The sequence below is a fragment of the Rhodococcus sp. P14 genome, assembly GCF_000256505.1.
In the GTDB taxonomy this organism is placed as follows: Bacteria; Actinomycetota; Actinomycetes; order Mycobacteriales; family Mycobacteriaceae; genus Rhodococcus; species Rhodococcus ruber.
Genome location: NZ_AJFC01000166.1, coordinates 1 through 46,373, shown reverse-complemented (window position 1 = coordinate 46,373; position 46,373 = coordinate 1). Strand labels below are relative to the sequence as shown.

Sequence of the window (46,373 nt, the reverse complement as noted above, 5' to 3'; positions counted from 1 at the left end):
TCCGCCGCCGATCAGGATCAGCTGCGGATTGAGCAGGTTGCACAGGCCCGCCGCCGCGACCCCGACGTGACGGCCGGTGTCCGCGAGCACCCGGGCGCACCCGGCGTCGCCGGCCTCGGCGAGCGCCACCACGTCCGCGATCGTCAGGCCGGGCCCCCGGCTCGGCTCGAGCAGCCCGATCACCACGTGGGAAGCCACCATCGTCTCGAGGCAGCCACGATTGCCGCACCGGCACACCTGGCCGAACTCGTCGAGGGAGGTGTGGCCGATCTCCCCAGCCGTGCCGGCGCGGCCGCGGTACAGCCGCCCGTCCAGGACCAGTCCGGCGCCGACGCCGTCGGACAGCTTGATGTAGGCCAGGTCGTCCATGCCGCGCCCGGCGCCCCAGATGTGTTCGGCCAGTGCGCCGAGATTCGCGTCGTTGTCGACGTGGACGGGAAGGGCGAGCCGCTCGGCGGCCAGGGCGGCCGGGTCGACGCCGACCCAGCCCGGCAGGATCGACGGCCCACCGATGCGGTGCGTGGCGGACTCGACCGGTGCGGGCAGGCCCATGCCGACGGCCGCAACGGCGTCGCGGCCGCACCCGAGTTCGACGAGAGCGTCGTCGAGAAGCGCTCCGGCTCTTTCTATTCCGTCCTCGGCGCGGTGCCCGGTCGCCAGCTCGACCCGTTTCTCGGCGAGGATCTCGTGCGACAGGTCGGCGACGGCGACGGTGAGATGCCGGTGCCCGAAGTCGATCCCGACGGCCAGGCCCGCCGACCGGGTGAGCTTCACGGCCCGTCCCCGCTGGCCCGGACGCTCGGCGGCGGCCACCTCCACCAGACCGCCGGCTGTCAGTTCCCGGACCAGATTCGACACCGTGGCCGGGGCCAGACCGGTGCGCCGAGCGATCTCCGCTTGCGTGAGCTCACCGCCGGACTGCAGAACCCGAACCACCCGTTGCTGATTGGCCGAACGCAGCGACGACTGCGAGCCGGGATGTTCGGTGTCCTCACGCATCCGCTCAGGGTACCGGCCCGCGACCGTCCGCTCGTTCCGGACGGCCGGGAACATCCGCGACCGGCCCGGTCGTACGCGCGCGTCGCGGCGGTCGCGTACGACGATCGGGCGCGCGGATGCGGTGACGTCGAGGACTCGCCCCCGCCGCATCCGAGCGGGGCGGAGGCGAGTCCGGTTCGCCTACGCCTCGGCCCGGCGCAGTCCCGTGGTCACCTGCGCGAGGCGGGTGATCCGGGCCCAGTCCCGGGTCTGCACCGCATCGGCGGGGGTGAGCCACGAGCCCCCCACGCAGCCCACATTGGGCAGCGCGAGGTAGTCGGGGGCCGTCGCGACCGAGATTCCGCCGGTGGGGCAGAACCGGGCCGCCGGCACGGGGGAGTGGACGGACGCGAGGAACCGGGTGCCGCCTGCGGCCTCCGCGGGAAAGAACTTCATCTCGCGGTAGCCGCGTTCGAGCAGCAGCAGCACCTCCGAGACGGTCGCCGCCCCCGGCAGGTGCGGCAGTCCCGTGTCGGTCATGGCCTTCAGCAGCGACTCCGTCGCGCCCGGCGACACCAGGAAGCGCGCACCGGCCGCCGCGGCCTGCGCGGCCTGGCCGGGTTCGACGATCGTGCCGGCACCGACGGTGATGTCGGGGACCTCGTCGGCGATCCGCTCGATCGCCTCGAGGGCGCACGGGGTACGCAGGGTCAGCTCGATCATGGGCACGCCGCCGTCGGCGAGGGCCCGGGCGATCGGGACGGCGTCCGCGGCATCGCCGATCACGACGACGGGCACGACGGGGGTCACGTCCAGCAGGCTCATCGGGGTCTCCTTCACGCGAAGTCGGGTTGAAAGACGCTGGCGCCGTGGGTGGCCGGGCCCACGGTGGCCCGCAGGCCCGCGAACAGCTCACGGCCCGTGCCGGTCCAGGCGTCGTCGGTGGGGGCGTGATCGGTCGCCGCGCGGCCGGCGAGCGTGGCGTCGGACAGGTGCACACACAGCGAGCCGGCGACGGCGTCGACGGTGATCGGGTCGCCGTCGCGGACGCGGGCGAGCGGACCCCCGGCCGCGGCCTCGGGCGTGACGTGGATGGCGGCGGGAACCTTGCCGGACGCGCCCGACATCCGGCCGTCGGTCACCAGCGCGACCCGGCGCCCCCGATCCTGCAGCACCCCCAGCGCCGGGGTGAGCTTGTGCAGCTCGGGCATCCCGTTCGCGCGCGGGCCCTGGTAGCGCAGCACGGCCACGACGTCGCGGTCGAGTTCGCCGGCCTCGAACGCCGCGAGGAAGTCGGCCTGGTCGTCGAACACCCGCGCCGGGGCGGTGACGACGTGGTGCTCCGGGGCGACCGCGGACACCTTGAGCACGGCCTCGCCCAGGTTGCCGTCGAGCACCTTGAGCCCGCCGTCGACGGCGAACGGATCCGCGACGCCGCGCAGCACGGTGCGGTCCAGGCTCTCGGACGGCCCGGCTTCCCACCGCAGCGTCCCGTCGCGCAGCCGCGGTTCCTGCGTGTACCGGTGCAGCCCCGGCCCGGCGACGGTGGTGACGTCGTCGTGCAGCAGGCCCGCCGAGAGCAGGTCCGAGACCACGACACCGAGCCCGCCGGCGGCGTGGAAGTGGTTCACGTCGGCCGCGCCGTTGGGGTAGATCCGGGCGAGCAGCGGCACGACGGCCGACAGGTCCGCCAAGTCGCGCCACGTGAGGGTGATCCCGGCGGCCCGGGCGATCGCCACCAGGTGCATCGTGTGGTTGGTGGAGCCGCCGGTGGCGAGCAGTGCGACGCAGCCGTTGACGACGGCCCGCTCGTCGACGACCTCACCGACCGGGGTGAAATCGGAGCCGAGGGCGGTCAGGCCGGTGACGCGGCGCGCGGCCTCGGCGGTGAGCGCGTCCCGCAGTTCGGTGCCGGGATTGACGAAACTCGCGCCGGGCAGGTGCAGGCCCATCACCTCCATCAGCAGCTGATTGGAGTTGGCGGTGCCGAAGAACGTGCACGTGCCGGCGCCGTGATAGGAGGCGGCCTCGGCCTCGAGCAGGTCTTCGCGGCCGGCGCGGCCCTCCGCGTAGAGTTGCCGCACCCGGGCCTTCTCGCCGTTGGGCAACCCCGACGTCATCGGCCCGGCCGGGACGAACACCGTCGGCAGGTGCCCGAAGCCGAGCGCGCCGATCAGCATGCCGGGGACGATCTTGTCGCAGACACCGAGCATGAGGGCGCCGTCGAACATGTCGTGCGACAACGCGATTGCGGTGGACATCGCGATGACGTCGCGGCTGAACAGCGACAGCTGCATGCCGTCGCGGCCCTGGGTGATGCCGTCGCACATGGCCGGGACGCCTCCGGCGAACTGCGCGATGCCCCCGGCCTCGAGGACCGCGGCCTTCAGCCGTGCCGGGTAGTCCTCGAAAGGCCGGTGCGCGGAGAGCATGTCGTTGTAGGAGGAGACGATCGCGATGTTCGGCTTCACCAGCCCGCGCAGCGCGGACTTGTCGGCAGGTTCGGCGGCGGCGAATCCGTGGGCCAGGTTGGCGCACGCGAGACGTCCGCGCGCCGGCCCCTTGTCGGCGGCGGCGCGCAGCCGCTCGAGGTAGGCGCCGCGCTCGGCCCGGCTGCGCCGGACGATGCGGTCGGTGACCCGGTCCAGAACGGGATGGCTCATACGGAAGTTCCTTCGTACCAGGCGCGTCCGTCGCGCTCGATGAGGGTGGTCGCGTCGGTGGGGCCGGACGTCCCCGCCGGGTAGCGGCGCGGCATCCGGCCGGTGCGGTCCCAGGTCTGCAGGATCGGTTCGACCCACGCCCATGCGGTCTCGACCTCGTCGCGCCGCATGAACAGGGTCGGGTCGCCCCGCACCACGTCCATCAGCAGCCGCTCGTACGCGTCGGGCGAGGGCCGGTCGAACGCGTCGACGTAGTTCAGATCCAGGGAGACCGGGCGCAGGCGGATCCCGCCGGGTCCGGGTTCCTTGGCGGTCATGTGCAGGCAGATGCCCTCGTCGGGCTGCAGCCGGATCACCAGGCGATTGGGTTCGGTGGCGCCCTCGGCGCGGGGGAACATCGGGTGCGGAACGTCCTTGAACTGCACCACGATCTCGGAGCTGCGCTTCTCGAGTCGCTTGCCGGTGCGCAGGTAGAACGGCACACCGGCCCAGCGCCAGTTGCGCACCTCCGCGCGCACCGCGACGAACGTCTCCGTGCGGCTGTCCGGGTTCTCCACCTCGTCGCGATAGCCGGGCACGGCACCGCCGTCGACCAGTCCGGGTCCGTATTGCCCGGTGACGGTGAATCTTTCGACGTCCTCGGCCGTCATCGGACGCAGTGCCTGCAGCACCTTGAGTTTCTCGTCGCGCACCGTCTCGCGGTCGACGACCGTCGGCGGTTCCATCGCCACCAGGCACAGCACCTGCAGCAGGTGGTTCTGCAGCATGTCGCGCAGGGCCCCGGAGGTGTCGTAGTAGCCGCCGCGGGTGCCCACCCCGAGGGATTCGGAGACGGTGATCTGCACGTGGTCGATCCACGTCGAGTTCCACAGCGGCTCGAGCAGGGTGTTGGCGAACCGGGTGACCAGCAGGTTCTGGACGCTCTCCTTGCCGAGGTAGTGATCGATGCGGAAGATCTGCGACTCGTCGAACACCTCGCCGACCGCGTCGTTGATCGCGTGGGCGGAGGCGAGGTCGCGGCCGATGGGCTTCTCGAGCACCACCCGGGAGGTCGGTTCGACGAGTCCGTGCCGGGCGAGGTGATGGGAGATCGGCCCGAACAGCGAAGGGGCGCAGGCGAGGTAGAACACGCGCACGGAGTCCGGGGGCAGGACGTCGTGCAGGGCGGACCAGTCGTCCCCGCCTGCGAAGTCGAGGCTCACGTAGTCGAGGCGGTCCAGGAACCGGGTGAGGGTGCCGGCGTCCAGCAGGGGCGCGGGCACGAAGCGCGCGAGCTCGCCGCGGACCTTGTCGCGGTAGCCGTCGGTGTCGAGGCCGGCGCGTGCGGCGCCGACGATCCGGCTGCGGGGCGGCAGCTGGCCGTCCCGATCCCGCAGGTAGAGGGCGGGCAGGAGCTTACGGACGGCGAGATCGCCGGTGCCGCCGAAGACGACGACGGTACAGGGGGCGGCGGGTGACATGGCGTGTCCTCCCGAATGAGGGGGTGAGGGCTGTCACTCGCAACCGTAGAGCATCTTCCGCACTGAAACAACAAACTTACGCATTTCTAAGAACAAAGTCCGGTGCGGTGCGGCTCCCGGGTGCGGCACCGGGCCCTCTCGGGTGCGCTTCCTTGGTTCAATGGCGGTATGAGCCGATCCTCCAGCGCGCCCGCCACAGCGGGCGAGGTCTTCGCCCTCGTCCGCGCCGGCGCCGCGACCACCCGAAGCGAGATCGGGCACCACACCGGGCTCTCCCGCACCGCCGTCGCCGCCCGGGTCGCGGCGTTGCAGGACCTCGGCCTCGTCGTCGAAACGGAGGAGGGGCCCTCGACCGGCGGGCGCCCACCCCTCACCCTCACCTTCGGGGCGGGGGCGGGCATCGTGCTCGTCGTCGCGATCGGCCGCAGCCGCACCCAGCTCGCGGTCTGCGATCTCGCCGGGGACCTGCTCCGCACCGAGGACCTCGAGCAGGAGATCGGGGCGAGCCCGGGGGAGCTGATGCCGAAGGTTGCCGCGCACCTCGCCGACCTGCGCGCCGCGCTCGGTCCCGGCGCGCCCCGCACCGTCGGCATCGGGGTGAGTCTGCCGGGCACCGTGGACACGGCCCGCGGCTGCAGCCTGGATTCGCCGATGATGGCCGGCTGGGACGGCGTCGAATTGCAGCCCTTCCTCGCGGACCTCGGCGGCGCGCCGGTGTTCGTCGACAACGACGCGAACGTCATGGTCCTCGCCGAAAGGCTGGGCGAGCGAAGAAAATTCGACGACATGCTCCTCATCAAGGCGTCCACGGGTCTCGGGGCGGGCATCGTGTCGGGCGGTGTGCTGCAGCGCGGCGCGGTGGGCGCGGCCGGCGAGATCGGGCACACCAAGACCGCTGCGGCGCAGGGCGTCCTGTGCCGCTGCGGCGACGTCGGCTGCGTCGAGGCGATCGCCGGGGGCTGGGCGCTGGTCCGTGACCTGCAGGAGCAGGGCCGGGACGTGACCCACATCCGCGACGTCGTGGCCCTCGCCGTCGGCGGGGATGCGGAGGCGCGCCGCATGATTCGCGACAGCGGCCGGCGGATCGGCGAGGTGATCGCCGGGGCCGTCAACCTCCTCGACCCGGCGGTGCTCGTCGTCGGCGGCGACATGGCCGAGGCCTACGACGTGTTCGTCGCCGGACTGCGCGAAACCCTCTATCGCGATGCGGTGTCCGTGGCCACCCGCGCCCTGCAGATCCTGCCCTGGTCGCACGGCGATCGCTCCGGGATGATCGGTTGCGCCTCCATGGCTCTCGACCAGGTGCTCAGCGTGCGCGCCGTGGACCGGATGGTGGCCGAGCGGGGCCGCTGACCCGGTTACTCCGCCGGCTGACGGCGGATGAAGTCGGCCATGCCCGGGACGGTGAAGGCGATGCGACCGTGTTCCGGCGCCCAGATCAGGCCCTTGCGGATGGCCGAGTTGCGGACGTCGCTGACGCCGGTGGCCGTCGAGCCCATCAGCTGGGCGACCTTTCCGGACCGCGGTGCCTCCTCACCGGCGGCGGCGAGCGCGGCGAGGTAGCGGCGCTCACGGTCGGTGGCCCGGTTCCAGCGCGACGGGAAGAATCCCTCGTCGAGGTGACGGCGGCCCACCTCGACGGCGAGCTCGGCATCCTCGAGCTGGAAGGGGCTGTGCGGAGCGACGTTCCAGATCGCCTTCCCGAACTCCTGCAGGAAGTACGGATAGCCCCCGCTGGCCTGGACGAGCACGGCGAGGGCGTCGTCGGTGAAGTCCCCGCCCTGGCGGCGCACCGGGATCCGCAGGGCGTCGGCGGCGGCGGTCGGCGAGAGGGGGCCGATGGTGCTGTAGAGGAACTGGCGCTCCGCGTACGAGCGGTTGCCGGCCAGGACTGCGGGAAGATTGGGCAGTCCGGCACCGATGAGGAAGAACGGCCATTCCCGCTGGCTCGCCCGGTGCTGGACGGCGAGCAGCGCCGACAGCAGATCGGAGTCGAGGTCCTGCATCTCGTCGACGAACAATCCGAAGGCACTGGATCTCGGCCGCAGTTCGGCGGTGATCGCCTCGACGAGTTCCTCGAGGTCGAGGTCGATGTCCCCGCTGGCCGCCGGGGGCTGGTCGAGGGAGAAGCTCGCGGTGGCCGGCCCGAGGCCGAGGCCGAGGGAGAAACCCCGGGCGAGATCGATGAGCGGATCGATCGCATGCTGGATCCGGTGCTTGCGGCTGTAACGGCGCAGTCCGACGGTCAGCTCCTGGGAGAGCTTGGCGCGGACGGCGCTGGTCCCGGCCTCGTTGGGTCGCGCCTCGAGGGCGATCGTCAGCCAACCCTGCCGGTCGGCGTGCTCGACGAGGGCGTTGAGCAGGGTCGTCTTCCCGACTCCCCGCAGTCCCGACAGGATGAGTCCACGGTCGTAGTTCTGCCGCTTGCTGCGGGCGACGAGGAGTTCGAACGCCCCGATCTGCTCGTCGCGTCCCTCGAGCGCCGGCGGCCGGAGGCCGGAGCCGGGCTTGAACGGGTTGAGCTCGAGATCCACGAACCGAGTAAAGAGACTTATGGCGACTTATCTGAACCGCCCCATAGTCGTCCATAACTACCGATAGATTCGTCCGCCGCGCTTCTTCGCCATCCGACTCACAGCCCGGCGATCCCGTTGCCGATCAGGATCAGGCCGAGGATCAGAAGAACTGCCGCCATGATCACCGTGTGTTGGCGGGTCATCCACTCGTCGGCGGCCGCGAGCGCCCGGTCGGCACGGTCGGCGAACACGCCACGCACCGCGGGCGGGGCAGCCACCCCCAGACTGGCTACGACCGCGAAGACGATCAGCGCCACGATCTGTTCGGGAACGCGCGCAGTCGCGTCCGCGATCACCACCGCGCCGGCTGCGACCAGGGCGAGGTTCTTCGGATTCGCCGCCGCAAACAGAAACCCGAGAGCCAGAGCCCGTCGAGCGGTCATGGTCTGCGCGGCCGCCATCCATCCGGGCACGGTGGATTCCTCGCCCGGCTGCGGCCGCGAGTACCACTTCCGGACGGCCAGAAGGACCAGCACGACTCCCAGCACCAGTTTCGCAGCAGCGGCCCACCAGGTGGGCTCGTCGGACAGCATGATCACATCCGCCACCGCGATGACCACGGCGCCTACCACGAGCAGACCCGCGAACCAGCCGCCGACGAAGGCGTAGGAGACGCGCAGCGGCCGCTTGGTGACCAAGAGCACCGACAGCATCACTATCGGCATCGCCGCCAGCAGCAGGCCGACCGCAATCGGCAGGGACTGCCCGATCGCACCTGCCATGAGCCACCCCTCGGATCGCCGATCATCGATCTCCGACGAAGAGTAGTCGCATCCCCGTCCGGTGGAGACGGACACGGTCGCGCGGTCTCCTCCGGGCCGACACCCCGTCCTCCGCGACGCGGATCTTGTCCCCCGTCTCTGCCACCCCGCCCGTCCCAGGCGTCCGAATCACCCGTTGGGGACATCAAGCACACATACGGTCCGGTACGCCCCGGTCGGGACAACGACGGGACGTGCACGCTCGGCACCGCACACCGCACACCGCACACCGAACGGCCGGCGTCACGCAGGCCGGGTCGCGTCGCGGCGCCGGGCATCGAGCGGAACCACCGTGTCTCGGCAGGTGATCGGCTCACCCGCAGGCCGGGTCAGGGCGACGCGCAGCCGAGACAGTGCGCGGTGCTGTCCGAGCCGGACCGCGCCGGGCGTGATGTGCAGGACGGCGGCGGTTTCCGCCGTCGACATGCTGTGGACGACCCGCAGATGCAGGATGTCGCGTTGCCTGTCGGTCAGGACGTCCAGCAGCGCATCGATGCGACGCCGCTCGTAGCGGCGCCGTGCGTGGGTCTCGGGAGCCTCCGGTCCCCACGGTACGTCGGGGACGTCTCCGACCGGTGCTGCGTTCCGTGGATCCGACCGCACGGCATCAGGATTCTCGGGGTCGAGCGCAGCGGTGCGCTGCTCGATCCAGGGCCGCATCGTATCCGCACTCGATCGTAGGGAGTCGGACGGAAGCCCGTCGTTTTCAGGAGCTGTCATCGAGTCGTGCCTTTCCTTGCTGTGACATGACGCATCGCGTCCGTCCACGCACCCACACAACCGGACGTTCGCCCGGCGTCCATGGGAGTGCGCCGTGGATCTGCTGGGAACTGCGTCTGCGGCGAACCCGGCAGGCGTCGGAGACACCGGTCGCCGGGGTGTCGATGTCACTGCGGTACCGGAGATCCGCCGCCGAGCTCGCAGGGGACCGTTTCGTCCTGTGTCAGCACGTCGCATACTCGGCTCTTCGCATTGTCGCGGGTGGTGACGACGACCTGGTCCCACGGGCTCCCGGCCGTGGCGTCGTCCTCGTCGGTGAGGTGCGATCGCAGAACGGTCCATCGATGCCAGTGCCGCGCGAACGACGACTCGTTCACAACGCGCCCGCGAGCGTGCTGCCCGGCTTGCGCGACATCGCGGGGTACGTCGAGGAAGACGAGCACCGGCGTCCAGCCTCGCCGCCGCGCCAGGCGAGCCGTCCAGTCGCGTCGGCGGCTGCGTGTGGCGGTGTCGTGAACGGCCACAGGCCCTTCGCTCCGGTGTGGTCCGGCCAGGAGAGTGCGCACCACGTCGAGGGTGTGCATGAGATGGACGAGTGGCCGATACCGGCGATACGGCAGGTCCGGCGGAAGCGCGGCGGCGAGGCCTTCGGCACGGCGTTCCGGATCGAGAACGGTCAGACCCGGGATGTCGTGCTCGATCCGGCGAAGCAGGGTGCTCTTACCCGCTCCGGGAATGCCACCGACTATCAGGAAGACGGCACCGGTGTCGCGCCCGGACGGATGTGCCAGGCGGGAGACCGTCGGAGCTGAAGCGGTTATGACGATTCCTTTCCCCGCGAACAGGTTCGCGATCGATTCTGCCGTCTCCAGAATGCCGGCACGGACTGGGCCGCCGCTGAGACCTTCCGAGGTCGGGCTGTGAAACCGGGCCGCACCGCGCGGCCCGCCTCTCACGCCTCGGCCGGTCCCCACTCACGCAGCTCAGCAGTCACGCAGCTCAACTGTCACGCAGCTCCGCGAGCGCAGCGGTGCGCTGCTCGATCCAGGACCGCATCGAGTCCGCACTCGATCGGAGCGAATCGGCCGGGAGCCCGTCGCTCACCGGAACGGTCGCGACCAGGGTGTCGAGTATCTCGAGAGCGCGTCCGCTGCCGTACATCTGGTCGTACAGTTCCCGGTAGGCGTCCTCGTAGACGCCGGTGAAGGCATCGGATCCGAGAAACCGTGTCTTCAGCGCATTGCCGGACTGCATCCGGCCATCTCCCGGGGGCGCGGCTGCGTCCGAGGGCATCGCGCGCGGCTGAGCCACCGCGCCGACGCCGGCGGGTGGGGTACCGCGGCCGTCCTGCCCGGCGCCGCCCCTCGCTCCGGGGCCCATCGAGACGGTGTCGTGCGGGCCGGTCGTGGCGTCACCTTGCATGGCCAGGTTCAGGTCCCACGACACGACGGAGAGCCTGCCCGTCCCGAGGTCGTACCAGAGGTAGTAGTTCTGGCCCGGCCCGCTCATGTCGTCGCCGTTGACGAGCAGATTCTGTGTGGTGACGTACCGCGCGAACGAGTCCACGTCCACCCACTCCGACAGGTGTGCGTCGAACTCCTCGTCGCCCGCCGAATCCAGCCACTCCAGGAAGCGGACGATCGGCTGCAGGTTCCCCGTCCCGACCGCGTTGATCTGCTCGAACTGGTCGGCGTAGTCCGACTGGTCGTCGCCGACATACTCGAACCGCGACGACGCATCCGCCTTGTACAGATAGCCTTCGGAGTCGAACAGGGAGTTCGCATAGGTGTCGTCGGGATGTTCGAGCAGCAGGCGCGTGGTTGTGGCGCTGCCGTTGACCGAATAGACCGTGTACGCGTAACGCTGTGTCGGCTGCTCGGTCTCCGCGGTCAGCGACAAGGCCATCGCCTCGTTGAGCACGGGCGAACCGGGGCGCACCGAGATCTCGGTCATGCCCTGGTAGGCGCGGCCGTCGGCGTTCTCGTCGAAGCTGACGAGCAGCGGCAGCGACGTCGGATCGTCCGCGGTCGCCTGCGACATGCCGCCCGTGGCCGGCGGCTCGAATCCTTCGGGCAGCTCCAGCCCCGCCGGTGGTGCGACGCCCTGACCGCCGACGCGAGTACCGGTGCCGCGCAATCCCATCAGGGTGGAGTTGCCCTTCAATCGCACCGAGACGTCGGTGATCAGCGTGCCGTCGAGGGTGACGTCGGCGGTGACCCACTTCTTCTCGCCGGTGCTCTGGAAGGCGGTGATCATCTCGTCGTACTCCGCGTCGGTGATCTCGACCGAGAGTTCGTGCGGGACAGAGGCGTCGAACAGGTCCACCGTGCCGGTGATGTTGTCGGTGATCTCCGAGGCGATGATCGTCGGGTCGCCGGTGAGGTACGGCCGGATGCGGGTCGCCCCGAACACGGTCGCCAGGATCGTCACGAACGCGACGAACACCGCCAGAAGTTTCCAGTGCTGCCGCAACGACACCGGGATCCGGTGCCGGAGCCGTCGTCGCGGTGGCGGCTGTCCGCCGGTCGGGGTCCCGCCCATCAGATGTCCGTCTGGTCGTAGCCGGTCAGGACCGTCACCCGTTGACCGGTGTTGACCGCGCTCAGGGCCGAGATCAGCTCGTTCGGCTTCGCGTCCTTCTTCAGCTGCGCGGTGTAGTACAACTCGGTCAGCGCCCCGGAGCGGACGGATTCGGTGGAGACCAGCTCGAACTCGGTGCAGTACCGGACAAGCACGTCTTCGACCATCGCGCTGTACTGCTGCTCCGGCGGTACCTGCACCTTGACGACCTGGCGCCGGACGTCGAGCTCGAACCAGTTGAACTTGCTCATGATCAGCAGCACCAGGCAGATCGCGATCGTCGCGGCGATCGCCAGCAGGTAGAAGCGGGTGCCGGTGGTCATGCCGACGGCCATCACCAGGAAGATGAAGCCCACATCGCGAGTTTCCTTGATGGCGTTGCGGAACCGAACCACCGACAGGGCGCCGACGAGTGCGAACGCGCGGGCGATGTTGGAGCCGACGACCAGCATGATCAGCGCGATCACCATGCCGACCAGTACCAGGGTCTGCACGTAGGACTGGCTGTAGGAGACGTTCTTGTGGGTGTGCCGGTAGACCCAGCCGATGATCGAGGCGAGGACGAACGACAGTGACAGCGACACGATGATGTCGAACGTGGTGAACGTCCCGCTGAGGTCTTGCAGGTCGAAATTCATGAGAGTCCTGGTTCGGTGTAGGGACGGGAACAGGGCGGCAGGTCAGGGCACCGTCGTCGTGGTCTCGAGGAGGCCGGTCGGCACACGGCCGTCGAAGCCTTGCGGCAGAACGAGTCCGGGAGCGCCGAACCGGGAACGGGGCGCGAGACCGAACGCCTCGACGGACTGGCAGTACTTCGAGACGCGGACGACCGACATGTCCATGCGGGCAGTGAGATCGGTCGCCCAGTACGGAACGCGCTCGTTGGCCTTGAGTTCGACGATCGCGAGTTTCGGCGGCACGACGAACCGGTTCTGCGCTCCCGACGCGAAGCCGAAATCGCCGTCGCGGCCGTGCACCTTGTGGTCGATCGTCACTCGGAGGCCGAGGTCGGCCTCGCGGCCGACGAACGCCTCCCGCAGATATCCCGTGGTCACGATCGGTCGCAGGTCGAGATTGCCGATCAACGTCGTCACCTCGTGGACGAACGGACGCTGCGGGGGATCACAGCCGACCTCCTGCCGTCCGTCGAGCCAGCGCTGCGCCGTCCCGTACGGCATCGCGATGCGCCGCTTCTGGGTGACCCGGTTGACGCGCTGCTTGACCTCGATGTGCACCGGCGTGTCGTCGGTGCATTCGGAAGGGTTGCCGTACAGACGCATCCGCAGTTTTCGCCGGAATCTCAGGCCCTCGATCTTCTCCCAGTAGAACCGCAGGTCCGGCGTGTCGTAGTAGAGCGAGGTGACCGGATACCCGCCGTGGGGCGAATACGGATCGGTCTCCATCCGTGCGGCGAGTTCCCGCCGCAACTCGGGAACCTTCAGTTCGTCGACGAAGTACTTGATCTCGTAGCGGTTGAAGGCATGCAGGCTACCGGCGGTCTGCCGGTAGCCCGTCGGTGCGGTGGGAACGGCGTCGGTCGGGGGCATGTCCTGCGGGGTGGACGTGCGGAATCGGTCGAACACTCCCATGGAACCCGGCCTCTCGTCGAAGAACTGCGCTGCGGTGAACGCGATGCGAACGAGACCAGTACAGCCGGTGACCCTCGAGGGATCTTGGGACGTTCCTGGCAGTCTGCTGGCAACGTGCCGGGATCGGGACTCGTACCCGCGACACGAATCGACGAACGCACCGACGATCGCTGTCGCGTACGGCTGCGAAGTGCGCGGCCGTGCGGCACCGACGAAGGCCGTCCCGCGCGTCGTCAGGTTCCGGCGGGCCGGATCCCCAGGACGCGGTGCCACCAGCGTCGACGCGGCGGCTCGGCGGTGTACTCACGCAGCGCTGCGGCCGCCGCCGCAGCCCGCTCGGCCCGTTGCGACCGCAGCTCCGCCCGATCTGTGGCCCACTGCCGGACCACCTCCTCCGGGTCGACCCGGTGGATGGGAACCAGGGGACCGCTCGGTGCGCGCAGGCAGTCCACGATCCGCCGGTTCAGCTCCCGGACGATCTGCCGCACCGCCGGCTCGGAGGGCACGTCGCGCACGGTGTCGCGCAACCGCTCGACCTCCTTGCGCAGCTGCAGCGGGGGCGGCAGCAGGGCCTCGGTCGAGAGCCCTTCCCGGCGCAGGTAGTCCTTGACCCACCACAGCTCGTCGTCGCTGCGATGCGGAATCGGCTTGCCCGCGCCACGCAGGTTGTCGAAGTCGCCCCGCTCCTGCGCGACGCGGATCTGGCGTTCGATCCACGACTCGAAGGTGATGTCCGGCCGCTTGCGCTCGGTCATGGAGGCGATTGTCCTCCGCGAGGCGTCGGGTTTCACGCTCGGCGGGTCACCGGGACCGTCGCCGACACGCCGATCGGATCGGGGCGGAGGGGTGTCGAGACCAGGCGCCAGCGGCCACATGCGCAGCGCTGATACCGCACCACGCCTTCGCTCGTCGGGTGGCGGGAGACCGCGGTCCAGTGGTGGCTGTGGGATGTCGGCATGCCACCAGCGTGGTGTAATGACATTGTGCATCTCAACCCTTACGGCGAGTATGCCGTGCGCCTCGCCGCGGAGCTGGTGAACGACCCACCCGCGACAGTCGACGCGCTGGTGCGCCGCTGCCTCGAGGCGGGCCTGGTGATCGACTTTCCCGTCGGTGCCGGCGACCTGCGCGACGTCGAGGCGATGCTCGAACGCTGGTGCGGGATCGTCGACGCGACCGGTGACGCCGAGCGTGCCGCGCTCGTCAACGAGATGCTGGCCGCCGCTTCGGCGTATCCGCGGATGACGAATCACGCGGGGGACGGCTGGCACCTGCACTACCGGGACGATCAGCATTCGCTCGCCGGGGTGCTCGAGGCGCTGATCTCTGTCGGTACGGCCCTGCACCTGGTGGGCCGGGGCATGCACCGACTCGGCCGCTGCGCCCTCGACGAGTGCGACGACGTCTACGCGGACACCTCCCGTAACGGGCGGCAGCGGTACTGTTCGCCGCGGTGCGCGAACCGCGACGCCGTGCGCCGGCACCGCGCTGTGCGCGCCGGCTGAACCGCGCCGTGCGCGCCGTCTGAACCGCGCCGTGCGCGCCGTCTGAACCGCGCCGTGCGCGCCGTCTGAACCGCGCCGTGCGCGCCGTCTGAACCGCGCCGTGCGCGCCGTCTGAACCGCGCCGTGCGCGCCGTCTGAACCGCGCCGTGCGCGCCGTCTGAACCGCGCCGTGCGCGCCGTCTGAACCGCGCCGTGCGCGCCGTCTGAACCGCGCCGTGCGCGCCGTCTGAACCGCGCCGTGCGCGCCGTCTGAACCGCGCCGTGCGCGCCGTCTGAACCGCGCCGTGCGCGCCGTCTGAACCGCGCCGTGCGCGCCGTCTGAACCGCGCCGTGCGCGCCGTCTGAACCGCGCCGTGCGCGCCGTCTGAACCGCGCCGTGCGCGCCGTCTGAACCGCGCCGTGCGCGCCGTCTGAACCGCGCCGTGCGCGCCGTCTGAACCGCGCCGTGCGCGCCGTCTGAACCGCGCCGTGCGCGCCGTCTGAACCGCGCCGTGCGCGCCGTCTGAACCGCGCCGTGCGCGCCGTCTGAACCGCGCCGTGCGCGCCGTCTGAACCGCGCCGTGCGCGCCGTCTGAACCGCGCCGTGCGCGCCGTCTGAACCGCGCTGTGCGCGCCGGCTGAACCGCGCTGCGCGCCGGCTGAACCGCGCTCAGCGCGGCGCGGTGCCGACGACGACGGTCGCGAAGTCGTCGTCGCTGTGTGCCACCTGCGGGGTCAGCCCGTTCCGGTCGAAGCACGCGGCGATCCCGTCGGCCTGCTGCGTGCTCGACTCGACCAGCAGATGTCCGCCCGGCGCGAGCCATCGTCCGGCCGCCGCTGCCACCCGGCGCAGCACGTCGAGGCCGTCGGCACCGCCGTCGAGGGCGATGCGGGCTTCGTGCTCCCGGGCGTCGGCCGGCAGGAGCGCCAGGTCCGCGGTCGGGACGTACGGCACGTTGGCGAGCAGGAGGTGGACGCGCCCGCGCAGTCCCGCGGGCAGCGGGTCGTAGAGGTCGCCCTCGTACACGTGGCCGCCGAACGCGGCGAGGTTGCGGCCCGCGCACTCCACCGCCGCCGGATCGAGGTCCGTCGCATGCAGTTCCACGTCGGCGACGGCCGCCGCCACCGCGGCACCGAGCGCCCCGGATCCGCAGCACAGGTCGACGACGACACCCGGCGCGGCAAGCGCGACAGCGCACTCGACGAGGAACTCGCTGCGTCGGCGGGGGACGAAGACCCCGGGGGTCACGTGGATGCGCAGGCCCCGGAACTCGGTCCAGCCGAGAACGTGCTCGAGCGGTTCGCCGCCGGCGCGCCGGCGCACCGAGTCGGCGAGGTCGCCGGGCGTCCGGGCGGCGTCGATCAGCAGCCGCGCCTCGTCCTCCGCGAACACGCACCCCGCCCGTCGCAGGGTGGCGGCGACGGCGGTGACGTCCGGTGGGGGCGGCATGCGGTGGTGCCCGGCGGCGGGTCTCAGTCGGCGAGATCCTTGTATTCGGGATGCTTGTCGATGAAGCCGTCGACGAACGGGCAGATCGCCACGACGCGCTTTCCGCGGGCGCGGACGTCGTCGAGCGCGAACCGCACCAGCGTGCTCGACAGGCCCCGGCCCGAGTAGGCGTTGTCGACCTCGGTGTGGTCGAACACGAGCTGGACGTCGCCGTCGGGGTGGTACTGGGTGTAGCCGACGACGGTGTCGCCGTCGCGCAGTTCGTAACGCTGGCGCTGCGGATTGTGGACGGCGGCGACGGACGGGTCGCTCATGGCATTCCTCCGGCTGTTCAGGTGTTCTCGAGCAGGTGCGTGCGCATCGCGGTGTACGTGTCCCCGAAGCGGGTCACGTCCCGGGGACCGAGCAGGTCGAACACGTAGGAGCGTACGGCCTCGACGTGCCCGGGACTGGCCTGGGCCAGCTTCGCGGCCCCGGCGTCGGTGAGTTCGGCCAGCATGCCGCGCTTGTCCTCGTCGCATTCGACGCGCCGGACCCACCCGGCGTCGACGAGCCGGCTGATCGCGCGGGTGACGCCGCTGCGGGTGGTGACGACGGCGTCGGCGAGCGCCCGCATGCGCAGCCGCCGGCCGGGGGCCTCCGAGAGCGCGACCAGCAGCTCGTAGTCGGTGAGGGACATGCCGGAGTCCCGGGTGAGCTGCCGGTCCAGGGCATTCATCAGCAGGCGGGTGCTGTCGAGGTAGGCGCGCCAGGTGCGCTGCTCGTCGTCGCTGAGCCACCGGGTCTCCGTCATTGCTCGAGGATAACCGGATGGTTGCTCGGGAAATCAGTTCGGCCGTTACTCCTGCGGGGGACGGACGGGGTGGCGGCTGACGATCGAGACCCGGTTGAACGTGTTCATGGCCACGGCGACCCACGCGATCGCGGAGAGCTGGTCCTCGGTGAGCCGGGCGCGGGCGAAGGCGTAGTCCCGGTCCTGGGCCCGGCTGTCCGGTAGCTCGGTGATCGATTCGGCCAGGGTGAGGGCGGCCTGCTCCTGCTCGGTGAACAGGTCGGTGTCCCGCCAGGCCCGCAGCACCGCCAGCCGCTGGGTGGTCTCGCCCTCGCGGAGGGCGTCCCGGACGTGCACGTCCAGGCAGTAGGCGCAGCCGTTGATCTGCGAGACGCGGATGTTCACCAGCTCCACGAGCCGACGCCCGAGTCCGGCGTCGGCCGTGGCCTGGCGTATCGCCTGGGCGACCGCGATCTGCGCCCGGTACACCGGGCGGGTCTGCTTGTCGATCGGGACGCGCTTGTCGCTCACTCCGGCGGTGAGACGTGCACGGAGATGTAGAGGGGTTCGCCGAGCTGCTCGAGCAGGCCCAGCTGGGTTTCCAGGTAGTCGATGTGCTCTTCCTCGTTCGCGAGGATCTCCTCGAAGATGCGGGCCGAGGTGATGTCGTGGACCGAGCGCATGTACTCGGCGCCCTTGCGGAGCCGGTCGCGGGCCTCGATCTCGACCTGCAGGTCGGCCTCGAACATCTCCTTGACCGTCTCGCCGAGCCGCAGCGTGCCGAGGCGCTGGTAGTTGGGCAGGCCCTCGAGGAACAGGATCCGGTCGGTGAGGGTTTCGGCGTGCCGCATCTCCTCGAAGGATTCGGCACGGGTGTGCGCGGCGAGCTTCGTCCAACCGTTGTTGTCCTGCATCTTCGAGTGCAGGAAGTACTGGTTGATCGCCGTGAGCTCGGCGGTGAGCTGCTCGTTGAGGTACTCGATGACCTTCTTGTCGCCCTTCATGGCGCCTCCCGGGGACCGAACGCGGATCGACCGCCGGGTACAGGTCTAGACGGCGGTCTCGAGTTCGATCCTCTCATCCCGCTCGCGGGATGCGCGAACGATCGCCGAGATATTCCGTACGCAGCGTCCGCAGTCGGTGCCCGCGCGGCAGGCCGCGCCGATCTCGCGTGTGCAGCGCGCGCCGGCAGCGATGTGGGCCTCGATGTGCCGGTGCGAGAGAGCGTGGCAGCTGCAGACGATCATCGAGACCCTCCTGGACGTACTACTTAGGTTCACCAAACCTTACCTCAATGAGGTGTGGCTTACCTGTGAGCGTAGTCACAGTTCGGTGGCGGGCGCCCCGGGCAAGTGCCCAGTCCCGACCCAGGGCGCCCGGGCCCAGTGCTGCTGGGACGACTCAGTGCTGCTGGGACGGCTCAGTGCTGCTGGGACTGCAACTGCGACGCCACCACCTGGTTGATCCGCTGCAGACCCCCGGGGGTCAGACCGGGCAGCTGTCCTTCGATGGTCCGGACGACCGCGCTGTCGTCGATCACCTTCTCGCTGGACTGGACGAGCACGGTCCCGGCGCCCGTGAAGTCGAACTGCCGTTCCTCCCCGGACTGCACGCCGAACATGCGCGCCCCCGCAGCCACGAAGCCGTTCACCCACGCCTCGTCGTAGTGGTGGCTCGGCGACGGGCAGTCCGCCCAGCCGACGAGCGCCTCGGGGTCGACCCGCAGGGGCGGCTCGGCGAACATCACCGGCCCGTTCGACGAGGCGAGGAACTTGCCGGTGCCGATCAGGGTGAGGAAGCCGGGCACGATCGACTGGTTCAGCGACAACCCCGGCTCGAAGGCGAGCAGGTTCGCGGCCCGGATGGTCAGATTGCCGTCGTCGAGGTCGTAGGAGTTGATGTCGTAACCCCGGTCGCCGAGGATCAGCTTCCCGTACCCCTCGGCGACGACGTAGTCGCCCATGTACAGCGGCGCCGAGAACTGATGCGCGACCATCTGCAGGAGTTGGCCCTGCAGACCGTGCGTGAGCGAGGTGAACTGCACCTGCCCGTAGTAGGCGATCATCGCGCCCTTGGACAGGAACCACGGGCTCTGCAGGTCGATGCAGAAGGCGTAGTGATTGCCGGGCAGGTTGTCGCTGCCGACGAGATGGGACGGATTGAGGACGACGCTCACAGTTTCTCCTCGGACGCTTGCACGTAGACGATGCCCTGACCGGTGCATTCGAGCTGAAGACCCTCGCCGCCGCTGCGGCCGGCGTTGCGCCAGCTCATGGAGGACTTCAGTTCCGTCCGCACCGGTCCGGACGCGGCGATGAACGACTGCGGGTCGACGACGACCGGGGCCGGACCGCCCACCTGCAGCTCGAGGAAGCCGCCGTGCCCGAGCAGCACCGCGGTGCCGCGCCCCGACAGCTGGGTGGTGAACATGCCGGTGCCGGTCACCATGCCCGTCGCGGCGTTGCGCAGAGCGCCGAGGAAGCCGCCGCCCCCGCCGCCGCCGCCTGCCGGCGGCGCCGCCATCGACACCACCGAACTCTGCAGGCTCGCGGTATAGCCGAGCAGCCGCGACGCCTCCACCCGCAGGTCACCGCCGGCGGACAGATCCACCACGTGCACCTCGAGGCCGCGGAAGCCGTAGTGGACGACGCCGTTGCCCTGCGCGAGCATCGTGCGTTCGTGCTCGCCCTGCATCATCCGTCCCGCCATTCCGGCGATCCCGCCCATGCCGGGCATCCCGCCGGCACCGGGCACCTGGTGCGGTGCGAACTGCACCATGCCCGTGTAGAACAGCATCGCCCCGCGGCGGGCAACGACCGGCCCGGACTGGTTCAGATCGACCTTGACGACCTTGCCGTTGATCTTCGAGAACATGCTCTCCCTCACCGCTCCGCCGGCTGGATGGACACGACGCCCATGCCGTCCCACCGCAACGAGAACGCCTCGCCGCTGCCCTGCCCGACGAACGTGCGCCACGAGACGTCGGTGACGAACGACTGGCTCAGCTGTCCCTTCGCGCACACGAACGCGTCCGGGTCGACGACGAGCGGGTACTGCGGGGAGACCTCGAGGTGGATCAGCGGACCCCCGGCCGAGAGCAGCGCGACCTGTCCGCTACCGGTGACCGTCGTGGTGAACAGGCCCTGACCGCTCATGTTGCCGCGCACCCCGGCGAACGTGACGTTCGTGCCGAGATTGCCGTTCAGGGCGAGCAGCTGCTCCGATTCGACCTGCAGCGTCTCGTTGTTCAACTCGAGCACCGTGACGTCCTGACCCTGGTGGGCGAGATAGACCACACCGTTGCCGGTGCACTCCATCAGCGACAGGCCCTCCCCGGTGGCCCGCTGGCGCAGACCGGCCAGCACGCCCTCGCCCCCGCCGAACCCGGCCGACTTGAACTGCACCTGACCCTCGTACGCCACCATCGACCCCGACAGTGCCCGGACACTGGTGTTGTTCAGGTGCGCCTCTATGACCCGTTTCGATTTCTCGACCAGTCGCATGCGGGAAGACGATAGACGCTCGTCCGCCGGTTCGCCCTTCCGGCTCGACGCCCGGTGGCGCGGACACCCCACAATGAGTGCGTGCCCGATGCTCCCGACCGGTCCCTGCTCGGCCGTGCCTTCGCAGTGCTGGGCGCGTTCACCGCCGAACGGCCGCGCCTGACCCAGTCGGAACTGAGCCGCCGGACCGGACTGCCCCTGCCGACGGTGTTCCGGTTGTGCGGTCAGCTCGTCGACGCCGGAGCGCTCGAGCGGCGGGCGGACGGCAGCTACCAGATCGGGGTGCGGGTATGGGAACTCGGCGCCCTCGCGCCGCGGGCCCACGGTCTGCGCCAGGTGGCGATGCCCTATCTCGAGGATCTGTTCGACGCGACGCGGGAGAACGTGCAACTCGTCGTCCGCGAGGGACTCGAGGCTCTGTACGTGGAGCGGCTCTCGGCGCGCGGCGCCGTGCCCGTCGTCGGCCGGGCCGGCGGCCGGCTACCCCTGCACGCGTCGAGCGGCGGGTTGGTGTTGCTCGCCCACGGCGGGACGGAGCTGCTGCAGGAGGTGCTCGACGCCGGACTCGAACGTTTCACCCCCGCCACGATCGTCGACGAGTCCCGGCTCCGACGGGTGCTCGACGACATCCGGCGGACCGGCGTCGTGATCGCCCGGGAGTACCTGAACGTCGGCACGATGGCGATGGCGGCGCCCATCCGGGAGCGCTCCGGCCGGGTCGTCGCCGCGGTGTCGGTGGTGGTGTCGATCGAGGCGGATCCCGCGCCGCTGATCCCGGCGATGCGGGCCGCCGCGAGCGGCATCTCCCGCAGGCTGACCTGAAGCCGTCTTTCGGTGAGTGAAAGCAGGGGGTGACGACGTGGTCCTTCCTGCCGGACAGTGAGGGGCATCACCGATCGTCCCCGTTTCCGAGGAGTCTTCCCATGAGCGAGTCCCGCACCCAGGTCGCGATCGTCGGCGCCGGCCCCGCCGGCCTGATGCTGTCGCACCTGCTGCATCTGCGCGGCATCGAGTCCGTCGTGCTCGAGGTGCGCTCGCGGGAGGACATCGAGGCCACCATCCGTGCGGGCGTGCTCGAGCAGAACACCGTCGACCTGATGGTCGAAACCGGGGTCGGCGACCGGCTGAAGGCCGAGGGCTACGAGCACCACGGCGTGGAATTCCGCTTCGGCGGCCGGGGACACCGCATCGCGTTCGACGAACTCGTCGGCCGGGCGGTCACCGTCTACCCGCAGCACGAGGTCAACAAGGACCTCATCGCGCGCCGCCTCGCCGACGGTGGCGACATCCGCTTCGGTGTCTCCGACGTGCAGGTCCACGATCACCTCACCGATCGGCCCTACCTCACCTACACCGATCCGCAGGGCGACCCGCAGCGTCTCGAGGCCCTGCTCGTCGCCGGCTGCGACGGCTCGCGCACCAGCACCCGCGGTCTCATTCCCGAGCCGCAGATCCGCACCGACCACTTCCGGCAGTACCCGTTCGCGTGGCTGGGCATCCTCGCCGAGGCGCCGCGCTCGTCCGAGGAACTGATCTACGCGCGGCACGAGCGTGGCTTCGCGCTCGTCTCGACCCGGACCGCCGACGTGCAGCGGCACTACCTGCAGGTCGATCCGGACGACGACATCGCGAACTGGTCCGACGACCGCATCTGGAGCGAACTGCACGCCCGGGTCGACGGGGAGGGTGCCGAGATCAAGGACGGCCGGATCTTCGAGAAGTCGATCCTGCAGTTCCGCAGCTTCGTGTGCGAACCCATGCAGCACGGCAACCTGTTCCTCGCCGGCGACGCCGCGCACACCGTCCCGCCCACCGGTGCCAAGGGCCTCAACCTCGCGGTCGCCGACGTCTTCGTGCTCGCCCGGTCGATGGACGAGTTCCTCACCCGCGGCGACCGCGCCCCGCTCGACGGCTACACCGATGAGGTCCTGCCGCGCGTGTGGCGGGCCCAGCACTTCTCGTGGTGGATGTCGTCGATGTTGCACACCCACCCGGGCAACAGCCCGTTCGACAACAAGCGGCAGGACGCCGAGCTCGACGCGGTCACCCGCTCCGTCGCGGGACGCACCCTGATCGCCGAGCAGTACACGGGCTGGCCGCTGGTCTGAGCCGCGGGAGTCCGCTGCGCGCTCCGCTCGGCGTCGACCGGCCGGCCGCGTCGAGCGGGCCGTGACCGCGGCATCGGCCGAGTAGCTCCGACGACAAGCTCCCGCTGGACGCGACATCCTCCCGCTCACGGGCCGTCAGTACGACGCGCGGCCGCCACTCGCGTCGTACACGGCGCCGGTCGAGAAGCTCAGCGCGTCCGAGGACAACCAGGCGACGAGTTCGGCGATCTCGTCCGGCCGGCCCATCCGGGCCATCGGCGTCAGGCTCTGCGACCGCGCCAGGATCGCCGGATCCGTTCCGGCGTTCATCGGGCTCTCCACAGCCGCGGGCGCAACCACGTTGGCGAGCACCCCGGTGGTCGCGATCTCCTTGCCGAGCGACTTCGTCAGCGCGATCACCGCGGCCTTGGACGCCGAGTAGGCGCTCTGGTTCGGGTTGCCGTCCTTGGCGGCGATGCTCGCCAGGTTCACCACCCGGCCCCAGCCGGCGTCGATCATCGCGGGAACGAAGGCGCGGCACATCAGGAACGTGCCGTCGACGTTGATGCGGAACGTCCGGTGCCAGTCGGACAGTGCGGTGTCGACGAGCGGCGCCGACGGTCCCACGACGCCGGCGCTGTTGACGAGGATGTCGATCCGCCCCAGTCGCGTACGCAGCCGTTCGACGGCGGCGGGGTCGGTGACGTCGACGCGTTCGTCGGCGCCGTCCGCGACATCGGCGGTGACGACCCGGATGCCTTCGGCGGACAGCCGCCTCGTGCAGGCCGCGCCGATCCCGCTCGCCCCGCCGGTGACGAGCGCGGTCGCGCCCGAGGGATAGGTCACCATACGGCTGCTCCTCGCCGGTGTGTGGATAGTAGTCTGAATCCATGTGCGAAATCGAAACAATCGACGGCGCACCATGTATGGATCTGGATATACGGCTGTAGGTACAGCCGTCAAGTCCCCGGAGGGATCGAGATGGAGATCCGCTGGCTTCAGGCCTTCGTCGCCGTCGCGGAGGAGCTGCACTTCGGGCGGGCCGCCGCCCGCTTGCAGATGGCGCAGTCGCCGCTGAGTCAGACGGTGCGCAAGCTCGAGAAGGACCTCGGTGTGCCGTTGTTCGAGCGTAATACGCGCAGCGTCGCCCTCACGGCGGGTGGGCACGCCTTCCTGCCTCACGCCTACCACATCCTCGAAAGCGTCGAGACGGCACAGCAGGCCACGCGCGCGTCCGCCGGCGGTGTGTACGGCCGCATCAAGATCGGGTTCACCGGTGTGCTGAACCATCTTTCGCTCCCGCCGCTGACCCGGGCGCTGCGGCAGCGGTACCCGGACATCGAACTCGACCTCGTCGGTCGCATCATGACCCGGGAGGCGGTCACCCAATTAGAGAGTGGCGCACTAGATCTCGCGTTCGTCGGGTTGCCGGTCCAGTCCGCGGCGGTGGCCACCCGGCTGATCCGCCGCGAGTCGTTCGGTGCCGTGCTGCCCTCCGACCATCCGCTCGCCGGGGAGCCGGAGATCGACCTGCACGACCTCGCGGACGACGGCTTCATCACCACGCCGTTGTCGGCGGGGTCGGCCCTGCAGGAGAGCGCCATGCGGGCGTGTCTCGACGCGGGGTTCCGCCCGCGCGTGGTCCAGGAGATCACCGACCCGTACATGATCCTGGTGCTCGTCTCGGCCGGTGTGGGGGTGGCGCTGATGACGTCGAGCATCGCGACGATCACGCCGCCGGGCACGGTTTTCGTCCCTCTCGCCGACGCATCCGTCTACATGCACCACGGGATCGGCTGGTCACCTCGGCGTGTGTCCCCCGCGCTCGAAGTCGCCTTGCGGGTCGCCGAGGAAATCCTTCCCACCCCGGATTGAGACGACAATCGTCTTTATCTGAGACTTTTTCAGTGTTGGACGCTGCATAGTGCGGCGTGTCAGGCTCGTTTCGTTCCGGCGACTGTGAGGGCCATCACCGAAGGCCGACTCGGCGTCCGTCGGATCCTGGGACGAAAGGAACGCCATGGCGAACACGCACGCTGCCGGCCCCGACGGACGACCGAACGAGAACGCCCGCCGGGCGGCCATCTCCGGTTTCCTGGGCAGCACCCTGGAGTACTACGACTTCTTCATCTACGGCTCCGCCGCAGCCCTCGTCTTCGGAAAGATCTTCTTTCCCGGCGACGGAGCGACGTCGACGCTGCTGTCGATCGGCACCCTCGGCGTCGCATACATCGCGCGCCCGCTCGGCGCGGTGCTGTGGGGGCACTGGGGCGACAAGTTCGGCCGGCGTAACGCCCTTCTGGCCTGCCTGCTGCTGATGGGCATCGCCACGTTCGTCATCGGCTGCCTGCCCACCTACGAACAGATCGGCATCGCCGCACCGGTGATCCTGGTGTTGCTGCGCCTGCTGCAAGGCCTGTCGGCCGGCGGCGAATCCCCGGGCTCGTCGTCCCTGACTCTCGAGCACGCCCCGGCGAACCGGCGCTCGTTCTTCACGTCGTTCACCATGAGCGGCATCATGTTCGGCATCGTCATCTCGAGCCTCGTGTTCATCCCGGTGGCGTCGCTTCCCGACGAGGCGCTCTACTCCTGGGGCTGGCGGGTGCCGTTCTGGCTCAGCATCGTCGTCACGGTGATCGCGGTGTGGCTGCGCCGCAAGCTCGACGAGCCCGAGGTGTTCGAGGAACTCCAGGAGAACGGCGAAACCGCAGCTCTTCCGGTCGTCGAGATGTTCCGGTCGCACTGGCGCACCGTCGTGCGGATCAGCCTCAGCGCCACGTTCGCCATGATCAACACGATCGTCAACGTCTTCGCGCTCGCCTACGCCGTGCAGGTCGAAGGCTTCGAGCGCTCCACGATGCTGTGGGCGATCGCCACCGCGAACTTCGTGGCGGTGCTCAGCCAGCCCGTCGCCGGGCTGCTCGCCGACCGGATCGGCCGTAAGCCGGTGTTCGTGTTCGGTGCCCTCGGCTCCGGGGCGATGGTGTTCGTCTTCTTCCACGCCATCGGAACCGGCAGCACACCAATGGTGTTCGCCTCGGGAATCGTTCTGATCGGCTTCTTCTACGCCATGCCGAACGGTGTGTACCCCGCCTACTTCCCGGAGCAGTTCCCGGCACGGGTCCGCTACACCGGCATGGCCGTGAGCCTCATGCTCGGTCTGCTCGTCGCCGGATTCACACCCGCCGTCGCGCAGATGCTCTCGGCGGGGGACACCAGCAACTGGACCCCGGTCGCCTGGATGTGCCTTGGCTTCGCGGTGCTGTCGTCGATCGCCGCCCTCACCGGGCCGGAGACCTATCGCACCCGCACCGAGGACCTGGGCGAGCGTCGCCCGGCGTCAGTGGCGCGACCGGCGCAGGAACTCGTCCGCAGCGACGTCTGACCGGCCACCGAGCCCCGGCGCCCGACGCGCCGGGGCCACGGCCCGTCCCATCCCGTAGGAGTAACCGTGACCCCGTCCACCGTTCGCCACCGCATCCGGCTCGTGGGGGCAGGCATCGCCTCGTCCCTGTCGCCGGCCCTCCACGAGCGCGAGGCCGCCGCACTCGGCCTGACCGACTACCGCTACGAACTGCTCGACCTCGAGACGGAGAACGTGCCCGTCGCACGCACCGGGGACCTGGTGCGCTCCGCCGTCGCCGACGGCTGCACCGGCCTGAACATCACCCACCCGTGCAAGCAGGCCGTCCTGCCGGTCCTCGACGATCTGTCCGACAACGCCCGTCTGCTCGGCGCGGTCAACACCGTCGTCGTCCGGGACGGGCGCCTGATCGGCCACAACACGGACCACAGCGGATTCCTCACGGCGCTGCGGCGCGGGTTGCCGGACGCCGCCCTGGATGCGGTCGTGCTGGTCGGTGCGGGCGGCGCCGGCTCGGCCGTGGCCTACGCCCTCGCCGCCGCGGGTGTCGCGGACCTGCGGATCGCCGACGTGGACGCCGTTCGCGCCGCGGACGTCTGCGCACGACTGTCCGCCGCCTTCCCCTCGACCCGGGCCACGGCTCTGGCGGTGGCGGCGATCCCGGCCGCCCTGCGCACGTGCACCGGGGTGGTCAACGCCTCGCCGATCGGCATGGTCGGCCACCCCGGGACGCCGTTCGACGTCGCTGCCCTGCACCCCCGCCTGTGGGTCGCGGACATCGTCTACCGGCCGATCCGAACCGAACTCATCTCGGCCGCAGTGGTTCTCGGCTGTGACGTGCTCGACGGCGGGCAGATGCTCGTCGCCCAGGCCGCCGACACGTTCGCGTTGCTCACCGGCATCGGCCCCGACGTGGATCGCATGCGACGTCACCTCGACGCGCTGCTGTCGAACCAGGTCCTCGCCACGCACCAGGAGGCACGATGACCACCACCCCCGCGTTCGCGCGGCCCCTGGACATGGGCCCGGTCCGATTGCGCAACCGCTTCGTGTCCGCGCCCATGGAACGCAACTACTGCGAGCCCGACGGCACGATGACCGACGCTTACATCGCCTACCTCGAGCGACGGGCCGCCGGCGGTGCCGCGCTCGTCTTCACCGAGGCGAGCTATGTGCGGGCCGACGGTAAGGGCCGCATCCGGCAGATGGGGGTGGACGTCGACGACCGCATCCCCGGCATCGCCCGGCTCGCCGAGGCGGTGCACGCTCACGGCGCGCTGCTCGGGGTCGAACTCAACCACGGTGGCCGCACCGCGCAGGGAGCGGTCAGCGGGTTCGTCCCCGTCGCCCCCACCCCGATCCCGTGCGCGGTGGTCGGCGGCGAGATGCCCGAGCAGCTCGACGGCGACGACATCGAGCACATCGTCGAATGCTTCGGCGAGGCCGCCGCGCGCTGCGCGGAGGCCGGCGTCGATGTGATCTCCCTGCACGGCGGCCACGGCTATCTCATCCACCAATTCCTCTCGCCGGCATACAACCACCGCGACGACGAGTGGGCCGACCCGACACTGTTCCTCAACCGGGTCATCGACGCGGTCCGCACCGCGGCTCCCGGTATCGCTCTGGGGCTGCGGTTCTCGGCGTTCGAGGCGGTCGACGGCGGGCTCGACGCGCAGTCGACCCGCGCGCGTATCGACGCGGTCGACACGCACCGGCTGGACTTCCTCGACGTCTCGGCCGGCAACTACGAGTCGGGGCAGTGGATCATCCAGCCGGGGGAGTGGCAGCGCGGTCTGCTCGCCCCGTACGCCGAACCGTACGCCCGCGACTTCGACATCCCGGTGGGCGTCGCCGGCCGGATCAGTTCCCCCGAGACGGCCGAGCACATCATCGCCTCCGGCCGCGCCGACTTCGTGAGTCTGGCCCGGACCCTGCACGCCGACCCGGACTTCCCGAATCGGGCGCTCGACGGGGGCCGGTACCGGCCTTGCATCGCCTGCAACTTCTGCATCGACAACCTTGCCGCGGGCCCGATTCCGTGTTCGGTCAACCCCTGGGTCGGCCGCGAGCTCGCGCAGCCGTCGACTCCGGCCGGGTCCCCGGTGCGGGTCGCCGTCGTGGGCGGCGGCCCGGCCGGCATGGCGGTCGCACGCGAACTCGCCCTGGCGGGCCACAGCGTCGACCTCTACGACGAGCGCAACACCCTGGGCGGCGACTTCGCGTTGGCCTCCCGGCTGCACGAGTATCCGGAATACCACCGGATCGTCGACTGGTACCGCGACGAATTGGTCGACCTCGACGTCACCTGCCATACCGGCACTCGGGTCGATGCCACGACCCTGGCGCCCTTCGGTTTCGACGCGGTGGTGCTCGCCACCGGTGGCCGCGGGCCCGCGATCGACATACCCGGCGCCCACACCCGGCGGATCCGCGACGTGCGGGAGTTCCTCGCCTCCGGAGATCCCGCGCCCGAGTCGATCACGATCTTCGGTGCCGACCGGGAGGCCGCGGCCGTGGCCGACGACCTGCTCCGGCACGGCACGACGGTCGTGCTGATCGGTCCGCAGGAGACGATCGCGCACGACGTCGGCCGCCGGGCGAAGATCGTCCTGTTGCCCCGGCTCGCGGCGAGCGAACGCCTCACCACACACCTGTCGTCGATCGTCACCCGGATCGAACCCGAGCACGTGGTCGTCTCGACGAACGGGCGCGAACGCACCGTCGCCGCACCCGGTGAGCTGCTCGTCTCGCACGGCATCGAGCCGCGCACCGACCTGCTGGCCGATCTGCGCCGGCTCGAGCCCCGCCTCGGCGTGCACTGCGTCGGCGACGCGAGCGGCGACGGCGGATCGATCCAGGCCGCGCTCGTCACCGCCGCCGACGTCGCCGTCCGGATCACCGAGGCCGCCGATTCGCGCGTGGGAGCCGGCGCATGAGCGCGGAGACCACCGCACCCGCGCCCGATTCCGTCCGCACCGCACTGCCGCGCCTGGGCCTGGGCACCTGGCCGCTCGTCGGGCCCGACGCCACCCGCGCCGTGCTCACCGGCATCGAGGCCGGCTACCGGCTGATCGACACGGCCGCGATCTACGGGAACGAGGACGCCGTCGGTGCCGCCCTCGCCACCTGCGGCGTGCCCCGCGAGGACCTGTTCGTCACCACGAAACTCCGCGGCAGCGACCATGTGTCCGGGGACGTCCGCGGCGCCGTGGAGCGCAGCCTCGAGCGCCTGGGCCTCGAGCGGCTCGACCTGTTCCTGATCCACTGGCCGCTGCCGCGGTTCGACCGGTATGCCGCGGCGTTCGAGGCCATGCTCGAGTGCCGCGACGCCGGGCTCGTGCGCTACGTGGGGGTGTCCAACTTCCTCGGTCACCACCTGCGCAGGGTGGTGGCCGAGACCGGGGAGGCGCCCGCCGTCAACCAGATCCAGATGGACCCGTCGCTGGCCCGGCTGCCCGTCCGCCGCGCGAACGACGAACTCGGCGTGTTCACGCAGTCGTGGAGCCCGCTCGGCCGCGGCGAGGTGCTCGCGGCCCCCGCCGTCGCCTCGATCGCGGACCGCATCGGCTGCACCCGTGCGCAGGTCGTGCTTGCCTGGCACCTCGCGCAGGGCGTCGTGCCGGTCGCGCGGTCGGCGAATCCGGCGCGCCAGGCCGAGAATCTGGCCGCCGTCGACGTGGCACTCACGGCAGCGGACGTCGCCGCGCTGAACCGGCTGGACCGCGGCGAAGCCGCAGCCCGGGACGTCGAACGAGAGGAGCACTTCTGATGGCCCTCCGCGCAGGCATCGTCGGATGCGGAAAGATCGCGGGCAACCACGCGCACGCGCTGCAGCAGGTGCCCGGCGTCGAGGTCGTCGCGTGCTGCGATCCCGACCTGGAGCGCGCCCGCGCCTTCGCCGCCCGGCACGGTATCGCTCACGCCGTCGGATCGGTGGACGAGCTGTTCGGGCTCGGCCTCGACGCCTGCACCGTGTGCACCCCGCACCCCGTGCACGAACAGATCGTCGTCGCCGCGGCCGAGGCCGGGATCCACGTGCTGTGCGAGAAGCCGATCGCGGTGGACGTGGCCGCGGCCGACCGGATGATCGCGGCCGCCGACCGCGCGGGCATCACCTTCGGGGTGTTGTTCCAGCGTCGATTCTGGCCCGCGGCCCGCCGCATCAAGGCGGCGATCGAGGACGGCCGTCTCGGCGTGCCCGTTCTCGGGGAGGTGTCGGTGCTCCTGCACCGCCCGTCCCGCTACTACTCGGCCGACGCGTGGCGCGGGCGGTGGGACACCGACGGCGGCGGCGTCCTGATGACGCAGGCCGTCCATCAGATCGACATGCTGCAGTGGTTCATGGGCGAGCCCGTCCGCGTCGGCGGGTTCGTCGGCACCCGCTTCCACGGCGAGCACATCGAAACCGAGGACACGGCCTCGGCCGTCGTCTCGTTCGCCTCCGGCGGCACCGCGACGATCACCGCCACCACCGGCGCCGGCCACAACCTCGGCAACCGCGTCACGGTGATCGGCGCAACCGGGGCGCTCGCGAGCGTCCTCGAGTTCCCCGAGGGACGGGAGGGCGTCAACGAGCTGTGGACCGTGCCGGGCGAGGTGGAGCTGCGGTCTCCGTATTCGCCGGCTGTCGACGCCAACCTCGACGTCCGCGACATCAACGCCGGGCTCACCGACTTCCACACCCTGCAGGTCCAGGACTTCGCCGAGGCGGTGCTGACCGGTCGCCGGCCCGCGGTGACCGGCCGCGACGCCCGCGCCTCACTGGCCGTCGTCGCCGCGATCTACGAATCCTCCCGCACCGGCAGAGTCGTCGAACTCTCGCCCGCACCCACCCCCGTCCCGTCCGGCAAGGAGCCCCGATGAACCCCGCCACAGTGTCCGAATCCCTCACCTACGACGTCGTCGTCGTCGGGTCCGGTGCCGGCGGGCTGTCCGCGGCCGTGGCTGCCGCCCACGGGGGCGCCTCCGTGCTCGTCGTCGAGAAGGCGGACGTGTGCGGCGGCGCCACCGCCTGGTCGGGTGGATGGATGTGGACACCGCGGAACCTGTTCGCCCACGCCGACGGTGTGCACGAGGACCGCGCGCAGCCGCGCCGCTACCTCGAACACCGGCTCGGGGACGAGTTCGATGCCGCCAAGGTGGATGCCTTCCTCGACGGCGCCCCCGAGATGGTCGAATTCTTCGAACGTCACACGGCGCTGCAGTTCGTCCCCGGTGCCGCCATCGCCGACATCCACGGTGACACGCCCGGCGCGGGCACGGGACACCGATCCGTCGCGCCGAAGCCGGTGAGCCTGCGCCGCCTCGGATCCGACGTCGCTGCGCTGCTGCGACGGCAGCTGTACGAGACCTCGTTCCTCGGCATGGGCATCATGGCCGGCCCGGACCTGCAGGCCTTCCTGCACTCGACGCGCTCCGGCCGCGCGTTCGTGCACTGTGCACGACGGGTCTCGACCCACATGCTCGACCTCGCCACCGAGCGCCGCGGCCAGCAACTGGTCAACGGCACCGCACTCGTGGGCCGGCTGCTGCGCTCCGCCCTCGACGCCGGCGTCGACATCCGGGTCGCCACCGCCGCCACCGCACTCGTCACCGACCCGTCCGGGCGCGTCACCGGAGTCCGGATCGACGGTCCCGGCGGTGCGCGTACCGTGTCCGCCCGCCGCGGTGTCGTCCTCGCCACCGGCGGGTTCACCCACGACATCGACCGGCGACGAGAGCTGTTCCCGCGGACTCCGAGCGGACGCGAACACTGGACGCTCACCCCGCCGACGACGACCGGCGACGGCATCTCACTGGGCGAATCCGTCGGCGGCCGCCTCGACCGCTCCCTCGCGTCACCGGTGGCGTACTGTCCCGTCTCCCTGGTCCGCTACCGCAACGGCAGGCAGGGGGTGTTCCCGCACATCCTGGACCGCGGAAAGCCCGGCGTCATCGGGGTGCTCGCCGACGGGCGCCGCTTCGTCAACGAGGCGCTCGGCTACCACGACTACACCCTGGCCATGATCGAACAGGTGCCGGACGGCGAGGAGGTGTGCTCCTGGCTGATCGCCGACCAGCAGTACCTGCGGTACTTCCCGCTCGGCATGGCCAAGCCCTTCCCGATCCCCACCTGGCCCTACCTGCGATCCGGATACCTCTCGAAGGGGCGCACGATCCGCGACCTCGCGGAGAAGATCGGCGTCGACCCGGACGGGCTCAAGAAGACCGTCACCGCGTTCAACGAGAGCGCCCGAGTCGGGGAGGATCCCGAATTCGGCCGTGGCACCACACCGTTCAACGTCAAGTCCGGCGACGCGGACAACCCCTGGCCGAACCCGTCCCTCGCCCCGCTCGAACGCGGTCCCTTCTACGCCGTCAAGGTCGTCCCGGGCAGTTTCGGCACGTTCGCCGGCCTGGTCACCGACTCGTCGTCGCGGGTGCTGAACGGCGACGACCGGCCGATCGACGGGCTGTTCGCGGTCGGTGTCGACCAGTCCAGCGTGATGGGCGGCCACTATCCCTCCGGCGGAATCAACCTGGGCCCGGCAATGACCTTCGGGTACCTGACCGGACGCCGACTCGCCTCGACCACAGGAGCCACCCGATGAGCACCCCACTCGGCCTCGCCGCCCTCACCGTCCTCGACACACCGCCGCTGCAGCACGTCGACCTCGCCGAGCGGCACGGCTTCGACACGATCGGACTGCGTCTGCTGCCCGCAGCGCCCGGCACCACCGCCTATCCACTGCACGAGGACGACGCCGCGCTCTCCGCACTCGTCCGGCGGCTGAACGATTCTCCGGTCGAGGTGTTCGATCTCGAGATCATCCGAATCGGACCGGATTTCGACGCGACGGCGTACGTGCCGCTGCTCGAGGCCGGGGCCCGGCTCGGGGCGAAGGCGGTGCTCGTCGGCGGCGACGACCGCGACCGTAGCCGTCTCACCGACTCGTACGCGCGGCTGGCGGAACTGTGCGCCTCCTACGGCATCGTCGCGAGCCTCGAATTCATGCCGTGGACCGCGGTTCCCGACGCGAAGACCGCGGTGGAGATCGTCGGGCAGGCCGACGGCCCGGCCCGCAGCGTCCTCGTCGACGCGCTGCACGTCGCGCGTTCGGCCACGTCGCCCGAGGACCTGGCCGCGATTCCGCGCGAGTGGCTGCACTATGCCCAGATGTGCGACGGCTCGGTTCCCGCCCCGCGTGACCACGCGGAGCTGATCCGGCACGCCCGCGAGGAACGCCTGGTGCCGGGGTCGGGGGGCATCGACCTGCCGGCGATCTGGTCCGCCCTCCCGGCGGGGCTGCCGGTGAGCATCGAGTTGCCGAACGAGCCGTTGCGCCGAGCGGTCGGCACGGACGTCTGGCTCGAGCAACTGATCACGGCGGCCAGGGCCGTACTGGGTCGGGTCCCGGCCGCCGCGACCATCGAGTAGCTGCGCCGCACAGTTGAATTCGCTCGGAACATCGAAATCCGCCCACGCCGTGACGTGGGCGGATTCCGGTTCACCGCACGGATCCTGTGTGCGTGGGGTCAGAGACCGAGGTCCTTGGCGATGATCGTCTTCATGACCTCGCTGGTGCCGCCGTAGATGCGGCTGACGCGGGTGTCCGCGTAGAGCCGCGCGATCGGGTATTCGAGGACGTAGCCGTATCCGCCGTGCAGCTGCAGGCACTTGTCGATGATGCGGCCGGCGGCTTCGGTGCCGAACAGCTTGGCACGTGCCGCATCCGGCACGGTGAGCTCTCCGCGGTCGTGCAGCTCGAGGGCGTTGTCGACCATCAACTGCACGGCCTGCAACTCGGTGGAGCATTCGGCGAGCACGAACTTGGTGTTCTGGAACGCGGCGACTGGCTTGCCGAACACCTTGCGGTCCTTGGTGTATGCGAGTGCGTGCTGCAGGGCGGCGGCCGCGGTGGCGGATGCGCCGAATGCGATCGTCAGACGTTCCTGCGCGAGGTTGTGCGTCAGGTAGGAAAAGCCCTTGCCCTCCTCACCGAGCAGATCCTGCACCGGCACCCGGACGTCGGTGAACGACAGTTCCGCGGTGTCGGAGGTCTTGAGGCCGATCTTCTCGATCTTGCGGCCGACGGCGAACCCCTCGGTGGTGGTGTCGACGACGAGGATCGACAGCCCGGCCCGCCGGTTCTCCGGGTCGAACGGGGCCGTGCGGCACACCGTGAGGATGCGGTCGGCGAGCACACCGCCGGTGATGAACGTCTTCGCGCCGTTGACGATGTAGTGGCTGCCGTCCTCGGACAGCTTCGCCGTCGTCGAGATGTTCGCGAGGTCCGATCCCGTGCCGGGTTCGGTCATGGCGATCGCGAACATCAGATCGCCGGAACAGAATCCGGGCAGCCAGCGCTGCTTCTGCTCGTCCGTGCCGTACTCCATCAGGTACGGCAGGATCAGATTCGTGTGCACGGAGTAGGAGCCGAACGACGCGCCGGCCGCAGCGACCTCCTCGGCGACGACCGCGTTGAACTTGATCGACGACTCGCCACCGCCGCCGTACTCCTCGGGTGCCTGGATACCGAGGATACCGAGTTCGCCGAGACGACGGTAGAAGTCACGCGGGGGATGACCGTCGGCTTCCCACTCGTGATGGACGGGTGCGACTTCCTTCGCGATGAAGTCGCGGACGGTCTTGCGGAACGCTTCGTGGTCTTCGTCGAACACCGTACGCTGCACGGTCGGTCTCCTCGGGTCTCGGGTAGATGGGGACTGCAGCTGAATCGGGACTGCAGCTGGATCGGGGCTACAGCTGGATCGGGGCTACAGCTGAATCGGGGCTACAGCTGGATCGGGACTACAGTGCGTATTCGCGCAGGACGCCCTTGCTGATGATCGTCTTCTGGATCTCGCTGGTGCCCTCGCCGATGAGCAGGAACGGTGCCTCGCGCATGAGCCGCTCGATCTCGTACTCCTTGGAGTAGCCGTAGCCGCCGTGGATGCGGAAGCTGGCCTGGGTGACCTCCGAGCAGTACTCGCTGGTGAGGTATTTCGCCATGCCGGCAGCGACGTCGTTGCGTTCGCCGGAGTCCTTCAGGCGTGCCGCGTTGACCATCATCAGGTGGGCGGCCTCGACCTTGGTGGCCATCTCGGCGAGCGAGAACGAGATCGCCTGGTGCTGGGCGATGGGCTTGCCGAACGTGGTGCGCTGCTGCGCGTACCGGGCGGCGAGCTCGAACGCGCGGACGGCGACGCCGCAGGCGCGGGCGGAGACGTTGACGCGGCCGACCTCGACCCCGTCCATCATCTGGTAGAAACCCTTGCCCGGGGTGCCGCCGAGAACGTCGGCGGCCTTGGCGCGGTAGTTGTCGAAGATCAGTTCGGTGGTGTCGATCCCCTTGTAGCCCATCTTGTCGATCTTGCCGGGGATCGTCAGGCCCGGGGCGACCTCGCCGAAGCCGGCGGGCTTCTCGACGAGGAACGTGGTGAGGTTCTCGTGCGCCTTGGCGGCACCTTCCTCGGTGCGCACCAGGGCGGCGACGAGGGTGGAGCTGCCGCCGTTGGTCAGCCACATCTTCTGGCCGTTGACCACGTAGTCGCCGTCGGCGTCGCGCTTGGCCTTCGTGCGGATCGCGGCGACGTCCGAGCCCAGTTCCGGTTCGGACATCGAGAAGGCACCGCGCGTCTCGCCGGTGGCCATCTTCGGCAGGTAGTAGTTCTTCTGCTCGTCGGTGCCGTGCTGACGCAGCATGTAGGCGACGATGAAGTGAGTGTTGATCACACCGGACACGCTCATCCAGCCGCGGGCGAGCTCCTCGACGCACAGCGCGTAGGTCAGCAGCGACTCGCCGAGTCCGCCGTACTCCTCGGGGATCATCAGCCCGAACAGGCCCATCTCGCGCATCTGATCGACGATGTCCTGCGGGTAGGTGTCCGAATGCTCGAGTTCCTGGGCGTTCGGGATGATCTCGCGGTCGACGAACCGCCGGACGGTCGCGAGGATCTCGGTCTGGAACTCGGTCAGGCCGAGGGTCTGGGCGAGGCGGGTCATACGGCGAGGTCCTTCTCGAGGGCGGGGAGGGTGCCGGCGGGAACCCGGATGGTCCCGTCGGTGGCGAGGCGATCGATCTCCTGAGGCGTCAGGCCCAGGTGCTCGGCGAGGACGGCGGCGGTGTCGTCGCCGTTGGCCGGCGCCGGCCGGGGGGTGGGGTGGATACCGTCGAACGACATCGGCAGGCTGGGGGCCAGGTGTCCGCCGACACGCGGCTGGTCGACGTACTGGAACACCGGATTGGCGGTCACGCGAGGGTCTTTCGCGATCTCGGCGAAGGTGCGGTACCGCTCGTGCAGGATCGAGGTGCCCGCGAGGGAGGTGGCCACCTCGGCGGCGGTGTGCTCGCGGAACCACACGGCGAACAACGCGTCGAGCACCTCGCGGTGCCGGTAGCGGTCGCCCTCGTCGCGGAAGTCGGCGCCCAGGGCGGATTCGAGCGCGCCCACCGCGGTCGTCGTGCCGGTCAGGTCGGTCAGGTCCCGGAAGTGCCGCGGGGTCAGCGCGACGACCATGAAGGAGGCGCCGTCGGACGTGGTGAAGTCGCGCCCGTAGGTGCCGTAGACGGAGTTGCCGATGCGGTCGCGTTCGGGCCCGCCGAGCTGGGCCTCGGCGAGATAGCCGAGGTTTCCGGCGGTGGCGAGGGCGACGTCCTCGAGCGGCAGCACGATCTTGGCGCCCGCGCCGGTGACCTCGCGGCGGTGCACCGCGGACGCCACCGACAGCGCGGCGTAGAGACCGCATGCGAGGTCCCACGCCGGCAGCAGGTGATTGACCGGGCCGTCGTGGCCGACGGGACCGGTGGCGAGCGGGAAGCCGGCGGCGGCGTTGACGGTGTAGTCGACGGCGGAGCCGCCGTCGGCGCGGCCGAGGACCTGCACGTGGATCAGGTCGGGACGGATCGCGGCGAGGCTGTCGTAGTCCAGCCAGTCCCGCCCGGCCGCGTTGGTGACGAGCACCCCGGCGTCGGTGATCAGATCACGGATCAGACTGTGCGCCTCTGGATCCCGGAAGTCGGCGGCGAAGGAACGCTTGCCCTTGTTCAGACCCGCCCAGTAGATCGATTCGCCGTCGTCGGTGACGGGCCACCGATGGTAGTCGGCGGCCCCGCCGATCGGGTCCACGCGGACGACCTCGGCACCGAGCTGCGCGAGCGTCATGCCGCACAGGGGAGCCGCGATGAAACTCGAGACCTCGACGACCCGCACCCCGGCCAGGGGCGCGGTGGACGAGGGGAGCTCGTCGATGGAAGCAGTGGGGTTCATGTCGCCTGTCCTCATCCGCCCGGACGTCGGAGCCCGGAACGCGCCGACGAAGTTGTACGGCCAAATATGCAGCACCGCCGGACCGTAGGACCAACACCGTTCGGCTATAGGTCGGTTAGCGGCCGTCAATGGCCCCGTTCGCACCGCCGGAAGTCCATAGGTATCGGTGATCGGTCGATTCACCGACCGGACATTGCTTCAGTGACCTACACCACGTTGAATGGATGCCGAGCGCCTGATCGGTGCACATCTCTCGGTCGACGACGCACCGTCCGACCGACACATCCCTTCGAGCCATTAAGGGGACACTCCGGTGACCACTGGCGAAATCTCGCACGACGCAGCGCACGGCGCCCCGCCGAAGGGGGCTACCCCACTCGTCAGCGGCAAGCAGGCGTGGGGCATGACCGGCCTCGTGATCTTCCTGTACGTCGTCAACTATGCCGACAAGGCTGTGCTGGGCATCATCGCGCAGCCGCTGGCTCGCGAGCTGGGACTGTCCTCCTCCCAGATCGGCCTCGTCGGATCCTTGTTCTTCGTGACCTTCACGCTCGGCGGTTTCCTCGCCGGCCCCCTCAACAAGTACCTCACCCTGCGGTGGGCGCTGCTGGCGCTGGGCGCCGTCTGGTCGGTGGTCATGCTGCCGCTGGTCGTCTCGGCGAGCCTGATGATGCTGATCGTCACCCGCATGCTGCTCGGCCTGGCCGAGGGCCCCAGCTCCGCGCTCATGCACACCGCCGCGTACTCCTGGCATCCCCCGGCCAAGCGCGGCCTGCCCGGCGCGTTCCTCGCCGGCTCGGCGTCGGTCGCGAAGATCGCCCTCGCTCCGATCCTCGCCTACATCACCGTCCAGTGGGGCTGGCGCGCCGCCCTGATCGCGCTGTCGATCCTCGGTGCCTTGTGGATGGCGTCGTGGCTGACCGGCTGGAAGGAAGGCCCGTTCACCGCGACGGCCGTGAAGAAGGGGACCGGCGCCGCCTCCACCGAGCCGTCGGTGCCGTGGAAGAAGATCTTCCTCACCCGCACGTTCCTCAGCTGCGTCGTCCTGATCATGGTCGTCTACGCGCTCACCACCGTCGTGCTGACCTGGCTGCCCTCCTACTTCGAGGTGGGTCTCGGCTACAGCGCCCTGCAGGCCGGCTCGATGTTCGCCCTGCCGTCGATCGTCGGCCTGATCCTGATGGTCACGTCCGGTTCGGTCACCGACCGGCTCGCCCAGCGCGGCTACCGCTCCCGCGTCGTGCGGATCATCGTTCCCGGTGCCGGTGTCCTGATCTGCGGTTCCGTCCTGGTGTTCCTGCCCAGCATCGGCACCCCGGCCCTGGCGGTCGCGGCCGTGTCCATCGGCTACGGCTTCGGGGCGATCGCCTTCCCCCTCATCAACGCCGCGATCTCCGAGCTGTGCCCGCCGCAGCAGACCGCCGGCACGATGGGCGTGTTCCTCGCGCTCATGGCCGTCGGCGGCCTCGTCGCCCCCTACGGCACCGGTGTGCTCGTCGACAACGCCGCCACCGCGGCCGAGGGCTACGCGACCGCGTTCCAGGTCATCGGTGCGCTGGGCATCGTCGCCGCGATCCTGGTCCTGGTCTTCGCGAACCCGGAACGCGACCGCGCCGTCATCCGGTCGGAGGCCCCCGCGAAGGCATAGCTTCCGCCTAACGGAGCCATCCACCGAATGTCCTTTCCCCACCGGCCGGGTGCGTGATCGACTCGATATCGAGGGCCACCACCCGGCCGGTCGTCGTCTCCCGCTACTGCAAAGGATCCACCCATGCGCGATGCCGTGATCGTCGATGCCGTCCGCACCCCCGTCGGACGCCGGGGCGGCGCCCTGTCCGAGATCCACCCCGTCAACCTGTCGGCACATGTGCTGACGGCGCTGGCCGAACGGGTCGGGCTCGATCCGGGCACCGTCGACGACGTGATCTGGGGTTGCGTCAGCCAGGTCGGCGAGCAGGCCGGCATCGTCTCCCGCTCGGCGGTGCTCGCCGCCGGCTGGCCCGTGACGGTTCCGGCCACCACGCTGACCCGGGCCTGCGGTTCGAGCCAGCAGGCGGTCTCGTTCGCCGCCGCCACCGTCCTGTCCGGCCAGAACGACGTGGTGATCGCCGGCGGCGTCGAGGTGATGAGCCGGGTGCCGATGGGCACGGCCGCGAAGAACGGCGAGCACTTCCCGACGGAGGTGCTCGACCGGTTCGGCGTCGACGGCTTCAGCCAGGGCGTCGGCGCGGAGATGATGGCCGAGAAGTGGTGCCTGTCCCGCACCCTCCTCGACGAGTTCTCGCTGCGTTCGCACGAGCGTTCCGCCGCCGCGACCGACGCCGGAGCCTTCACCGGGCAGCTCGCGCCGATCGCCGGGCTGACCGCCGACGAGGGCATCCGCCGCGGCGGCAGTGTCGAATCGCTCGCCAAGCTGAAGACGGTCTTCAAGGAGGACGGGGTGATCCACGCCGGCAACTCCTCGCAGATCTCCGACGGCGCGGGAGCCCTGCTCGTCACCACCAGCGAGTACGCGGCCGCCCAGGGGTGGACGCCGATGGCGCGGATCCACACCGCCGTCGTCGCCGCCGACGACCCGGTCATCATGCTCACCGGACCGATCCCCGCCACCCAGAAGGCCCTCGACCGCTCGGGCCTGTCGCTCGACGACATCGGGGCCTTCGAGATCAACGAGGCGTTCGCACCGGTTCCGCTCGCGTGGCAGGCCGAGACCGGCGTCGACGACGCGCGCCTGAACCCGGTCGGGGGCGCCATAGCCGTGGGGCACCCGCTCGGCGGATCCGGCGCGATCCTCATGACTCGACTGGCACATCACATGCGCGACAACGGAATCCGATACGGTCTGCAGTCGATGTGCGAGGCCGGCGGCATGGCCAACGCCACCATTCTCGAACTGCTCTGACACGCACTTCACGCAAAGGAACGAAAGATATGGAACTGAAGGGTCTTTCCGTCGCGATCACCGGCGGCGCCTCCGGTCTCGGCCTGGCCACCGCCCGCCGCGTCCTCGACGCCGGCGGCACCGTCACCCTCGTCGACCTGCCCGGCTCACCGGGCGCCGACGTCGCGAAGTCCCTCGGTGACGGCGCCACGTTCGCTGCGGCCGACGTCACCGACGCCGAGCAGTTCGCCGCCGCCCTGGACGTCGCGCACGAGCGCGGCGGTCTGCGCGGGCTCGTGCACTGCGCCGGCGCCGGCCGCAAGATGCGCGTTCTCGACAGGGACGGCAAGGCCGGTTCGCTCGAGGACTTCGAGTTCGTGATCCGCCTCAACCTCATCGGGTCGTTCAACGCGCTGCGCCTCGGCGCCGAGCGCATGGCCGCGCTCGAGCCGGTCGACGGCGAGCGCGGTGCCATCGTGATGACCGCCTCCGTCGCGGCGTTCGAGGGTCAGATCGGCCAGATCAACTACTCGGCGTCCAAGGCCGGCATCGTCGGCATGACCGTCGTCGCCGCCCGCGACCTGGCGAGCAAGAACATCCGCGTCAACACGATCGCCCCGGGCATCATGGACACCCCGCTGCTGGCCCGCCTGCGCGACGACGTGCGGGCCTCGCTCGAGAAGACCGTGCCGAACCCGGCGCGCCTGGGCCGCCCCGACGAGTTCGGTCAGCTCGCCACGTCGATCCTCGAGAACGGCTACCTCAACGGTGAGACCATCCGGCTCGACGGCGCCATCCGCATGGCCCCGCGCTGAGGTGGCGACGATGAGCACCGACGTGCCGGCCCTGTCGCTGACCTACCCGGACGTGACGATGGCGGTGTGGGCGCCGAGCATGGCCGCCCTGTACGGCGACCGCCCCGCGATCGTCGACGGGGACCGGATGTGCACATACCGGGAACTCGACGAGCGCTCCGCGCAGTTCGCCTCCGCCCTCCAGGGAGCCGGTGTGGCCCCGTGCGACGTGGTGCTGATGCACGTGGGCAACTGCATCGAGTTCCTCGTCGCCTACTACGGCGCGCTCCGGGCCGGGGCGACCGTGACGCTGGTCAATCCGCTGCAACCGGAACCCGGCCTGCGCAAGCAGATCGAGGAGACCGGCGCCGTCGCGGCCGTGACCCAGACGCAGCAGTTGGGGGTGCTGCTCGGCGCTGCCGCGGGCACCACCGTCGCGACGATCGTGGTGGCATCCGGCGACCCTGTCTCCGCGCCACCCACGTCCGCAGCTGTGGTGCGGTTCGACGACTTCCTCGCCGGGCAGCCCACCGCATTCACACCGGCGCACGTCGCCGGAACGGACGTCGCGCACCTGGCCTACACGGGCGGCACCACCGGCATCTCCAAGGGCGTGCGGGTGCTGCACCGCAACGTGGTCGCCAACGTGACCCAGATGTGCGGGTGGCGGGCCGCCCACCAGGTCGTCGCCACCGGCGACGGGCTGGTCGCCCTGCGCCCGATCGAGGGGCTCGACGTGCACGGGGTGATCCCCGGTGAGGGCGCCACCGTCGTCGTGTCCCCGCTGTTCCACGCCCACGCGCTGATCAACACGTCGTTCCTGCTGCTGTGCGGCCTCACGCAGGTGCTCGCGGGTCGCTTCGACCCCGCGCGCATGCTCGAGCTCGTCGAGCGGCACCGCGTCAGCTACATCACCGGCAGCCCGGCCATGTGGCATGCGCTGGCCACCCACCCGGACGTCGCGCGTCGGGACACCACGTCGGTGCGGGTCGTGTCGTCGGGTGCGGCGCCGATCGATCACGTCACGCTCGAGGCGCTCGGGGTGGCGTTCCCGAACGCCCGTGTGGCCGAGGGTTACGGCCTGACCGAGGGCACGTGCGTGGTCACCGCCATGCCGCTGGTCGTCGGATCGGCCTACCGTCTCGGCAGTGTGGGCCTGCCCCTCTTCGACACCGAGCTCGAGATCCGGGCACAGGGCGATCCGAGCGTCGTCCTCGGTGAGGGCGAGCGCGGCGAGCTGTGGATCCGGGGCCCGCAGGTGACCGACGGCTACCTCGGCCATCCCGAGATCACGGCGCAGCAGTACGTGGACGGCTGGCTCGACACCGGCGACATCGCCTACCGCGACGCCGACGGCTACGTCTACATCTGCGATCGCGCCAAGGACATGCTGATCTACAAGGGCTACAACGTGTATCCGCGTGAGCTCGAGGAGATCCTGGTGTCCCATCCGGCGGTGTCGACGGCCGCGGTGGTCGGCCGGGAGGCCGGCAGCGTCGGCCAGGAACCGGTCGCCTTCGTGGTGCCGGTGCCGGGCACGCAACCCGACCCGGCCGAGCTGATGGCGTTCGTCGCCGAGCAGGTCTTGCCCTACAAGAAGATTCGCGAGATCGTCCTCGTGGACGCACTGCCCACCTCCGCGGCGGGCAAGGTGCTCAAGACGGACCTGCGGACGCGGCTCGAGCAGTCCGCAGCCACGCGCTGAACCATCCTCGCCGTGCGTGTTTTCGGTAGTACCGACTACCGGAAACACGCACGGCGAGGCCGTTCTGCCCGTGCGTGGTTCTGGTAGCCCTTGCTGCCAGAAACACGCACGGGTGCGGGTCAGCCGCGCTGGGCCTGCTTGACGAGTCCGCCGCCGATGATCAGGCGCTGGATCTCGCTGGTGCCCTCGTACAGGCGCAGCAGCCGCACGTCCCGGTAGATCCGCTCGACCGGCACCTCCCGCATGTAGCCGGTGCCGCCGTGGATCTGCACCGCCAGATCGGCGACCTTGCCGACCATCTCCGTGCAGAACAGCTTCGCCGCCGACGGCGCGATCCGCCGGTCGGTGCCTGCCACCCACGCCCGCGCCGCGTCGCGCACCAGCGCCCGCCCGGCCATCACCCCGGTCTGCTGATCGGCGAGCATCGCCTGCACCAGCTGGAAGCTGCCGATCGCGGTGCCGCCCTGCGTGGCGGTCGCCGCGTACGCCACCGACTCGTCCAGCGCGCGCTGCGCCTGCCCCACCGACAGCGCCGCGATGTGCACCCGCCCCCGGGCCAGCGACGTCATCGCGGCCTTGTAGCCGACGTCCTCGCTGCCGCCGACCAGCGCCGCCGCCGGCACCCGCACCTGGTCGAAGTGCACGTCCGCGGTCCAGGCCCCCTCCTGGCCCATCTTCGCGTCCTTGCTGCCCACCGTCACGCCCGCGGTGTCGGCGGGGACGAGGAACACCGCGATGCCGGTGCCGTTCGCGTCGGCGGGGCGGGTGCGGGCGAACACGACGAACAGGTCCGCGATCGGGGCGTTGGTGATGAACCGCTTCTCACCGGTGAGCACCCAGTCGTCGCCGTCGCGCACGGCCTTGGTGCGCAGCCCGGCCGGGTTCGAGCCGGCGCCGGGCTCGGTGAGGGCGAACGACGCGACGACCTCGCCGGAGGCGATCTTCTCGAGCCACTGCGTCTTCTGCTCGTCGGTGCCGAACCCGACGAGGACCTGGCCGGCGATGCCGTTGTTGGTGCCGAACATCGACCGCAGCGACAGGGTGGTGTAGCCCAGTTCCATCGCCAGTTCGGCGTCCTGCATCAGGTTCAATCCGAGCCCGCCCCACTGCTGCGGGATGGCGTACCCGAACAGACCCATCTCCTTGGCCGCGGCGCGGATGTCGTCGGGGATCGCGTTCGTGTCGGCGATCTCCTGTTCGCGCGGCACGACCACGCCACGCACGAATGCGCGGGTCTGGGCGAGGATTTCCTGGAAGTCGTCGTCGTCCACCTCAGTGGCCGGCATCGCAGTCGAGGTTGTCATGACACCACCATCGGTTCCGGGACCTCGGGTGTCCAATACGAATCGCCCCATCACCACATAGGCACTGTCGATGAATCGGGCGGGGTCGAATCACCGGTCCTCTCGGTATATTCGGAGCATCAGCCGACGGGCGTCGCCCGCGTCCTCGATTCATCGGTGTCTTCCCGCCGTCCCCGGACCGGGCAGGCTCGTGCGAAAGGAACCTCATGTCACTGCTGGAGAACCGAACCGCCGTCGTCACCGGAGGCGCTCAGGGCATCGGTTTCGCAATCGCACAGGAGTTCGTCGACGCCGGCGCCCGGGTGGTCCTCGGCGACCTCGACCTCGACGCCGCCACGGCCGCCGCCGAGAAGCTCGGCGGCCGCGACGTGGCCCGCGCGGTGCGGTGCGACGTCGTGAACGCGGACGAGTGGGACACGCTCCTCGCGGAGGCCGTCGACGGATTCGGCTCGCTCGACGTCGTCGTCAACAATGCCGGCATCACCCGCGACGCGACGATGCGCACCATGACCGAGGAGGACTTCGACCTGGTGATCGCCGTGCACCTCAAGGGCACCTGGCACGGCACCCGCAAGGCGTCGGCGATCATGCGCGACGCCAAGCGCGGCGCCATCGTCAACATCTCGTCGCTCTCCGGCAAGGTCGGGATGGTCGGTCAGACCAACTACTCGGCGGCGAAGGCAGGTATCGTCGGCCTGACCAAGGCCGCCGCGAAGGAGATGGCGCACCACGGCGTGCGCGTCAACGCGATCCAGCCGGGCCTGATCCGTTCCGCGATGACCGAGGCCATGCCGCAGAAGGCGTGGGATCAGAAGATGAGCGAGATTCCCATGGGCCGACCGGGCGAGGTGTCCGAGATCGCATCCGTGGCCCTGTTCCTCGCCTCCGACATGTCCTCCTACATGACCGGCACCGTGCTCGAGGTCACCGGCGGCCGCTTCATGTGAGTCCCTGTCTCACCGTCTCTTTCACTATCCCTCTCCTCTCCCGAAGGTCGTCATGCGCGAAGTCGTCATCTGCGAGCCCGTCCGCACCCCCATCGGTCGCTACGGTGGAATGTTCAAGTCCCTCAACGCCGTAGACCTCGGTGTCGCCGCCCTGAAGGGCCTGCTCGACCGCACCGGGATCGCCCCCGACTCGATCGAGGACGTCATCCTCGGCCACTGCAACGGCAACAGCGAAGCGCCGGCCATCGGCCGTGTCGTCGCGCTCGACGCCGGACTCCCGATCACGGTGCCGGGCATGCACATCGACCGTCGTTGCGGCTCGGGTCTGCAGGCCGTCATCCAGGCAGCGCTGCAGGTGGGCAACGGCGACAACGACGTCGTCGTCGCCGGCGGTGCCGAGTCGATGAGCAACGCCTCGTTCTATTCCGTCGACATGCGCTGGGGCGGTGCGCGCACCGGTGTGCAGATGCACGACAGTCTGGTGCGGGCCCGCGCCACCGCGGGCGGACGCCACTACCCGGTGCCCGGCGGCATGATCGAGACCGCCGAGAACCTGCGCCGCGACTACGGCATCAGCCGGCTCGAGCAGGACGAACTCGCCGTGTCGTCCCATGCCCGGGCCGTCGCCGCGCAGAAGAACGGCATCCTCGCCGAGGAGATCGTGCCGGTCACCGTCACCACCCGTGCCGGCGACGAGGTCATCGACACCGACGAGCATCCCCGTCCGGACGTCACCGTCGAGTCGCTGGCGAGGCTGAAGCCGATCATGGGCAAGCAGGATCCCGAGGCGACGGTCACCGCCGGCAATGCCAGCGGCCAGAACGACGCCGCATCGATGTGCCTGGTCACGACCCCGGAGAAGGCCGCGGAGCTGGGGTTGACCCCGCTGGTTCGGGTCGTGTCCTGGGGGCTGGCCGGCGTGGCGCCGAAGATCATGGGCATCGGCCCGGTCCCGGCCACGGAGAAGGCCCTCGCGAAGGCCGGCATCACCCTCGCGGACGTCGACGTCATCGAGCTCAACGAGGCGTTCGCGGCGCAGGCGCTCGCGGTGACCCGCGAATGGAATTTCGGCGCAGCCGATTTCGAACGCACCAACGTCCACGGTTCCGGCATCTCCCTCGGCCACCCCGTCGGCGCGACCGGCGGCCGCATGCTGGCGACGCTCGCCCGCGAGCTGCACCGCCGCGACGGCCGTTACGCCCTCGAGACGATGTGCATCGGCGGCGGCCAGGGCCTGGCCGCGGTATTCGAAAAGGCGGCGTAGCCGCCGGTGTGTCCTTTGGGTTGCCAGGGCCGCCCAAAGGGCACACCGGCGCGTCAGCGCCGGCGGCGCGTCAGCGCCGGCGTACCAGGTCGACGAACGCCTGACCGACCGCCGACAGAGAGGCGGGGTCGAAGGCGAGTCCGTACGCGCGCGCCAGCCGCGGTTCGCATGCGCGGACCACGACCCGGTCCCCGGCGGCCTCGGCGGGTACCCGATCCACGATCGACCCGCCGAGTCCAGC

44 protein-coding genes and 1 pseudogene are annotated in these 46,373 nt (G+C 70.2%); 18 read left to right on the top strand and 27 right to left on the bottom strand.

The window, feature by feature from the left end; translation table 11 throughout:
• The 4 genes from OEY_RS0112195 to zwf form a co-directional block, all read right to left on the bottom strand.
• Positions 1-999, bottom strand: a 999-nt coding sequence (locus OEY_RS0112195) for an ROK family transcriptional regulator (RefSeq protein WP_029540008.1), incomplete at its 3' end; no start/stop codon positions are given.
• Between the two features lie 180 nt (positions 1,000-1,179).
• Complete coding sequence (eda, locus tag OEY_RS0112190) at positions 1,180-1,803, bottom strand: bifunctional 4-hydroxy-2-oxoglutarate aldolase/2-dehydro-3-deoxy-phosphogluconate aldolase (RefSeq protein ID WP_010594150.1); 624 nt, start codon at positions 1,801-1,803, stop codon at positions 1,180-1,182.
• Between the two features lie 11 nt (positions 1,804-1,814).
• Complete coding sequence (edd, locus tag OEY_RS0112185) at positions 1,815-3,641, bottom strand: phosphogluconate dehydratase (protein WP_010594149.1); 1,827 nt, start codon at positions 3,639-3,641, stop codon at positions 1,815-1,817.
• Positions 3,638-5,101: a glucose-6-phosphate dehydrogenase gene (gene zwf, locus OEY_RS0112180; RefSeq protein WP_010594148.1), complete on the bottom strand. Its 1,464-nt coding sequence runs from the start codon at positions 5,099-5,101 to the stop codon at positions 3,638-3,640. The genes edd and zwf overlap by 4 nt, the downstream gene beginning before the upstream one ends.
• Positions 5,102-5,269: 168 nt before the next feature.
• Here zwf and OEY_RS0112175 point away from each other — a divergent pair, with 168 nt between their 5' ends.
• Positions 5,270-6,454: an ROK family protein gene (locus tag OEY_RS0112175; RefSeq protein ID WP_010594147.1), complete on the top strand. Its 1,185-nt coding sequence runs from the start codon at positions 5,270-5,272 to the stop codon at positions 6,452-6,454.
• A 5-nt stretch (positions 6,455-6,459) separates the two neighbouring features.
• Here the strand turns inward: OEY_RS0112175 and OEY_RS0112170 are convergent, their stop codons facing one another.
• The 8 genes from OEY_RS0112170 to OEY_RS0112135 all read right to left on the bottom strand — a co-directional run bounded on the left by OEY_RS0112170 (position 6,460) and on the right by OEY_RS0112135 (position 14,082).
• Positions 6,460-7,635 (bottom strand): ATP-binding protein, encoded by a 1,176-nt coding sequence (locus OEY_RS0112170; RefSeq protein ID WP_010594146.1) that lies wholly within the window; start codon positions 7,633-7,635, stop codon positions 6,460-6,462.
• A gap of 98 nt (positions 7,636-7,733) precedes the next feature.
• Positions 7,734-8,399 carry a GAP family protein gene (locus OEY_RS0112165; RefSeq protein ID WP_029540007.1) on the bottom strand — a complete coding sequence of 222 codons (666 nt, stop codon included), beginning with the start codon at positions 8,397-8,399 and terminating at the stop codon, positions 7,734-7,736.
• Between the two features lie 282 nt (positions 8,400-8,681).
• The gene (locus OEY_RS0112160) at positions 8,682-9,098 is read right to left on the bottom strand and encodes a sigma-70 family RNA polymerase sigma factor (RefSeq protein ID WP_010594144.1); all 417 of its coding nucleotides are present in this window, start codon (positions 9,096-9,098) and stop codon (positions 8,682-8,684) included.
• 227 nt (positions 9,099-9,325) lie between these two features.
• Positions 9,326-10,114 (bottom strand): AAA family ATPase, encoded by a 789-nt coding sequence (locus OEY_RS0112155; protein WP_228287132.1) that lies wholly within the window; start codon positions 10,112-10,114, stop codon positions 9,326-9,328.
• A gap of 43 nt (positions 10,115-10,157) precedes the next feature.
• Positions 10,158-11,699, bottom strand: coding sequence for a CotH kinase family protein (locus OEY_RS0112150; protein ID WP_237713747.1), 1,542 nt, complete (start codon positions 11,697-11,699; stop codon positions 10,158-10,160).
• Complete coding sequence (locus OEY_RS0112145) at positions 11,699-12,376, bottom strand: DUF4956 domain-containing protein (protein WP_010594140.1); 678 nt, start codon at positions 12,374-12,376, stop codon at positions 11,699-11,701. Before OEY_RS0112145 ends, OEY_RS0112150 begins: the two co-directional genes overlap by 1 nt.
• A gap of 42 nt (positions 12,377-12,418) precedes the next feature.
• On the bottom strand, positions 12,419-13,327 hold the full coding sequence (locus OEY_RS0112140) for a polyphosphate polymerase domain-containing protein (protein WP_010594139.1): 909 nt from the start codon (positions 13,325-13,327) through the stop codon (positions 12,419-12,421).
• A gap of 233 nt (positions 13,328-13,560) precedes the next feature.
• Positions 13,561-14,082: a J-domain-containing protein gene (locus OEY_RS0112135; protein ID WP_010594138.1), complete on the bottom strand. Its 522-nt coding sequence runs from the start codon at positions 14,080-14,082 to the stop codon at positions 13,561-13,563.
• 228 nt (positions 14,083-14,310) lie between these two features.
• Between OEY_RS0112135 and OEY_RS0112130 the strand changes: the two genes are divergently transcribed.
• On the top strand, positions 14,311-14,832 hold the full coding sequence (locus OEY_RS0112130) for a CGNR zinc finger domain-containing protein (RefSeq protein WP_010594137.1): 522 nt from the start codon (positions 14,311-14,313) through the stop codon (positions 14,830-14,832).
• 649 nt (positions 14,833-15,481) lie between these two features.
• On the opposite strand, the gene OEY_RS0112125 is transcribed toward OEY_RS0112130, so the two are convergent.
• The 9 genes from OEY_RS0112125 to OEY_RS0112085 all read right to left on the bottom strand — a co-directional run bounded on the left by OEY_RS0112125 (position 15,482) and on the right by OEY_RS0112085 (position 20,536).
• A complete protein-coding gene (locus OEY_RS0112125; RefSeq protein WP_010594136.1) occupies positions 15,482-16,261 on the bottom strand; it encodes a putative protein N(5)-glutamine methyltransferase in 780 nt (259 codons plus the stop codon).
• 23 nt (positions 16,262-16,284) lie between these two features.
• On the bottom strand, positions 16,285-16,575 hold the full coding sequence (locus tag OEY_RS0112120) for a GNAT family N-acetyltransferase (protein ID WP_010594135.1): 291 nt from the start codon (positions 16,573-16,575) through the stop codon (positions 16,285-16,287).
• 17 nt (positions 16,576-16,592) lie between these two features.
• Positions 16,593-17,054 carry a MarR family winged helix-turn-helix transcriptional regulator gene (locus OEY_RS0112115; protein WP_010594134.1) on the bottom strand — a complete coding sequence of 154 codons (462 nt, stop codon included), beginning with the start codon at positions 17,052-17,054 and terminating at the stop codon, positions 16,593-16,595.
• 45 nt (positions 17,055-17,099) lie between these two features.
• Positions 17,100-17,564 carry a carboxymuconolactone decarboxylase family protein gene (locus OEY_RS0112110; protein ID WP_010594133.1) on the bottom strand — a complete coding sequence of 155 codons (465 nt, stop codon included), beginning with the start codon at positions 17,562-17,564 and terminating at the stop codon, positions 17,100-17,102.
• Entirely contained in the window at positions 17,561-18,037 is a 477-nt protein-coding gene (bfr, locus tag OEY_RS0112105) for a bacterioferritin (protein ID WP_003938723.1), read from the bottom strand. The genes OEY_RS0112110 and bfr overlap by 4 nt, the downstream gene beginning before the upstream one ends.
• 45 nt (positions 18,038-18,082) lie before the next feature.
• The gene (locus tag OEY_RS0112100) at positions 18,083-18,280 is read right to left on the bottom strand and encodes a (2Fe-2S)-binding protein (protein WP_006944063.1); all 198 of its coding nucleotides are present in this window, start codon (positions 18,278-18,280) and stop codon (positions 18,083-18,085) included.
• A 173-nt stretch (positions 18,281-18,453) separates the two neighbouring features.
• Complete coding sequence (locus OEY_RS0112095) at positions 18,454-19,257, bottom strand: AIM24 family protein (protein ID WP_245339732.1); 804 nt, start codon at positions 19,255-19,257, stop codon at positions 18,454-18,456.
• On the bottom strand, positions 19,206-19,907 hold the full coding sequence (locus OEY_RS0112090) for an AIM24 family protein (RefSeq protein WP_010594131.1): 702 nt from the start codon (positions 19,905-19,907) through the stop codon (positions 19,206-19,208). The genes OEY_RS0112095 and OEY_RS0112090 overlap by 52 nt, the downstream gene beginning before the upstream one ends.
• A gap of 8 nt (positions 19,908-19,915) precedes the next feature.
• Positions 19,916-20,536: an AIM24 family protein gene (locus OEY_RS0112085; protein ID WP_010594130.1), complete on the bottom strand. Its 621-nt coding sequence runs from the start codon at positions 20,534-20,536 to the stop codon at positions 19,916-19,918.
• An 81-nt stretch (positions 20,537-20,617) separates the two neighbouring features.
• Between OEY_RS0112085 and OEY_RS0112080 the strand changes: the two genes are divergently transcribed.
• Complete coding sequence (locus OEY_RS0112080) at positions 20,618-21,358, top strand: IclR family transcriptional regulator (RefSeq protein WP_010594129.1); 741 nt, start codon at positions 20,618-20,620, stop codon at positions 21,356-21,358.
• A 101-nt stretch (positions 21,359-21,459) separates the two neighbouring features.
• Entirely contained in the window at positions 21,460-22,644 is a 1,185-nt protein-coding gene (locus OEY_RS0112075; protein WP_010594128.1) for a 4-hydroxybenzoate 3-monooxygenase, read from the top strand.
• Between the two features lie 135 nt (positions 22,645-22,779).
• On the opposite strand, the gene OEY_RS0112070 is transcribed toward OEY_RS0112075, so the two are convergent.
• The gene (locus tag OEY_RS0112070; protein WP_010594127.1) at positions 22,780-23,472 is read right to left on the bottom strand and encodes an SDR family NAD(P)-dependent oxidoreductase; all 693 of its coding nucleotides are present in this window, start codon (positions 23,470-23,472) and stop codon (positions 22,780-22,782) included.
• Positions 23,473-23,604: 132 nt separating this feature from the next.
• Here OEY_RS0112070 and OEY_RS0112065 point away from each other — a divergent pair, with 132 nt between their 5' ends.
• From OEY_RS0112065 to OEY_RS0112030, 8 genes are all read left to right on the top strand, one after another.
• Positions 23,605-24,498: a LysR family transcriptional regulator gene (locus tag OEY_RS0112065; protein ID WP_010594126.1), complete on the top strand. Its 894-nt coding sequence runs from the start codon at positions 23,605-23,607 to the stop codon at positions 24,496-24,498.
• Between the two features lie 145 nt (positions 24,499-24,643).
• A complete protein-coding gene (locus OEY_RS0112060) occupies positions 24,644-26,008 on the top strand; it encodes an MFS transporter (RefSeq protein ID WP_010594125.1) in 1,365 nt (454 codons plus the stop codon).
• Between the two features lie 66 nt (positions 26,009-26,074).
• Positions 26,075-26,974, top strand: coding sequence for a shikimate dehydrogenase (locus tag OEY_RS0112055; protein ID WP_010594124.1), 900 nt, complete (start codon positions 26,075-26,077; stop codon positions 26,972-26,974).
• The gene (locus OEY_RS0112050; RefSeq protein ID WP_010594123.1) at positions 26,971-28,923 is read left to right on the top strand and encodes an oxidoreductase; all 1,953 of its coding nucleotides are present in this window, start codon (positions 26,971-26,973) and stop codon (positions 28,921-28,923) included. The genes OEY_RS0112055 and OEY_RS0112050 overlap by 4 nt, the downstream gene beginning before the upstream one ends.
• Positions 28,920-29,756, top strand: coding sequence for an aldo/keto reductase (locus tag OEY_RS0112045; RefSeq protein ID WP_010594122.1), 837 nt, complete (start codon positions 28,920-28,922; stop codon positions 29,754-29,756). The genes OEY_RS0112050 and OEY_RS0112045 overlap by 4 nt, the downstream gene beginning before the upstream one ends.
• Positions 29,756-30,850, top strand: a complete 1,095-nt coding sequence (locus OEY_RS0112040; protein WP_010594121.1) for a Gfo/Idh/MocA family protein — start codon at positions 29,756-29,758, stop codon at positions 30,848-30,850. Before OEY_RS0112045 ends, OEY_RS0112040 begins: the two co-directional genes overlap by 1 nt.
• The gene (locus tag OEY_RS0112035) at positions 30,847-32,577 is read left to right on the top strand and encodes an FAD-dependent oxidoreductase (protein ID WP_010594120.1); all 1,731 of its coding nucleotides are present in this window, start codon (positions 30,847-30,849) and stop codon (positions 32,575-32,577) included. The genes OEY_RS0112040 and OEY_RS0112035 overlap by 4 nt, the downstream gene beginning before the upstream one ends.
• Positions 32,574-33,404: a sugar phosphate isomerase/epimerase family protein gene (locus OEY_RS0112030; protein ID WP_010594119.1), complete on the top strand. Its 831-nt coding sequence runs from the start codon at positions 32,574-32,576 to the stop codon at positions 33,402-33,404. Before OEY_RS0112035 ends, OEY_RS0112030 begins: the two co-directional genes overlap by 4 nt.
• 98 nt (positions 33,405-33,502) lie before the next feature.
• Here the strand turns inward: OEY_RS0112030 and OEY_RS0112025 are convergent, their stop codons facing one another.
• The 3 genes from OEY_RS0112025 to OEY_RS0112015 all read right to left on the bottom strand — a co-directional run bounded on the left by OEY_RS0112025 (position 33,503) and on the right by OEY_RS0112015 (position 37,237).
• Positions 33,503-34,660, bottom strand: coding sequence for an acyl-CoA dehydrogenase family protein (locus OEY_RS0112025; protein WP_010594118.1), 1,158 nt, complete (start codon positions 34,658-34,660; stop codon positions 33,503-33,505).
• A gap of 118 nt (positions 34,661-34,778) precedes the next feature.
• On the bottom strand, positions 34,779-35,972 hold the full coding sequence (locus tag OEY_RS0112020; RefSeq protein ID WP_010594117.1) for an acyl-CoA dehydrogenase family protein: 1,194 nt from the start codon (positions 35,970-35,972) through the stop codon (positions 34,779-34,781).
• Positions 35,969-37,237 (bottom strand): CoA transferase, encoded by a 1,269-nt coding sequence (locus OEY_RS0112015; protein ID WP_010594116.1) that lies wholly within the window; start codon positions 37,235-37,237, stop codon positions 35,969-35,971. The genes OEY_RS0112020 and OEY_RS0112015 overlap by 4 nt, the downstream gene beginning before the upstream one ends.
• 313 nt (positions 37,238-37,550) lie before the next feature.
• On the opposite strand from OEY_RS0112015, the gene OEY_RS0112005 reads away from it, so the two are divergent.
• The 4 genes from OEY_RS0112005 to OEY_RS0111990 all read left to right on the top strand — a co-directional run bounded on the left by OEY_RS0112005 (position 37,551) and on the right by OEY_RS0111990 (position 42,617).
• Positions 37,551-38,885, top strand: coding sequence for an MFS transporter (locus tag OEY_RS0112005; RefSeq protein WP_026137614.1), 1,335 nt, complete (start codon positions 37,551-37,553; stop codon positions 38,883-38,885).
• Between the two features lie 123 nt (positions 38,886-39,008).
• Positions 39,009-40,139, top strand: a complete 1,131-nt coding sequence (locus OEY_RS0112000; RefSeq protein ID WP_010594114.1) for a thiolase family protein — start codon at positions 39,009-39,011, stop codon at positions 40,137-40,139.
• Between the two features lie 29 nt (positions 40,140-40,168).
• Complete coding sequence (locus OEY_RS0111995; RefSeq protein WP_010594113.1) at positions 40,169-40,933, top strand: SDR family NAD(P)-dependent oxidoreductase; 765 nt, start codon at positions 40,169-40,171, stop codon at positions 40,931-40,933.
• Positions 40,934-40,943: 10 nt separating this feature from the next.
• Positions 40,944-42,617 carry a class I adenylate-forming enzyme family protein gene (locus OEY_RS0111990; protein WP_010594112.1) on the top strand — a complete coding sequence of 558 codons (1,674 nt, stop codon included), beginning with the start codon at positions 40,944-40,946 and terminating at the stop codon, positions 42,615-42,617.
• A 119-nt stretch (positions 42,618-42,736) separates the two neighbouring features.
• Here OEY_RS0111990 and OEY_RS0111985 read toward each other — a convergent pair whose 3' ends face one another.
• The gene (locus OEY_RS0111985) at positions 42,737-43,921 is read right to left on the bottom strand and encodes an acyl-CoA dehydrogenase family protein (protein WP_026137613.1); all 1,185 of its coding nucleotides are present in this window, start codon (positions 43,919-43,921) and stop codon (positions 42,737-42,739) included.
• Positions 43,922-44,127: 206 nt separating this feature from the next.
• Here OEY_RS0111985 and fabG point away from each other — a divergent pair, with 206 nt between their 5' ends.
• Both fabG and OEY_RS0111975 read left to right on the top strand, forming a co-directional pair.
• On the top strand, positions 44,128-44,868 hold the full coding sequence (fabG, locus tag OEY_RS0111980) for a 3-oxoacyl-ACP reductase FabG (protein ID WP_010594110.1): 741 nt from the start codon (positions 44,128-44,130) through the stop codon (positions 44,866-44,868).
• A gap of 52 nt (positions 44,869-44,920) precedes the next feature.
• Positions 44,921-46,132, top strand: coding sequence for an acetyl-CoA C-acetyltransferase (locus OEY_RS0111975; protein WP_010594109.1), 1,212 nt, complete (start codon positions 44,921-44,923; stop codon positions 46,130-46,132).
• A gap of 70 nt (positions 46,133-46,202) precedes the next feature.
• On the opposite strand, the pseudogene OEY_RS28380 reads toward OEY_RS0111975, so the two are convergent.
• Positions 46,203-46,373: pseudogene (locus tag OEY_RS28380) on the bottom strand (LysR family transcriptional regulator); the annotation flags it as partial.

Coding starts and splice junctions, on each gene's coding strand:
- zwf (WP_010594148.1), bottom strand. CDS start 5,101: ATGTCACCCGCCGCCCCCTGTACCGTCGTCGTCTTCGGCGGCACCGGC.
- OEY_RS0112165 (WP_029540007.1), bottom strand. CDS start 8,399: ATGGCAGGTGCGATCGGGCAGTCCCTGCCGATTGCGGTCGGCCTGCTG.
- eda (WP_010594150.1), bottom strand. CDS start 1,803: ATGAGCCTGCTGGACGTGACCCCCGTCGTGCCCGTCGTCGTGATCGGC.
- OEY_RS0112125 (WP_010594136.1), bottom strand. CDS start 16,261: ATGCCGCCCCCACCGGACGTCACCGCCGTCGCCGCCACCCTGCGACGG.
- OEY_RS0112070 (WP_010594127.1), bottom strand. CDS start 23,472: ATGGTGACCTATCCCTCGGGCGCGACCGCGCTCGTCACCGGCGGGGCG.
- OEY_RS0112000 (WP_010594114.1), top strand. CDS start 39,009: ATGCGCGATGCCGTGATCGTCGATGCCGTCCGCACCCCCGTCGGACGC.
- OEY_RS0112135 (WP_010594138.1), bottom strand. CDS start 14,082: ATGACCGAGCGCAAGCGGCCGGACATCACCTTCGAGTCGTGGATCGAA.
- OEY_RS0112090 (WP_010594131.1), bottom strand. CDS start 19,907: ATGTTCTCGAAGATCAACGGCAAGGTCGTCAAGGTCGATCTGAACCAG.
- edd (WP_010594149.1), bottom strand. CDS start 3,641: ATGAGCCATCCCGTTCTGGACCGGGTCACCGACCGCATCGTCCGGCGC.
- OEY_RS0111995 (WP_010594113.1), top strand. CDS start 40,169: ATGGAACTGAAGGGTCTTTCCGTCGCGATCACCGGCGGCGCCTCCGGT.
- OEY_RS0112015 (WP_010594116.1), bottom strand. CDS start 37,237: ATGAACCCCACTGCTTCCATCGACGAGCTCCCCTCGTCCACCGCGCCC.
- OEY_RS0112160 (WP_010594144.1), bottom strand. CDS start 9,098: ATGCGGCCCTGGATCGAGCAGCGCACCGCTGCGCTCGACCCCGAGAAT.
- OEY_RS0111975 (WP_010594109.1), top strand. CDS start 44,921: ATGCGCGAAGTCGTCATCTGCGAGCCCGTCCGCACCCCCATCGGTCGC.
- OEY_RS0111990 (WP_010594112.1), top strand. CDS start 40,944: ATGAGCACCGACGTGCCGGCCCTGTCGCTGACCTACCCGGACGTGACG.
- OEY_RS0112065 (WP_010594126.1), top strand. CDS start 23,605: ATGGAGATCCGCTGGCTTCAGGCCTTCGTCGCCGTCGCGGAGGAGCTG.
- bfr (WP_003938723.1), bottom strand. CDS start 18,037: ATGAAGGGCGACAAGAAGGTCATCGAGTACCTCAACGAGCAGCTCACC.
- OEY_RS0112115 (WP_010594134.1), bottom strand. CDS start 17,054: ATGACGGAGACCCGGTGGCTCAGCGACGACGAGCAGCGCACCTGGCGC.
- OEY_RS0112095 (WP_245339732.1), bottom strand. CDS start 19,257: ATGCACCGGTCAGGGCATCGTCTACGTGCAAGCGTCCGAGGAGAAACT.
- fabG (WP_010594110.1), top strand. CDS start 44,128: ATGTCACTGCTGGAGAACCGAACCGCCGTCGTCACCGGAGGCGCTCAG.
- OEY_RS0112035 (WP_010594120.1), top strand. CDS start 30,847: ATGAACCCCGCCACAGTGTCCGAATCCCTCACCTACGACGTCGTCGTC.
- OEY_RS0112075 (WP_010594128.1), top strand. CDS start 21,460: ATGAGCGAGTCCCGCACCCAGGTCGCGATCGTCGGCGCCGGCCCCGCC.
- OEY_RS0112045 (WP_010594122.1), top strand. CDS start 28,920: ATGAGCGCGGAGACCACCGCACCCGCGCCCGATTCCGTCCGCACCGCA.
- OEY_RS0112050 (WP_010594123.1), top strand. CDS start 26,971: ATGACCACCACCCCCGCGTTCGCGCGGCCCCTGGACATGGGCCCGGTC.
- OEY_RS0112040 (WP_010594121.1), top strand. CDS start 29,756: ATGGCCCTCCGCGCAGGCATCGTCGGATGCGGAAAGATCGCGGGCAAC.
- OEY_RS0112120 (WP_010594135.1), bottom strand. CDS start 16,575: ATGAGCGACCCGTCCGTCGCCGCCGTCCACAATCCGCAGCGCCAGCGT.
- OEY_RS0112150 (WP_237713747.1), bottom strand. CDS start 11,699: ATGGGCGGGACCCCGACCGGCGGACAGCCGCCACCGCGACGACGGCTC.
- OEY_RS0111985 (WP_026137613.1), bottom strand. CDS start 43,921: ATGACAACCTCGACTGCGATGCCGGCCACTGAGGTGGACGACGACGAC.
- OEY_RS0112060 (WP_010594125.1), top strand. CDS start 24,644: ATGGCGAACACGCACGCTGCCGGCCCCGACGGACGACCGAACGAGAAC.
- OEY_RS0112145 (WP_010594140.1), bottom strand. CDS start 12,376: ATGAATTTCGACCTGCAAGACCTCAGCGGGACGTTCACCACGTTCGAC.
- OEY_RS0112020 (WP_010594117.1), bottom strand. CDS start 35,972: ATGACCCGCCTCGCCCAGACCCTCGGCCTGACCGAGTTCCAGACCGAG.
- OEY_RS0112030 (WP_010594119.1), top strand. CDS start 32,574: ATGAGCACCCCACTCGGCCTCGCCGCCCTCACCGTCCTCGACACACCG.
- OEY_RS0112085 (WP_010594130.1), bottom strand. CDS start 20,536: ATGCGACTGGTCGAGAAATCGAAACGGGTCATAGAGGCGCACCTGAAC.
- OEY_RS0112100 (WP_006944063.1), bottom strand. CDS start 18,280: ATGATCGTCTGCAGCTGCCACGCTCTCTCGCACCGGCACATCGAGGCC.
- OEY_RS0112140 (WP_010594139.1), bottom strand. CDS start 13,327: ATGGGAGTGTTCGACCGATTCCGCACGTCCACCCCGCAGGACATGCCC.
- OEY_RS0112175 (WP_010594147.1), top strand. CDS start 5,270: ATGAGCCGATCCTCCAGCGCGCCCGCCACAGCGGGCGAGGTCTTCGCC.